Annotated in this window: 51 protein-coding genes and 1 pseudogene (1 of these 52 only partly in view); 27 read left to right on the forward strand and 25 right to left on the reverse strand. The window is 60.9% G+C overall.

Going from position 1 to position 56931, the window contains the following annotated elements:
* Positions 1-37: 37 nt before the first annotated feature.
* Entirely contained in the window at positions 38-1378 is a 1341-nt protein-coding gene (locus NTD84_RS07375) for a sensor histidine kinase (protein ID WP_262164402.1), read from the forward strand.
* A gap of 110 nt (positions 1379-1488) precedes the next feature.
* On the opposite strand, the gene NTD84_RS07380 is transcribed toward NTD84_RS07375, so the two are convergent.
* Positions 1489-2055, reverse strand: a complete 567-nt coding sequence (locus NTD84_RS07380) for an NAD(P)H nitroreductase (protein ID WP_262164403.1) — start codon at positions 2053-2055, stop codon at positions 1489-1491.
* Between the two features lie 121 nt (positions 2056-2176).
* On the opposite strand from NTD84_RS07380, the gene NTD84_RS07385 reads away from it, so the two are divergent.
* The gene (locus NTD84_RS07385; protein ID WP_262164405.1) at positions 2177-3631 is read left to right on the forward strand and encodes a TrkH family potassium uptake protein; all 1455 of its coding nucleotides are present in this window, start codon (positions 2177-2179) and stop codon (positions 3629-3631) included.
* On the opposite strand, the gene NTD84_RS07390 is transcribed toward NTD84_RS07385, so the two are convergent.
* Positions 3588-4649 (reverse strand): AraC family transcriptional regulator, encoded by a 1062-nt coding sequence (locus tag NTD84_RS07390; protein WP_262164406.1) that lies wholly within the window; start codon positions 4647-4649, stop codon positions 3588-3590. The two genes, NTD84_RS07385 and NTD84_RS07390, sit on opposite strands and share 44 nt — an antisense overlap.
* A 160-nt stretch (positions 4650-4809) precedes the next feature.
* On the opposite strand from NTD84_RS07390, the gene NTD84_RS07395 reads away from it, so the two are divergent.
* Positions 4810-5121, forward strand: a complete 312-nt coding sequence (locus tag NTD84_RS07395; RefSeq protein ID WP_262164408.1) for a DUF962 domain-containing protein — start codon at positions 4810-4812, stop codon at positions 5119-5121.
* A gap of 99 nt (positions 5122-5220) precedes the next feature.
* Entirely contained in the window at positions 5221-5811 is a 591-nt protein-coding gene (locus NTD84_RS07400; RefSeq protein WP_262164410.1) for an HD domain-containing protein, read from the forward strand.
* A 144-nt stretch (positions 5812-5955) separates the two neighbouring features.
* Here the strand turns inward: NTD84_RS07400 and NTD84_RS07405 are convergent, their stop codons facing one another.
* A complete protein-coding gene (locus NTD84_RS07405; RefSeq protein WP_262164411.1) occupies positions 5956-6771 on the reverse strand; it encodes a UDP-2,3-diacylglucosamine diphosphatase in 816 nt (271 codons plus the stop codon).
* A gap of 135 nt (positions 6772-6906) precedes the next feature.
* Between NTD84_RS07405 and NTD84_RS07410 the strand changes: the two genes are divergently transcribed.
* Both NTD84_RS07410 and NTD84_RS07415 read left to right on the forward strand, forming a co-directional pair.
* Positions 6907-7668: a helix-turn-helix transcriptional regulator gene (locus NTD84_RS07410; protein WP_262164413.1), complete on the forward strand. Its 762-nt coding sequence runs from the start codon at positions 6907-6909 to the stop codon at positions 7666-7668.
* 81 nt (positions 7669-7749) lie between these two features.
* A complete protein-coding gene (locus NTD84_RS07415) occupies positions 7750-8643 on the forward strand; it encodes a DMT family transporter (RefSeq protein WP_262164415.1) in 894 nt (297 codons plus the stop codon).
* On the opposite strand, the gene NTD84_RS07420 is transcribed toward NTD84_RS07415, so the two are convergent.
* The 4 genes from NTD84_RS07420 to recQ all read right to left on the reverse strand — a co-directional run bounded on the left by NTD84_RS07420 (position 8640) and on the right by recQ (position 13559).
* Positions 8640-8924, reverse strand: a complete 285-nt coding sequence (locus NTD84_RS07420; RefSeq protein ID WP_262164417.1) for a SelT/SelW/SelH family protein — start codon at positions 8922-8924, stop codon at positions 8640-8642. The genes NTD84_RS07415 and NTD84_RS07420 overlap by 4 nt on opposite strands.
* 44 nt (positions 8925-8968) lie before the next feature.
* Positions 8969-10738: a FimV/HubP family polar landmark protein gene (locus NTD84_RS07425; RefSeq protein ID WP_262164418.1), complete on the reverse strand. Its 1770-nt coding sequence runs from the start codon at positions 10736-10738 to the stop codon at positions 8969-8971.
* Positions 10739-10866: 128 nt separating this feature from the next.
* On the reverse strand, positions 10867-11301 hold the full coding sequence (locus NTD84_RS07430) for a MarR family transcriptional regulator (protein ID WP_262164420.1): 435 nt from the start codon (positions 11299-11301) through the stop codon (positions 10867-10869).
* 131 nt (positions 11302-11432) lie between these two features.
* Positions 11433-13559 carry a DNA helicase RecQ gene (gene recQ, locus NTD84_RS07435; protein ID WP_262164421.1) on the reverse strand — a complete coding sequence of 709 codons (2127 nt, stop codon included), beginning with the start codon at positions 13557-13559 and terminating at the stop codon, positions 11433-11435.
* Between the two features lie 308 nt (positions 13560-13867).
* Between recQ and NTD84_RS07440 the strand changes: the two genes are divergently transcribed.
* Positions 13868-14455 (forward strand): YecA family protein, encoded by a 588-nt coding sequence (locus tag NTD84_RS07440; RefSeq protein WP_262164422.1) that lies wholly within the window; start codon positions 13868-13870, stop codon positions 14453-14455.
* 10 nt (positions 14456-14465) lie between these two features.
* The gene (locus NTD84_RS07445) at positions 14466-14861 is read left to right on the forward strand and encodes a YbaN family protein (protein WP_262164424.1); all 396 of its coding nucleotides are present in this window, start codon (positions 14466-14468) and stop codon (positions 14859-14861) included.
* A 178-nt stretch (positions 14862-15039) separates the two neighbouring features.
* Here NTD84_RS07445 and NTD84_RS07450 read toward each other — a convergent pair whose 3' ends face one another.
* Positions 15040-22896, reverse strand: coding sequence for a retention module-containing protein (locus NTD84_RS07450; RefSeq protein ID WP_262164426.1), 7857 nt, complete (start codon positions 22894-22896; stop codon positions 15040-15042).
* On the opposite strand from NTD84_RS07450, the gene NTD84_RS07455 reads away from it, so the two are divergent.
* The 4 genes from NTD84_RS07455 to NTD84_RS07470 all read left to right on the forward strand — a co-directional run bounded on the left by NTD84_RS07455 (position 22895) and on the right by NTD84_RS07470 (position 28389).
* Positions 22895-23323, forward strand: coding sequence for a hypothetical protein (locus NTD84_RS07455; RefSeq protein ID WP_262164427.1), 429 nt, complete (start codon positions 22895-22897; stop codon positions 23321-23323). The two genes, NTD84_RS07450 and NTD84_RS07455, sit on opposite strands and share 2 nt — an antisense overlap.
* A 164-nt stretch (positions 23324-23487) precedes the next feature.
* The gene (locus NTD84_RS07460; RefSeq protein WP_262164429.1) at positions 23488-24846 is read left to right on the forward strand and encodes a TolC family outer membrane protein; all 1359 of its coding nucleotides are present in this window, start codon (positions 23488-23490) and stop codon (positions 24844-24846) included.
* Positions 24847-24864: 18 nt separating this feature from the next.
* A complete protein-coding gene (locus NTD84_RS07465; protein ID WP_262164430.1) occupies positions 24865-27024 on the forward strand; it encodes a type I secretion system permease/ATPase in 2160 nt (719 codons plus the stop codon).
* Between the two features lie 9 nt (positions 27025-27033).
* A complete protein-coding gene (locus NTD84_RS07470) occupies positions 27034-28389 on the forward strand; it encodes an HlyD family type I secretion periplasmic adaptor subunit (protein ID WP_262164432.1) in 1356 nt (451 codons plus the stop codon).
* Between the two features lie 135 nt (positions 28390-28524).
* On the opposite strand, the gene NTD84_RS07475 is transcribed toward NTD84_RS07470, so the two are convergent.
* Positions 28525-29121 carry a tRNA-uridine aminocarboxypropyltransferase gene (locus NTD84_RS07475; protein ID WP_262164434.1) on the reverse strand — a complete coding sequence of 199 codons (597 nt, stop codon included), beginning with the start codon at positions 29119-29121 and terminating at the stop codon, positions 28525-28527.
* Between the two features lie 4 nt (positions 29122-29125).
* Positions 29126-30019: a LysR family transcriptional regulator gene (locus NTD84_RS07480; protein ID WP_017337108.1), complete on the reverse strand. Its 894-nt coding sequence runs from the start codon at positions 30017-30019 to the stop codon at positions 29126-29128.
* Between the two features lie 301 nt (positions 30020-30320).
* On the opposite strand from NTD84_RS07480, the gene speB reads away from it, so the two are divergent.
* The 6 genes from speB to NTD84_RS07510 all read left to right on the forward strand — a co-directional run bounded on the left by speB (position 30321) and on the right by NTD84_RS07510 (position 35922).
* Positions 30321-31271, forward strand: a complete 951-nt coding sequence (gene speB / locus NTD84_RS07485; protein ID WP_262164436.1) for an agmatinase — start codon at positions 30321-30323, stop codon at positions 31269-31271.
* A 9-nt stretch (positions 31272-31280) separates the two neighbouring features.
* Complete coding sequence (locus tag NTD84_RS07490) at positions 31281-31703, forward strand: YybH family protein (RefSeq protein ID WP_262164438.1); 423 nt, start codon at positions 31281-31283, stop codon at positions 31701-31703.
* A gap of 54 nt (positions 31704-31757) precedes the next feature.
* Positions 31758-33269, forward strand: coding sequence for a purine-cytosine permease family protein (locus NTD84_RS07495; RefSeq protein WP_262164440.1), 1512 nt, complete (start codon positions 31758-31760; stop codon positions 33267-33269).
* Positions 33270-33424: 155 nt separating this feature from the next.
* On the forward strand, positions 33425-34804 hold the full coding sequence (locus tag NTD84_RS07500; protein WP_262164443.1) for a sodium:solute symporter: 1380 nt from the start codon (positions 33425-33427) through the stop codon (positions 34802-34804).
* 85 nt (positions 34805-34889) lie between these two features.
* Positions 34890-35615, forward strand: a complete 726-nt coding sequence (locus NTD84_RS07505; protein ID WP_262164445.1) for an MBL fold metallo-hydrolase — start codon at positions 34890-34892, stop codon at positions 35613-35615.
* A 55-nt stretch (positions 35616-35670) separates the two neighbouring features.
* The gene (locus tag NTD84_RS07510; protein ID WP_262164447.1) at positions 35671-35922 is read left to right on the forward strand and encodes an acyl carrier protein; all 252 of its coding nucleotides are present in this window, start codon (positions 35671-35673) and stop codon (positions 35920-35922) included.
* A gap of 76 nt (positions 35923-35998) precedes the next feature.
* On the opposite strand, the gene NTD84_RS07515 is transcribed toward NTD84_RS07510, so the two are convergent.
* Both NTD84_RS07515 and ptrR read right to left on the reverse strand, forming a co-directional pair.
* Complete coding sequence (locus tag NTD84_RS07515) at positions 35999-36127, reverse strand: PA1414 family protein (protein WP_007914492.1); 129 nt, start codon at positions 36125-36127, stop codon at positions 35999-36001.
* 139 nt (positions 36128-36266) lie between these two features.
* Positions 36267-37160: a putrescine utilization regulator PtrR gene (ptrR, locus tag NTD84_RS07520; protein ID WP_262164449.1), complete on the reverse strand. Its 894-nt coding sequence runs from the start codon at positions 37158-37160 to the stop codon at positions 36267-36269.
* A 103-nt stretch (positions 37161-37263) separates the two neighbouring features.
* Between ptrR and NTD84_RS07525 the strand changes: the two genes are divergently transcribed.
* Complete coding sequence (locus NTD84_RS07525; protein ID WP_262164451.1) at positions 37264-38445, forward strand: MFS transporter; 1182 nt, start codon at positions 37264-37266, stop codon at positions 38443-38445.
* On the opposite strand, the gene NTD84_RS07530 is transcribed toward NTD84_RS07525, so the two are convergent.
* The 3 genes from NTD84_RS07530 to NTD84_RS07540 form a co-directional block, all read right to left on the reverse strand.
* A complete protein-coding gene (locus NTD84_RS07530) occupies positions 38390-39322 on the reverse strand; it encodes a DMT family transporter (protein WP_262164453.1) in 933 nt (310 codons plus the stop codon). The two genes, NTD84_RS07525 and NTD84_RS07530, sit on opposite strands and share 56 nt — an antisense overlap.
* Before the next feature lie 194 nt (positions 39323-39516).
* Positions 39517-39906, reverse strand: coding sequence for a DUF2177 family protein (locus NTD84_RS07535; protein ID WP_262164455.1), 390 nt, complete (start codon positions 39904-39906; stop codon positions 39517-39519).
* A gap of 46 nt (positions 39907-39952) precedes the next feature.
* Positions 39953-40789, reverse strand: a complete 837-nt coding sequence (locus tag NTD84_RS07540) for a S1 RNA-binding domain-containing protein (RefSeq protein ID WP_262164457.1) — start codon at positions 40787-40789, stop codon at positions 39953-39955.
* Between the two features lie 349 nt (positions 40790-41138).
* Between NTD84_RS07540 and NTD84_RS07545 the strand changes: the two genes are divergently transcribed.
* From NTD84_RS07545 to NTD84_RS07555, 3 genes are all read left to right on the forward strand, one after another.
* On the forward strand, positions 41139-41327 hold the full coding sequence (locus NTD84_RS07545) for a hypothetical protein (protein WP_017337097.1): 189 nt from the start codon (positions 41139-41141) through the stop codon (positions 41325-41327).
* A 204-nt stretch (positions 41328-41531) separates the two neighbouring features.
* Positions 41532-42248, forward strand: coding sequence for a TorF family putative porin (locus NTD84_RS07550; protein WP_262164460.1), 717 nt, complete (start codon positions 41532-41534; stop codon positions 42246-42248).
* A 66-nt stretch (positions 42249-42314) separates the two neighbouring features.
* Positions 42315-43184 carry a DUF6279 family lipoprotein gene (locus NTD84_RS07555; protein WP_262164462.1) on the forward strand — a complete coding sequence of 290 codons (870 nt, stop codon included), beginning with the start codon at positions 42315-42317 and terminating at the stop codon, positions 43182-43184.
* 54 nt (positions 43185-43238) lie between these two features.
* Here NTD84_RS07555 and NTD84_RS07560 read toward each other — a convergent pair whose 3' ends face one another.
* The 3 genes from NTD84_RS07560 to NTD84_RS07570 all read right to left on the reverse strand — a co-directional run bounded on the left by NTD84_RS07560 (position 43239) and on the right by NTD84_RS07570 (position 44711).
* Positions 43239-43628, reverse strand: a complete 390-nt coding sequence (locus NTD84_RS07560) for a transcriptional regulator (RefSeq protein WP_262164464.1) — start codon at positions 43626-43628, stop codon at positions 43239-43241.
* A 226-nt stretch (positions 43629-43854) separates the two neighbouring features.
* Positions 43855-44274 (reverse strand): DUF2846 domain-containing protein, encoded by a 420-nt coding sequence (locus NTD84_RS07565; RefSeq protein ID WP_315975562.1) that lies wholly within the window; start codon positions 44272-44274, stop codon positions 43855-43857.
* An 8-nt stretch (positions 44275-44282) separates the two neighbouring features.
* The gene (locus NTD84_RS07570; RefSeq protein ID WP_262164468.1) at positions 44283-44711 is read right to left on the reverse strand and encodes an Sbal_3080 family lipoprotein; all 429 of its coding nucleotides are present in this window, start codon (positions 44709-44711) and stop codon (positions 44283-44285) included.
* 185 nt (positions 44712-44896) lie between these two features.
* Here NTD84_RS07570 and NTD84_RS07575 point away from each other — a divergent pair, with 185 nt between their 5' ends.
* Positions 44897-45172 (forward strand): hypothetical protein, encoded by a 276-nt coding sequence (locus tag NTD84_RS07575; RefSeq protein ID WP_262164470.1) that lies wholly within the window; start codon positions 44897-44899, stop codon positions 45170-45172.
* A 101-nt stretch (positions 45173-45273) separates the two neighbouring features.
* On the opposite strand, the gene NTD84_RS07580 is transcribed toward NTD84_RS07575, so the two are convergent.
* From NTD84_RS07580 to NTD84_RS07590, 3 genes are all read right to left on the reverse strand, one after another.
* The gene (locus NTD84_RS07580; RefSeq protein ID WP_262164472.1) at positions 45274-46035 is read right to left on the reverse strand and encodes an IclR family transcriptional regulator; all 762 of its coding nucleotides are present in this window, start codon (positions 46033-46035) and stop codon (positions 45274-45276) included.
* Positions 46036-46122: 87 nt separating this feature from the next.
* Entirely contained in the window at positions 46123-47334 is a 1212-nt protein-coding gene (locus NTD84_RS07585; RefSeq protein WP_262164474.1) for a CaiB/BaiF CoA transferase family protein, read from the reverse strand.
* Entirely contained in the window at positions 47331-48272 is a 942-nt protein-coding gene (locus NTD84_RS07590) for a hydroxymethylglutaryl-CoA lyase (protein WP_262164475.1), read from the reverse strand. Before NTD84_RS07590 ends, NTD84_RS07585 begins: the two co-directional genes overlap by 4 nt.
* A 269-nt stretch (positions 48273-48541) precedes the next feature.
* On the opposite strand from NTD84_RS07590, the gene NTD84_RS07595 reads away from it, so the two are divergent.
* Positions 48542-49828, forward strand: coding sequence for a CitMHS family transporter (locus NTD84_RS07595; protein ID WP_262164476.1), 1287 nt, complete (start codon positions 48542-48544; stop codon positions 49826-49828).
* Between the two features lie 107 nt (positions 49829-49935).
* Here the strand turns inward: NTD84_RS07595 and NTD84_RS07600 are convergent, their stop codons facing one another.
* A complete protein-coding gene (locus NTD84_RS07600; RefSeq protein ID WP_262164477.1) occupies positions 49936-51282 on the reverse strand; it encodes a DEAD/DEAH box helicase in 1347 nt (448 codons plus the stop codon).
* A 193-nt stretch (positions 51283-51475) separates the two neighbouring features.
* On the opposite strand from NTD84_RS07600, the gene NTD84_RS07605 reads away from it, so the two are divergent.
* Positions 51476-52774, forward strand: a complete 1299-nt coding sequence (locus tag NTD84_RS07605; protein ID WP_262164478.1) for a mechanosensitive ion channel family protein — start codon at positions 51476-51478, stop codon at positions 52772-52774.
* A gap of 101 nt (positions 52775-52875) precedes the next feature.
* Here the strand turns inward: NTD84_RS07605 and NTD84_RS07610 are convergent, their stop codons facing one another.
* The 3 genes from NTD84_RS07610 to NTD84_RS07620 form a co-directional block, all read right to left on the reverse strand.
* Positions 52876-53742 (reverse strand): carboxylate/amino acid/amine transporter, encoded by an 867-nt coding sequence (locus NTD84_RS07610; RefSeq protein ID WP_262164479.1) that lies wholly within the window; start codon positions 53740-53742, stop codon positions 52876-52878.
* Positions 53743-54085: 343 nt separating this feature from the next.
* The gene (locus NTD84_RS07615; protein WP_262164480.1) at positions 54086-54685 is read right to left on the reverse strand and encodes an FMN-dependent NADH-azoreductase; all 600 of its coding nucleotides are present in this window, start codon (positions 54683-54685) and stop codon (positions 54086-54088) included.
* Positions 54686-54916: 231 nt separating this feature from the next.
* Entirely contained in the window at positions 54917-55231 is a 315-nt protein-coding gene (locus NTD84_RS07620; RefSeq protein WP_262164481.1) for a 3-phosphoglycerate kinase, read from the reverse strand.
* A 49-nt stretch (positions 55232-55280) separates the two neighbouring features.
* Here NTD84_RS07620 and NTD84_RS07625 point away from each other — a divergent pair, with 49 nt between their 5' ends.
* Both NTD84_RS07625 and NTD84_RS07630 read left to right on the forward strand, forming a co-directional pair.
* Positions 55281-56204: a LysR family transcriptional regulator gene (locus tag NTD84_RS07625; RefSeq protein WP_028621594.1), complete on the forward strand. Its 924-nt coding sequence runs from the start codon at positions 55281-55283 to the stop codon at positions 56202-56204.
* A gap of 14 nt (positions 56205-56218) precedes the next feature.
* Positions 56219-56931, forward strand: a pseudogene (locus NTD84_RS07630) (alpha/beta fold hydrolase); it runs 93 nt beyond the window's last position.

Below are 56931 nucleotides of genomic sequence, written 5' to 3' on the forward strand. Positions count from 1 at the left end.
CTCCCACATGGGATTCGTGTTTGTTTGAGGATTTTCTGTGCGTTCACTGTTCTGGCGTATCCTGGCCAGCTTCTGGCTGGCCATCGCTCTGGTTGCAGGACTGTCCATTCTGCTCGGGCACATGCTCAACCAGGACGCGTGGATTCTCAGCCGCCACCCGGGCCTCAACACCCTGGCCGAACAATGGACGCAAACCTACGAAGCCCAAGGCGAAGAAGCGGCCCAAGACATCCTGGAACAGCGCAAACGCCAGTATCACATCGACGTGCAAGTGCTCAACGAGAGCGGCGACCCGGTCGTCCGCGGCACCTTCCCACGCCGAGCGGCAGCCTTCGAAGCGCGGCAGAATAACGATGACCGGCGCCTGCCCTGGCGGCGCCTGACCGACGAATACACCAGCGCCAAGACCGGCGACACTTACCTGCTGATCTACCGCATTCCGCACCCCGAACTCGACGCCTGGCACCGCGAAAGCCTTCTCTGGCCGCTCAGTGCGCTGGGGATCGCGCTGGTGGTGCTGACCCTTTTCAGCCTGTTCGTGACCCTGTCCATCACCCGACCGCTGAGCCGTTTGCGCGGCGCGGTGCACGATCTGGGGCAAACCACCTATCAACAGAACAGCCTGGTGAAGCTGGCCAACCGTCGCGATGAATTTGGCGTGCTGGCCACCGACTTCAACCGCATGGGCGCACGCTTGCAAAGTCTGATCGGCAGCCAGCGGCAACTCTTGCGCGATGTGTCACACGAACTGCGCTCACCCCTCGCCCGGTTGCGGATTGCGCTGGCGTTGGCCGAGCGGGCCAGCCCCGAAGAACGGGAAAAACTCGCGCCGCGCCTGACCCGCGAATGCGACCGATTGGAGGCGCTAATCAGCGAAATTCTAGTGCTGGCGCGGGTCGATGCCGACAACGCCGGCGCGGAAGACGTTGACCTGAATGCCCTGCTCAATACGCTGCAAAAAGATGCGCAACTGGGTTCGCCGGAGCAGACCGTTCGCCTCGACGCCGAACCGCATCTGAACCTCAAGGGTTGGCCAACGATGATCGAACGCGCCGTGGACAACCTACTGCGCAACGCTCAGCGCTTTAACCCGGTGGGGCAATCGATTGAAATGCAGGCGATGCGGCAGGGCGAGCGGATAGTGATCAGCGTGCGCGACCATGGACCGGGTGTGATGGCCGAGCATTTGGATCAGTTGGGCGAACCGTTCTACCGGGCGCCGGGGCAGACCGCAGCGGGGCATGGCCTGGGCCTGGCGATTGCGCGGCGCGCGGCGGAGCGACATGGCGGGAGCCTGGTGTTGGCGAATCATCCGCAAGGCGGGTTTATCGCGAGCCTGGAATTGCCGTTGGTGCCCGGGGCCGTGGTTCAACCGTAACCCCTTGTGGGAGCGGGCTTGCTCGCGAAGGCGGTGTGTCAATCAAAGCATTTGCCAATCGACATACCGCCTTCGCGAGCAAGCCCGCTCCCACACATCAGGCGCTGATGTCAGGTCTTATCGGGCCAGGCGCTGACGAACTCGGCCAGATCAACCTTCTCCGCCACCCGCGGTTCTTTCTGCGGCGTACCCAGGTACAGGAACGCGATCACCTGCTCCCCTTCCGCCAAGCCCAGGCCTTTGGCCACGTGCGCCGAATACGCCAGCTCACCCGTCCGCCATACCGCACCAATGCCTTGCGCATACGCGGCCAGCAAAATCCCGTGCGCCGCACAACCCGCCGCCAGCAGTTGCTCGGACTTCGGGTATTTGACGTGATCCTGCAAGCGCGCGATCACCACCACCACCAGCGGCGCCCGCAGCGGGCCATTGCGCGCCTTGTCCACGGCGGCTTCGGTCACCTCACTGTCCTGCAGTTTCGCCGCTTCGGCCAGCAGCTCGCCCATTTGCTCACGAGCCGCACCTTCCACCGTCAGGAAGCGCCAAGGCTGCAAGTGGCCATGGTCCGGCGCACGCATTGCAGCGTTGAACAGCACTTCACGCTGCTCGGCGGTCGGGGCCGGATCGAGCAATCGTGGAACAGAAACACGGTTGAGCAAAGCGTCGAGAGCCTGCATCGGCCACCTCCTGAAAAATGTGTGCGGCTATTCTAGCGGCAAGCGGCCGGCGGTGCCGGTTTACATGCCCTGCCCCACGGGTAGAATGGCGCCCTTCCCACTTTCAGCCCGAGCGGACTTCATGGCGTTGCCAACCTTACGGACGATTGGTTTCATCATCGGGCTCTTCCTGATCACGCTGGCGATCGCCATGGTCGTGCCCATGGCCACGCTGGTGATTTTCGAGCGCACCGGCGACCTGCCGTCGTTCCTCTGGGCCAGCATGATCACCTTCGTCGCCGGCCTGGCGCTGGTCATCCCCGGGCGCCCCGAACACGTGCACCTGCGCCCGCGGGACATGTACCTGCTGACGGTCAGCAGTTGGCTGGTGGTGTGCATTTTCGCCGCGCTGCCGTTCCTGTTGACCCAGCACATCAGCTACACCGACTCGTTCTTCGAAAGCATGTCCGGCATCACCGCCACCGGTTCCACGGTGCTCACGGGGCTGGACAGCATGTCCCCCGGCATTCTGATGTGGCGCTCGCTGCTGCACTGGATTGGCGGCATCGGCTTCATCGGCATGGCCGTCGCGATTCTGCCGCTGCTGCGCATCGGCGGCATGCGGCTGTTTCAGACCGAGTCGTCGGACCGTTCGGAAAAAGTCATGCCCCGTTCGCACATGGTGGCGCGCCTGATCGTAGCGGCGTACGTCGGCATCACCATTGTCGGCAGCCTGGCGTTCTGGTGGGCCGGGATGAGCCCGTTCGATGCGATCAACCACGCGATGTCGGCGATTTCCACTGGTGGTTTTTCCACCTCGGATCAGTCCCTGGCCAAGTGGCAGCAACCGGCGGTGCACTGGGTGGCGATCGTCATCATGATTCTCGGCAGCCTGCCGTTCACCCTGTACGTGGCGACCTTGCGCGGCAACCGTCGGGCGTTGATCAAGGACCAGCAGGTGCAAGGCTTGCTCGGCATGTTGCTGGTGACGTGGCTGGTACTCGGCACCTGGTACTGGTGGACCACCAACCTGCATTGGCTGGACGCGCTGCGGCACGTTGCGCTGAACGTGACCTCCGTGGTGACCACTACAGGCTTTGCGCTCGGGGACTACAGCCTCTGGGGCAATTTCTCGCTGATGCTGTTCTTCTACCTGGGGTTTGTCGGCGGCTGCTCGGGATCGACGGCGGGCGGGATCAAGATTTTCCGCTTCCAGGTTGCCTACATCCTGCTCAAGGCCAACCTTAACCAGCTGATTCATCCGCGCGCGGTGATCAAGCAGAAATACAACGGTCACCGTCTCGACGAGGAAATCGTGCGCTCGATCCTGACGTTCTCGTTTTTCTTCGCCATCACCATCTGCGTGATCGCCTTGCTCTTGTCGCTGCTCGGCGTCGACTGGATGACCGCCTTGACCGGCGCGGCCAGCACCGTGTCCGGGGTCGGCCCGGGACTGGGTGAGACCATCGGCCCGGCCGGTAACTTCGCCAGCCTGCCGGACGCCGCCAAGTGGATTCTCTCGTTCGGCATGCTGCTCGGCCGACTGGAGATCATTACCGTGTTTGTTCTGTGTATTCCGGCGTTCTGGCGTCACTGACCCGGTTCGGCGCTTCCATCAGTCGCACCCGGTATTCGCCGGGGGTGGCATCGAACCAGCGGCGGAAGGCGCGGAAGAAATTGCTCGGGTCGGCGAATCCCAGCAGGTAGGCGATTTCCAGCAGGGTCATGGCGGGTTGCGCGAGGTATTGCTCGGCCAGTTCGCGGCGGGTGTCATCGAGCAGTGTCTGGAAGCTCGTGCCTTCTTCCTGCAAGCGCCGCTGCAGGGTCCGCTGCGACAAGTGCAGCGTTTGCGCCACGGTGTCGCGCTTGGGCTCACCCTGAGGCAGCAAGCGGCACAGCACCTGGCGCGCCTTGTGGGTCACGCGGCTCTCGGAAAACCGCGCCAGGTATTCCCCGGCAAAACGATCATGCAGCAACGCCATGGCTTCGTTGGCGGTTGGCAGTGGCTCTTCCATGTCGGCGCGTTCGAAGATCAGCGCATCATACGGTGCGTTGAACACCAACGGCGCGTGGAAAGCCTGTTTATAGGGTTCGAGATCGGCGGGCTGTTCGCCCTGTACCAGCACCTTGCGCGGTTGCAGGGTGCGTCCGGTCAGCCAGCCACACAGCGCGAGGGCACAGGCCAGCGAGGCTTCGGCACTTTGCCGGGTCGGTGGCAGGTGGTCGCCGTGGACGGTCAGGATCAGCGCGTAACCTTCGTCCAGCAGGCGGAAACTCAGGTCGGCACTTTCGGCAATGATTCGCTGATAACGCACCAGCCGCTTGAAGCCTTCGGCCAGGGTGTTACTGGACATCAAGGCGTAGCCGGCGACATGGAAGGAGGCCGGTCGCACCACCTTGCCCATGTTCAGGCCGATCGCCGGGTTACCGGACAGCTCGACGGCGCGCTGCCAGAGTCGCGTCATGGAATCTTGCGGGAAGCGCGCATCCGGATCGTCCAGTGACGCGTAGTCGAGCCCCAGCTGTTTGAACAGAACCCGGCAATCCAGGCCGTCCATCTCCAGTGCTTTGACAATCCCCATCGCCCAGCTTGCAGAAGTCGTTCGTTCGCTCATGGCGTTTACTTACATGGTGAGCCGCATGCTACGGCCAATTTCCGAAGGATACTAAAGTGGCGCCCATTGTCACTGGCTGATGCCAATGATCACTCTAGACTCAAATAAGCTCCCCGCAGAACAACTTGCAGCCAGAACAATAACCACAGAGATCGCTGTCGTGGAAAACATCAAACGTTTCAATAGCTTCGCTGAGTTTTACCCCTATTACCTGAGTGAACACAGCAACAGCACCTGCCGACGATTGCACTTTATCGGCACGACCCTGGTTATTTTCATCCTGGCGCTGACCATCGGCAAAGGCGCCTGGCTCTGGCTGTTGGCGCTGCCGTTGGCTGGCTACACCTTCGCCTGGATCGGGCATTTCTTCTTCGAAAAGAACCGTCCGGCGACGTTTCAACATCCGCTTTACAGCCTGGCCGGCGATTTCGTCATGTATCGCGACATGATCCTGGGCCGCGTGCCGTTCTAGGCCCGAACGGCCAGCAATGCGTCCCGGGCAGCCAGTACGCTGGTGGTAACAGGTCCTACACTGAATAAACCCCTTTCGACCAGAACAAGAGGTTGGCCGATGAACGCCAATGCCCGCTTCACCCACATGCAGGACGGCACACAGGAAGACTGGGCGATCATCGCCGCCGACTTCAGTGCCTATGCCAAGCAATTGCCGACTCGGATTGTGGCGCACCTGAAATTACTGGAGGGTGATTTTGGCGGGTTCCCGGTGGATCGTTTGACCCATTCCCTGCAAACCGCCAGCCGCGCCTGGCGTGATGGCCGTGACGAAGAGTACGTGGTCTGCGCCCTGCTGCACGACATCGGTGACACGCTGGGCTCGTACAACCATCCGGACATTGCGGCGGCGATTCTCAAGCCGTTCGTCAGCGCCGAGAACCTGTGGATGGTGGAGAAACACGGGATTTTCCAGGGCTATTACTTCTTCCATCACCTGGGCATGGATCGGCATCTGCGCGAGCAATTCAGCGGTCATTCGCAGTATCAGGCGACCATCGAGTTTTGCGCCAAATATGATGCGGCGGCTTTTGATCCGGCTTACGAGACGCTGCCGCTGAGTTTCTTCGAGCCGATGATGGAGCGGGTGTTTGCGCAGCCGAAGAATTCGATTTACAAGGCAGCGATGGCGGAATACGCGCCGGCCTGATGGTTTCAGGGTGTCCCTTTAGGCCCCTTCGCGGGCAAGCCCGCTCCCACAGGGTTTTTCAGTGTTCACGCAACGTGTGCCACAACAAAGCATCCTGTGGGAGCGGGCTTGCCCGCGATGGGGCCAGTTCAGACGGTGAAAAAGTCAAGCCGGCTCGGCGACCTTCAATGCCTTCAACTCCGCCTCCCGCGCCTGCGCATCCGCCAACCGATACAACTCGATCGACCCGTCCCAGTGCTCGATCAGCGCCGTACACGACTCCACCCAATCCCCGCAATTCAGGTAATCCACCCCGCCAACCTTGCGAATCTCGGCATGGTGAATGTGCCCGCACACCACCCCGTGCAATTCGCGTTTGACGCATTCGTGGGCGATGGCTTCTTCAAAATCGCTGATGAAGCTGACGGCGGTTTTCACCTTATGCTTGAGGTACGCCGACAGCGACCAGTAACCATAGCCATAACGGGCACGCCAGTGGTTGAGCCAACGATTGAGTGTCAGGGTGAACTCGTAGGCCGAGTCGCCAAGGAAGGCCAGCCAGCGGTGATAGCGGGTGATCACGTCAAACTGGTCGCCGTGGATCACCAGCAGATGGCGGCCGTCGGCGGTCACGTGCACGGCTTCGTCCACCAGCTGGATGTTGCCCAGGATCAGCTTCGAATAGCGGCGCAGGAATTCATCGTGGTTGCCGGTGACGTAGATCACCTCGGTGCCACGCTTGCTCATGGTCAGCAGACGCCGGATCACGTTGGTGTGCGCCTGGGGCCAGTACATGCCGCTGCGCAGCTTCCAGCCGTCGATGATGTCGCCGACCAGGTAGACCTTGTCCGCGTGATAGCCCTTGAGGAATTGCGACAGGTGCTCGGCCTGGCAATCCCGGGTGCCCAGGTGCACATCAGAAATCCACAAGGTCCGCACACGTTGCTTACGACTGGGTTTGGCGAGCTCGGCGCTGGTCATGGGCAACCCTCTGCGATTGTTTTTGCAAGCTTGCGCCGCTCGGGTTAATCGACCATGACAGAGCCAAGTCAGTCCTGTGACAACGCGCCATCGCGCCGCCGGTGTAGACTGACGGCCTTACCCGGGAGACCTGCGATGAGACCGATCCTCACGCTGCGCCAATACACTCACGACCTGATCGTCCACAGCCACGACCACGCGCAACTGGTGTTCGGGCTCTCGGGCGCGCTGGATTTCGAGGTCGACGGGCGTGGCAGTCAGGTGGTGCAGCAGAGTTTCGTGGTGGTCCCGTCCGGCTTTCATCATGCCTGTGGCAGCGCCAAAGGCAGCCGCTGCCTGGTGCTGGATATACCGGACGACGAATGGGTGACGAAGTCCCTTGGCGATCACGCCGATGCCAGCCGCCGCTTGCTCGACAACCCCGGGCGTCTGCCGCTGGATGCCGGGCAGAGCCAACTGGTGAGCTGGCTGGCGGGCAGCCCCGTCAGCGACCCGCTGATTGCACAACAAGGCGCGGTGTTGCTGCTGGCCAGTCTCAACAACGCCAAAGCCGACGTGATGGGCGGCCGCCGCCTGCCCTATGCCGCGCTGAATGCGCACATCGATCAACATGCGGCGTATCCGCTGCAAGTGGCCGATCTGGCGCGCATCGCCGGCCTGTCCAACGCTCGGCTGCATGCGCGGTTTGTCGCGGAATGCGGGCAGACGCCGATGGATTACATCCGTAGCCGTCGCCTGCATATGGCCGTGAGCCTGTTGCGGGATTCTGCGTTGCCTGTTGGCGAGATCGCCAGCCGGGTTGGCTACAGTTCGCAAAGCGCGTTTTCCGCGGCGGTGTTACGAGAGTTTGGTGTTTCGCCTGGCAAGTTGCGACGCGAGGCTGGCGACAAAGTTTAATAGTTTGCCGACAGACCAGGTGGGGCCGATGCGATTAAATGTATCCGTCATCCCGGCTCAATACCGCTATCAAGGATCGCAATGACTCCCCGTACCGCCCTTGGCGCCCTGCATATCGGCGCCCTGATGTTTGGCCTCACCGGTGTTTTCGGCAAACTCGCCGCCGCCTCCCCCGCCGTCATCGTCTTCGGTCGTGCCGCCTTTGCCGTTCTCGCCCTGAGCGTCTTCGCGAGGTTCGCCAGCCAGACACGCTGGCAGCCACTACGGGCTGTGGATTGGCGTCGCCTGCTGCTCAGCGGCTTGCTGCTGGCCGGGCACTGGGTCAGTTTTTTCATTGCGGTGAAGGTCGCCGGTGTTGCGATTGCGACCCTGGGTTTTGCCAGTTTCCCCGCGTTTACCGTGATCCTGGAAGGACTGATCTTCCGCGAGCGGATTCGCGCCAATGAGATCATTCTGGTGATATTGGTCAGTGTCGGGCTGGTGCTGGTCACGCCGGACTTCGATCTCGCCAGCGGCGCCACTACCGGCCTGCTATGGGCGGTGGGCTCGGGTCTGTTGTTTGCGCTGCTTTCGCTGACCAACCGCGCCAGTTCCGCAAGTATTCCGCCCGTACAGGCGGCGTTGTGTCAGAACGTAGTGGTCGCGTTGTGTCTGCTACCGGTGGCGGCACCGCAACTGAGCGAGGTCCGCGCCATCGACTGGCTGTGGATCAGCCTGCTCGGGGTATTTTGCACCGGGGTCGCTCACAGCCTGTTCGTTGCCAGCCTTGCCGTGATCAAGGCGCGCACCGCCGCCGTGGTGTTCGCTTTGGAACCGGTTTACGGCATCACCGTGGCCTGGCTGCTGTTCAATGAAAACCCGACGTTACGCATGTTGATCGGCGGTGCGTTGATCATCGTGGCGATTGTGGTGTCGAGCAGGCTTTCGGGCGGTTCGAGCAAGAAGGCAGTAGCCGCCGAAGCCGTGTCTCACTAAGGCCGGTCGTTGTGCCCGAGGTCGCGGTCCGGATCGATCTGGTCGCGGACCCGCTGCTTCAGCCCCTTGGCCTCCGGGAAACCGCCGTCCGCCTTGCGTTCCCAAATCTGTACGTCGTTACAGGAAATGTGAAATACCCCACCGGTGCCCGGCACCAGCGACACCTTGCCCAAATCGTCGCCGAACGTACTGAGCAGTTCTTGCGCCAGCCACGCGGCACGCAACAGCCATTGGCATTGCGTGCAGTAGGTGATGATGATTTCCGGTTTATGAGGGTTCATGACGGCGACACTCCTGAGCCATAGGGCGCCGTCATGATAGAGGTTCAGCGAATACCGGCCAACAACGTCCGCGCGGTTTGCCGGAGTGGCTCGTCGCCGTCTTCAAGCAATTCATTGAGCAACTCGATGGCGCTGTCGAGATCGCCATCATCGATACAGTTCTGGGCCTGTTCCAGTTTGCCGGCGTGGGTCGGCGTCGCTGGCTCCAGGCTCAGCGGCTCTAGTTCAAGTGAATGACCGGCGTCACTGAACTCATTGAGGAAATCGTCGTCCAGCGACTGAGAATCCGGTTCGGCGATCCACTCCAGCTCGGACTCGCCCAGCGTTGGTTCTTCCGGCATCTCGAACACATCGGGCAAGACGTGCAGGTTCGAGGTGAACGCCGGCTCCACGATCTTCGGCGGTGGGTCCGCGGGTTTGCTGTTTCCGAAGGGGCTGACCAGATCCCAACTCGAATCCATCGACAGGTCATCCAGGTTCAACTGGAACTCGTCGACGGGCGCTGCTTCGGTGTTCACCGGGGCGGTGATGACAGGTGCCACGACCGCCGTCACCGGTGCCGCGTTGTTCAATTTTGGATAACGGGCACGAATGTCCTGCAGTTGCTGCGAATCGAAGCCGGCCTCGCGCAAGCTGTGTTCCTGGGCGTCGTAGGCGGGACCGTCACCCTGCTTGCCGAGGACTTCCAGCAATTGCACGGCCAGATCGGTGCGCTCGGGTTCCTTCGCCAAGGCGTCGCGCAACAAGCCCGCGGCTTCGGAAAATCGTCCATAGGCCAGATAGATGCCCACGCCTTCGAGCACATCGCCTGACGGCGTCTCGTCATGATGGTCGGGGACGGCGTTGAGCGGAGCAGGCTTCGCCGCCGGCTCAGTGGCTTGACTCAGCACCGGCTCGTGACGCGACGGCACAATCGGTGAGTCGTCGGGCAAAGCCTGGACCTGCTGACGCTGACGGCGAACAAACAGCCCCAGCAACAGCAACGCAACCAACGCCGGCAAGCCGATGACCAGCGGCCAGTTGAAGCTCTCCGGCTCTTCTACCGCGACAGGGGCAGGTGCCGGCGTAACCGGCGTAACCGGCGGCGCTTGCTGCATCTCTGCCAAACGGGTCTGTAACTCGGTGATCTGTTTCTTCTGAGCCGCGACCTGTTCGTCCTGGGCTTGAAGTTTTGCGTTCAGCTCATCAATGGTTTTTTGCAGCTGCTGGTTTTGCAGCACGCTGGCGGCCAACTGTTCGGCGGACAGATCAATCTGGGGGGCGGGGGGCTGTGCGACGTTGGCGACCGGAGCCGGTTTCTTCGCGGCGGGCGGTGGCGCAGTCGCCGGCGTGACGCTGGGGAACGGTGAGGTCGGGGCGCCGACGACCGGTTCATCGGTCACCGGGACGATGCCTGGTGTACCCGGTGGATCGATCAGCACCGTGTACTCGCGCAGCACCCGGCCGTTGGGCTGATTGAGCTGCACGAGAAAATTCAGGAACGGTTCATTGACCGCTTTGCTGGAGCTCACCCGGATCAGGCTGCGGTTGCCTCGCAGGATCGGTGTGAACTTCAGGTCGTTGAGAAAGAACACCCGCTCGACGCCCGCGCGGTTGAATTCGTCCGCCGTCGCCAGGCTCACTGAAAGATCGCCTTCCTCCAGGCCCGCCGCATCCTCCAAAGCAATGTCGGCACGCAGCGGCTGATTCAGCGCCGAATGCAGGGTGATTTCCCCCAGCCCCAGTGCGGGCGCCAATGCCGAGTACGTGACAGCCCCACCCACCAGAAGCAACCTGGCGCACCACCGCAGTACAACGTGCCAACTCTCGAGCATGAGCATCCCTTAGATAACCAGAATCGACCGGTGCGCATCCGCACATCCGGTACGAACGCGATATTGCCTAGTAGTTCTTTATAGTCCGCCCAACGGGGTATCTCAAAAAGACGCTACCCGGTTATGCCTCAAGATTTTTCCAGGTTGCCCAGGATGTGCCCGTGAACGCGCATGCAGATCTTCAAATCCTCCTCGTCCACGCCTTCGAAAAGCTCAAGACGCAGCTGAGTGGCGATGGTTTCGATCTGATCGATCAATGGACGGGCCGGGGCGCAAAGGACGATTTTTTTCGCCCGACGATCTTCTACCACGGATTGGCGCTGAACCAGGCCCTGGCTTTCGAGGCTGTCGAGCAGCCGCGCCAGGGTCGGCCCTTCGACGCCGACACTTTGCGCCAGTTGGCGCTGGGTCGGTGCCTCGTCGAAACGTGCGAGGTGCAGCAGCACCAGCCAGCGCGCCTGTGACAAACCCAGGCCAGCCAGACGGCGGTCCAGCTCGGCACGCCAGCCGCGCGACATCTGGGCCAATTGCATGCCAAAGCGGTGTTGATCGGTCAACGACATAAAACACTCATGATTAGACTGAAATAAAGAAAACCTAATTATTAGTCAGCTAAGCATGACCCTCGGCTCGAGGCAAGACTTGCTCTGTACTGAATCGTTACATCAATACGACCGGTTTCAGCATTTGAGCTTTACATCTCGAATTCCGATTGCAGGGCGGCACGTACGCAGTACAAAACCCCGTCCGGCACCCGCCCGGCGAACAGTGCGGCAATCTCCGCCACCGGCGGCAACTCGCCCTCGCCGTCGAGGAACGCATCCTGCACTTCGCCCAGCAATTCTTCGGGCAGGTCCAGCGCCTGCTCCAGCGACAACTGCTGCTTCCCGATGGCTTCAGCCAGCAGGGTGTAGACGTTCTTTTCCGAACATTGCAGCTGACCGGCGATTTGCAGCGGCGTCATGCCGGCCCGGGCGAGCGTGATCAGTTCGTGACGCACATCGGCCACCACTTTCGGTGCCTCGACCTGGCCACCCAGCACTTCGAGGAAGGCCTCGCCGTAACGTTCCAGTTTGCGCGCACCGACGCCGCTGACCGTGGCCATTTCCGCCAGCGAGGTCGGCTGGCTGCGGAGCATTTCCAGCAGGGTCGAGTCGGGGAAGATGACGTAGGGCGGCACTCCATGTTCTTCGGCGAGCTTGCGCCGCAGAGCGCGCAACGCTTCCCATTGTTCGCGTTCTTCGCCGCGCACCAGTTGGCTCGCCTGGCTTTTGCTGCTTTTCGCCGTGATCTGTGGCTTGAGGTCGCGACGCAGTTCCAGGGTCACTTCGCCCTTGAGCAACGGTCTGCAGGTGTCACTGAGGCGCAGGCCGCCATAACCCTCGAGATCGATGTCAGCCAGCCCGCGAGCCACCAGCTGGCGGAACAGCGAGCGCCATTCGCTCTCGCCCATCGCCTTGCCGACGCCATACACGGACAGATGCTGATGACCGAAACTGCGGACCTTTTCGTTGTCCTTGCCCAGCAACACATCCACCAGATGGCCGACGCCGTAGCGCTGACCGGTGCGGTAGATGGCCGACAGTGCCTGACGAGCCGGCTCGGTGGCGTCCCAGGTCTGCACGCCATCGACGCAGTTGTCGCAATGGCCGCAGGGCTCGGGCATGTCTTCGTCAAAGTAGGCCAACAGCGTTTGACGGCGGCAGCGGGTTTCTTCGCAAAGCGAGAGCATCGCGTCGAGCTTGTGCTGCTCCAGACGCTTGTGGCGCTCATCGCCTTCGGAGTTCTGCAGCATCTGCTTGAGCATCACCACGTCTTGCAGGCCGTAGGCCATCCACGCATCCGCCGGCAGACCGTCACGGCCGCCCCGACCGGTTTCCTGGTAATAGGCTTCGAGGGATTTCGGCAGATCGAGGTGCGCGACGAAACGCACGTTGGGCTTGTCGATGCCCATACCGAACGCCACCGTGGCGACCATGATCAGGCCTTCCTCGTTGAGGAAACGCTTCTGGTGGTGGGCACGGGTTTCGTTGGCCAGACCGGCGTGGTAAGGCAATGCGGGGAAGCCTTGTTCACTGAGGAACACCGCGACTTCGTCGACTTTCTTGCGCGACAGGCAATAGACGATGCCGGCATCGCTGCGCCGCTCCGCAAGAAAGGCCAGCAACTGCTTGCGCGGCTGCTCCTTGGGCACGATGCGGTAGAAAATGTTCGGGCGGTCGAAGCTTGAGAGAAAGCGCTCGGCATTCTGCAGGTGCAGGCGATCGACGATTTCTTCCCGGGTGCGCTTGTCGGCGGTCGCGGTGAGAGCAATGCGCGGGACATTGGGAAACAGTTCGGCCAGTTGCCCCAGTTGCAGGTATTCGCGGCGGAAATCGTGACCCCATTGCGACACGCAATGTGCTTCGTCGATGGCGAAGAGGGCGATTTCGAGGCTTTGCAGGAAGGCCAGCATGCGCGGCTGGACCAGACGTTCAGGCGCCAGGTAGAGCATTTTCACTTCGCCACGCTTGATTCGCGCGGCGAGATCACGTTGCTGCTCGGCGCTCAGCGTGGAGTTCAACGCAGCCGCGGCGACGCCGAGTTCTTCAAGGGTCGCGACCTGATCGTCCATCAACGCGATCAGCGGCGACACCACCACGGCCAGGCCGTCGCGCAACAACGCCGGGACTTGGAAGCACAAGGACTTGCCGCCACCGGTAGGCATCAATACCAGGGCATCGCCGCCACTGGCCACGCGCTCAATGATTGCACCCTGGCGGCCACGGAAACTGTCGTAGCCGAAGATGTCCTTGAGGACGCGTTGCGCCTGTTCGAGCATAAAAACTCCAAAAATCACCAAAACATCCCTGCAAGGCTGGTTGAGTATCCGCAAGGCTGCACTGACAAATCGTAAGTGCGCATTGCATGACGCTTCACATTCCAGCCGCGACGCCAGCAGGGCATCACAAAACGCGGGAGTATACCCGAGCGCTGCCCGGCAAAGGGCGCCGCTGAGAAGACACGAAAGCAAATCCACTGACGGCCCTGTGGGAGCGGGCTTGCGCGCAAATATGCCGCGCGGCTGGCCTGGGGGCTCAAGAAGGCCTAGAATTCCCGCATCTGTTTAATTCCCAAGGTAGCCCTTTAATGTCCTTCGCTGAGCAATTAACCCGCCTGCAAGTCTTCCTCGACGCCGATGAACTGCATGACGAGGCGCTGGACTACGTGGCCGCCCACGGCTACCTCACTGCGCTGTCGATCTGTTCCGAAAGCGTTCCCGACCGTGAATGGATCGATGCCCTTTTCGCCGAAGAGCCGCATTACGCCGACGACACCGAGCGTGAAGCGATCGAATCCACCCTGCTCGCCCTCAAGGCTCACATCGCCCGCCAACTGGCCTCTGACGAAGAATTCGAGCTGCCATGCGACCTGGACCTGGGCGAAGAGCCGGACGATTCCGATCTGCGCGGCTGGTGCATCGGTTTCATGGAAGGCGTGTTCCTGCGCGAAGCGGCCTGGTTCGAGACCGCCGAAGACGAAGTCAGCGAAATGCTGTTGCCGATCATGGTCGGTTCCGGTCTGTTCGACGAACAGCCTGAGTTCTCCGACATCGCGGCGGACCCCAACCTGATGGACGACATGATCGTGCAGATCCCGGAAGCCCTGACCGCGCTGTACCTGTTGTGCAACGCGCCAGACGAAAAACCGGCGATCCTCAAGCCACGTCACCACTAAGGTTCTGCCTATGGACAACCCCATAGGCAACCGCTCCCTGCTGTTGCGTTACGTGCTGCTGGCCATCGGCTGGCTGAGCGTGGCGCTGGGAGTGATCGGGATTTTCCTGCCGGTATTGCCCACCACGCCGTTCCTGCTGCTGGCCGCCGCCTGCTTCGCCCGCAGTTCGCCCAGGTTCTATCACTGGCTGGTGGAGCATCCGCGGCTTGGCCCGTGGATTCGCGCCTACCTCGACGGCAGTGGCATCCCGCTCAAGGGCAAGGTCTACGCGATCGGGCTGATGTGGACGAGCATCCTCTTCTCCTGCTATCTGGTGCCCCTGCCGTGGGCACGCGGATTCATGCTGACCAGTGCGGTGCTGGTAACGATCTACATCCTCAAACAGAAAACCCTGCATCGGTCGTGATGCCGTGGGCGTAATCCTGGGAAACTGGCGCGGGACGCCAATACGCCGAGGCTAACCAGGCAGCTCGCGTTATGGTTGACGACCCTCGCGAGCGTGCTCGCTCCTACAGGGGACCGCCCACAAAAAAACCGCCACCCCTTGCGCAGGAATGGCGGTTTTTTTCGTTTCAGACTTCAGATCACACGGTGTCGACCTTCAACGAATGATCATTCAACATGCCGTTGATGATCGTCGCCGTATCCGCGCCGGCAATGACCCCACCCGCCCCTGGCGTCACGCCGTAATGGCTGGCCAGGTTCACGCCCGCCAGGTCAATGGTCTGGTTCGGCGCAGCGCCGGCCATGCTGCTGACGTCAATGCTGGTGACCAGCGAATCGCCACTGCCAGTGACCTTGAAGTGCAGGTAGTCATCCAGCGACGCCGCGGTACTGTTCTCGCCCTGCAGCAGTTGTGACAGGTCGAGTTTATCGGTCCCCGGGGTGAAGTCGGTGACGACATCGTGGCCGCTGTTGCCTTTGAGCCACTGGAAGGTGTCCGCGCCAGCACCACCGGTGAGCGTATTGTTGCCCAGACCACCGATCAGCAAATCATCGCCGCCGCCACCATTGAGCACGTCATTGCCGAGCCCGCCGGTGATGACGTTGTTATGGCTGTCACCGGTAAGCTTGTCGTCGAAATTCGAGCCCGTAAGGTTTTCGATCGAGGTCAGGGTATCGATACCAGCCCCGATCGTGTTTTGCGGCCCCAGCAGGCTCAGGTCCACCTTGACCCCGGCAGTGGCGTGGGCGTAGCTCGCGGTGTCGATGCCATCGCCGCCGTCGAGCAGGTCGTTGCCCGGCCCGCTGTAGAGCAAGTCATTGCCGGCGCCACCGTGCAGTTCGTTGTTGCCTGCGCCGGCGGTGAGGACATCGTTGCCGTCACCCGCGTTGATCACGTTGTTGCCGGTGCCTGCCACCAGCACGTCATCGCCCGCCGTACCGGTGAGGGTATGACCTTCCTGATAGGTGATGCTCACTGCCGCGCTGTCGCTGCCACCATGGTTGTCGCTGGCGGTGTAGGTGCCGTGATAATCCGGGGTAGTGTTGTGAGCACCGGAATAATCGACGGTCATGGTCAGTTGATAGTTCTCCGCCCCCTTCCCGCCGCTGCCACCGTTGTCGATGTTGGTGATGTGGATCTGGTAGGTGCCGTCCACCGCCGCGGTGATGGTCTGGCCATCGCCGATGGGTTGGAACTGACCGCCATTGACCGAGTACTCCATGGTGACGTGACCGGCCGCCAGGGTGTGGTCCAGGTTGAGGGTTTCACCCTGTTTGAGAGTGACGGTGATGCGATCCTCGTCATTGGTGTTGTTGGTCGTTACGGCACCCAGCGCCCCGCTCACCACCAGCACCGCCGTCATGGCCGCGGTGTTGGCGACGAACGCGCTACGGGCGATGCTGACGGACTGGGCGTTGCTGCCCGTGAAGCTGAAGTTCTGGTTGGTGCCGGTGAAGTCCGCGCCTTTGGCAATCCACCCGGTGTTGAAAGTGGTCGGTGTGGCAGTGAGCGTGTCGCCATTCGGATCGGTGTCATTGGCCAGCAATGCTTCGCCCGGCACAGCCACACTGCCGGACAGGATGTTGGTGATGACGTGATCATCGACCGCCACCGGTGGCGCGTTCGGAATGACCTTGACCACCAGCGTCGAGCTGGCGAGGTCGCCGTCATTGTCGCTGACCGTGTAGCCGATGTTTTCGGTGATCACCGTCGAAGTGGTTTTCTGCGAGGTGTAGGTGTATTCACCGGTGTCGAGGTTCACCACCAAGGTGCCTTTGCCGTCGGTAGCGATACTCAGGGTGTTGTTGACCGTATTGAAGGTGCCATGGTTGGCGCCGCCGCTGAAATTCAGCGAACCCTGGTTGCTGTTGCCTTTCGGGTCATAGCTGTAGGTGGTGCCGTCGACCGTGATGGATTTGATGAAACCGCCATCGGCGCCGAACGTACCGCCCTCGCCCAGCAGCGAGCCGGTGACCGGCGCGCCGACCACAGTGCCCGACAGCACCGAGTTGAGCTGATTGAGATCCGTCACCACCGTGGCGTTGGTGTTGGTGCCATGACCGACGCCGTTGCTGCCGTCATAGGCCAGCGGATCGATGTAGCCACTGCTGATGTCTTTGCCGAGGCCAATCGCGTAGTTCTTGATGTTGTGTTCTTCAAGGAACGCTTTCCAGGCCGCCTCTTCAGTCTTGTCCATGGCCCCGTCGTTGGGCTTGCCGTCGGAGAAGAAGTAGCCGACGTTCTGCGCGCCTTCCAGTTTGCCATTGGTATCGAACGCGGTTTTCGCCACTGCCACAGCGGCGTCATAGTTGGTGTTGCCACCCGCCGACAGCCCGGAAATGATCGCCTTGGCGCCGGCGACATCGACCCAGACCGACGTCTTGTCGGTCGCGTTGCTGCTGAAGGTGACGATCTGCACTTTCACGTCGCCCAGGTCGTCGTACTTGTCGAGCAAGGCACTGATCGCCTGCTTGGCCAGCGCCAGCCGCGACAGACCGTCCACGCCGGAAGCGTCGGCCATGCTGCCGGACACGTCGACCACCAGCAGCAGGTTGGTGTCGATCTCGACGGCGGCCACTGAACGCTCCGCCGGTACGGCTTTCGGCACGTCGTCGACGATGTTGACCTTGATCGTGCTGATGCTGGAGTTGCCCAGTGCATCGGTGGCTTTGTAGGTGAAACTTTCGCTCAGCGTGTTCGCGCCGTTGTTGGCGTTCGGCGTGGTGCTGGCGGGCGAAGTCAGGGTGTAGGTGTACGTGCCGTCAGGGTTGAGCAGGATCTGGCCGTACGTACCGTGGTCACTGCCGACCAGGGTGTAGGTGACAGTGCCCACCGCGCCGGTGACCGAACCCACCAAGGTGCCGGACCCGGTTTCGCCGGTGTGGCCCGGGTCGCTGCCGACCACGGTGCCGGGCGCCAGATCCTGGCCGTCCTTGCTCAGATCAAGGGCTTTTTCGTAGACCGTCACGTCGTTGTCAGGAGTGGCGGTGATGCAGGCGTTGTGCACGTCGATGCTGATCGTTGTGGTGCTTTCGTCACCGTCAGAATCACGAATGGTGTAGGTGAACGTGTCGGTCGCGCCAGCGCCACTCACCGCATTCGGGTTGCTGTGGTATTCGGCATTGCCCTGGGCGTCCAGGGTCAGGTAGCCGTAGGCACCGTTGATCTGGGTGTTGAGGCCGCCATGCACCGGACTCGCCGTGTCGGAGCCGGCGCGCACGCCGACCACGCCGCCACCGGCTGCCAGGCCATCGGCGCCGGCAATGTCGTTCAACAACACGTTACCGCTGATGATGCCGCCTTCTGCAACGGAGGCCACGTCATGGACCGCTTTAGGCACATCGTCGACGATGTTCACCACAATGGTACTGGTGACCGTGTTACCCACCGCATCGGTGGCGCTGTAGGTGAACGTTTCAGTAACAGTATTGGCACCGTCATTGGCGTGCGGCGTGGTGCCGGCCGGCGACGTCAGGGTGTAGGTGTACGTGCCGTCGGCGTTGATCAGGATCTGGCCATACGCACCATGGTCGCTGCCGACCAGCGTGTAGGTGACCGTTCCCACGGCGCCGGTGACCGAACCGACCAGCGTGCCGGAAGCGGTTTCGCCAGTGTGGCCCGGATCACTGCCAGTGACGGTGCCGGCGGCCAGGTCCTGGCCGTCCTTGCTCAGGTCGAGGGCTTTTTCGAAGACGGTCACGTCGTTATCGCTGACCGCCTTGATGCAGCTGTTGATGACGTCGATGGTGATCGTCGTGGTGCTTTCGTCACCGTCGGCGTCGCGAATGGTGTAGGTGAACGTGTCGTGCTCGCCAGCGCCGTTCACCGAATTCGGGTTGCTGTGGTATTCGGCGTTGCCGTTGGCGTCCAGGGTCAGGTAGCCGTAGGTGCCGTTGATCTGGGTGTTGAGGCCGCCATGGACCGGGGTCGATGTGTCGGAGCCGGCGCGCACGCCGACCACGCCACCGCCGGCTGCCAGGCCATCGGCGCCGGCAATGTCGTTCAACAGCACGTTGCCACTGATGATGCCGCCTTCTGCAACGGAGGCCACTTCAGGTTTTGCGGTTGGCACGTCATCGACGATGTTCACCACAATGGTGCTGGTGACGGTGTTGCCCACGGCATCGGTGGCGCTGTAGGTGAACGTTTCAGTGACGGTATTGGCACCGTCGTTGGCGTGCGGCGTGGTGCCGGCCGGCGACGTCAGGGTGTAGGTGTACGTGCCGTCGGCGTTGATCAGGATCTGGCCATACGTGCCGTGATCGCTGCCGACCAAGCTGTAGGTGACGGTGCCCACGGCACCGGTGACCGAACCGACCAGCGTGCCGGAAGCGGTTTCGCCGGTGCTGCCCGGTTGGCTGCCAACCACGGTGCCGGGCGCCAGGTCCTGGCCGTCCTTGCTCAGGTCCAGGGCTTTTTCGTAGACGGTGACGTCGTTGTCGCTGACCGCCTTGATGCAGCTATTGATGACGTCAATGGTGATCGTCGTGGTGCTTTCGTCACCGTCGCCATCGCGGATGGTGTAGGTGAACGTGTCGTGCTCACCAGCGCCGTTCACCGAATTCGGGTTGCTGTGGTATTCGGCGTTGCCGTTGGCGTCCAGGGTCAGGTAGCCGTAGGTGCCGTTGATCTGGGTGTTGAGGCCGCCATGGACCGGGGTCGATGTGTCGGAGCCGGCGCGCACGCCGACCACGCCACCACCGGATGCCAGGCCATCGGCGCCGGCAATGTCGTTCAAGAGCACGTTGCCACTGATGATGCCGCCTTCTGCAACGGAGGCCACTTCAGGTTTAGCGGTTGGCACGTCATCGACGATGTTCACCACAATGGTGCTGGTGACGGTGTTGCCCACGGCATCGGTGGCGCTGTAGGTAAACGTTTCCGTCACGGTATTGGCACCGTCGTTCGCTTGCGGCGTAGTGCCGGCCGGCGACGTCAGGGTGTAGGTGTACGTGCCATCGGCGTTGATCAGGATCTGGCCATACGTGCCGTGATCGCTGCCGACCAGGCTGTAGGTGACCGTGCCCACGGCGCCGGTGACCGAACCGACCAGCGTGCCGGAAGCGGTTTCGCCGGTGCTGCCCGGTTGGCTGCCGACCACGGTGCCGGGCGCCAGGTCCTGGCCGTCCTTGCTCAAATCCAGAGCTTTTTCGTAGACGGTGACGTCGTTGTCGCTGACCGCCTTGATGCAGCTGTTGATGACGTCAATGGTGATCGTCGTGGTGCTTTCGTCACCGTCGCCATCGCGGATGGTGTAGGTGAATGTGTCGGTCGCGCCAGCGCCACTCACCGCATTCGGGTTGCTGTGGTATTCGGCGTTGCCCTGGGCGTCCAGGGTCAGGTAGCCGTAGGCACCGTTGATCTGGGTGTTGAGGCCGCCATGCACCGGACTCGCCGTGTCGGAGCCGGCGCGCACGCCGACTACGCCACCACCGGCTGCCAGGCCATCGGCGCCGGCAATGTCGTTCAACAGCACGTTGCCGCTGATGATGCCGCCTTCTGCAACGGAGGCCACTTCAGGTTTTGCGGTTGGCACGTCATCGACGATGTTCACCACAATCGTGCTGGTGACGGTGTTGCCCAACGAGTCGGTAGCCTGGTACGTGAACGTTTCCGTCACGGTATTGGCACCGTCGTTCGCTTGCGGCGTAGTGCCGGCCGGCGACGTCAGGGTGTAGGTGTACGTGCCGTCGGCGTTGATCAGGATCTGGCCATAGGTGCCGTGATCGCTGCCGACCAGGGCGTAGGTGACGGTGCCCACGGCACCGGTGACCGAACCGACCAGCGTGCCGGAAGCGGTTTCGCCGGTGCTGCCCGGTTGGCTGCCGACCACGGTGCCGGGCGCCAGGTCCTGGCCGTCCTTGCTCAGGTCCAGGGCTTTTTCGTAGACCGTAAGCTCATGATCGCTGACGGCCGTGATGCAGCTGTTGTGCACGTCGATGGTGATGGTCGTGGTGCTTTCATCACCGTCGGCATCGCGCAAGGTGTAGGTGAACGTGTCGGTTGCGCCCGGGCCGCTGACCGCATTCGGGTTGCTGTGGTATTCAGCGTTGCCGTTGGCGTCCAGGGTCAGGTAACCGTAGGTGCCGTTGATCTGGGTATTGAGGCCGCCGCTGACCGGGGTCGAAGTATCCGAGCCGGCGCGCACGCCAACCACGCCACCACCGGCCGCCGGGCCATCGGCGCCACCGACGTCGTTCCACAACACGTTACCGGTGACGATGCCACCTTCAGCGACCGAGGCCACATCAGGGTGAGCGGTCGGCGTGTCATCGATGATGTTGACGTCGATCTGCCCGGAAGCCGTGCTGCCGTCGACGTCAGTGGCGACAACGGTGAAGTGCTCGGAGATGCTGTTCGCACCGTCGGCATTCGGATGGGTGTCGCTGTAATTCAGCGTGTAGCTGTAGGTCACCACACCGGTGGCCGGGTTGTAGCCGGTGATGGTGAACGTGGCCCCCGTGTCGGTCACGGTCGATTGCGGGAAGCCTGCGGCCACACCATTGGTGACCAGGGCGATGCCGCCCACGGTCAGGGTTTGCAGGCCATCCGGCGCGTTGACCGTGAAGTTGCCGGTCTGGGTCAGCGCCGCTGAATCAGGGTCGGTGCCGTAGGTCAGGTTTTTTTCGTAGACGGTCAGTTCGCCGCCAGGCACATCGAGGCCATTGAGGCTGACCGGGCTGTTATGGATGGTCAGCACCAGGGTCGCAGTGCTGGTGTCACCGTCGGCATCGGTGAGGGTGTAGGTGAATTTTTCCGTGCCGTCGCCGCCTTCGTGCAGCGCCTTGAAATCGGCATCGTTGATGTTCAGTGTGTAGGTGTAAGTGCCGTTGGCGTTCAGCACCAGGGTGCCGTAAGTACCGGTGTAGGTGCCCGGGGTAATCGGACCGGAATCGGGTCCGGTCGGTACGCGGTCTGCGCCTTGCACGTCGTTGGTCAGGACGTTGCCTTCGAGCGTCAGGTGCGTCGGCGTGGCGGTCGTTGCATTGCTGTCGTCGACCGCTTTCGGCACGTCATCGGTGATGTTGACGTCCAGCGTGCCAGTGGCGGTATCACCATCGCTGTCGCGGGCCACCACGGTGAATTGTTCGCTGAGGTTGTTGGTGCCGTCACCGGCCGAATGGGCTTCGTTGCCGTTGAGGGTGTAGCTGTAGCTCACCACGCCGGTGGCCGGGTTGTAGCCGGTCACGGTCAGGGTGTTGCCCAATTGGCTGGTGATCGATTGCGGGAACCCGGCGGCCACGCCGTTGGTGATCACGTTGATCCCGCCGATGCTGAGGCTGAGCAGTCCGTCGGGTGCCGATACGGTAAACGTACCGCTTTGAGTCAGCGCTCCCGGATTGTTGATCGAACCGTCCGGCAGGTTGGCTTCATTGACCGTCAGCTCACCGCCCTGTACCGACAGACCGGTGAGAGTGACGGGGTTATCCGGCACATCAGGAACAACGGGCGCAACCGGCGCGGCGGCCGCGTTGTCGCCGTTGTTCGGATCACCGGCCAGACGTTCAAGGGGAAATTCAGGGACGCCGTTGAAACCGGCCGTGGGGAAACCGATGGTTGGATCGACCCGCCCGCCGACTTCCTCCAGCAGCACGAAATTGTGCCCGCCGCCCAATGCACCACCCGTTCCCGGGGCGCCCGGACCCGCCGCCGTCGCTTCAGCCGTTTGAGTCGGGTCATCGCCGGCCGCAATGGCTTTTTGCAGTTGTTCGACATCGGTCAGTTGCGCCTGGGTCGGCGTCGCCGCTTCGGCGGTGTCCACGTGGGGCACCTGGTGCGCGAGCAATTGCGCATTCATCTGCAGGCTGCTGCCCCGCCCGAGGGTCAATTCCTGGCCGTTCTGCAAATGCACTGCCACCGCGCCTTCGGCTCCGGTCACCAGTTGATCGCCGGCAAACAGCCGATCTCCTTCGATCAAGGCGCGTCGGGTACCGTCACCCGCTTCAGCGAACACCTGACCAATGACCTTAGTGACGATACCGATGAGCGTTGCCATGTGCATTTCCTCCGCTGCCGACAACTGTCGGCATCCTGTTGTTTGCGAAGAAGGTGCTCACGGTTTGAACGGATACCGGCGGATCGTCTACAGGGCAGCGCTTGCCAATCAAGCTGCTGCCCTGGCGACATTCTCGCCAAGCATGTCGCCCGCTGCCGAGGTGCTCCGCTTCGGCATAAAACCCAATGTATTCAATAACATCGGATTCCCGTTGCGAAACAACCTGACCAGCGGGCGATGCGTAACGGTTTTGAACCACCAAGTGACAAAAAACCGTCACCTGAAAACCACTACGCGTCCCTCCCCTCAAACACCTTCTTCGCCCAATATCGATCAGTGGGTGAAACTTTTCTCAACCCTCTATAAGCTCCCTAGAGCTCGGAAACCAAGGGCTTACAGAATGAACAATGTGCTGGATTTTGCATAGCGCATAAGTTTATTTTGGAATAAGCGTTATGAAAAAAACTTCTAAGCTTCTTTTGAGAATGTTCTTAGCTCTGATGTTACAAGTATGAAACGGTTTTACCTATAAATGCCGTCAAATATTTGGCGACAGATAAAGCACCATTAGGATTTCAGGGAGATGTACCCATGCGCCGATTGACCCCTCTTTGCAGTGCGATTCTATTGGCCATGGCCTGCACTTCTCAGGCTCACGCCATGTCGCTGACCGAGGCGATCCAGAGCACCATCGCCACTCACCCGGAACTGGCCTCGCGGGTCGACAGCCGCCTGTCAGCGGATGAAGACGTAAAAGTCGCCAAAGGCGGGTTTTACCCATCCGTAGATTTGAATGCCGCGTACGGGCGCGGGTACAGCGACAACACCAACACCCGGGCCTTCGGCAATCACCACACTGAAATCCTGACCTATACCCAATCGGAACTGCGTTTGCGGCAGATGCTCTTCGATGGTTTCAATACCTCCAACGAAGTCGAGCGCACCAAAGGCGTGGTCAACTCCCGCGCCTATTATGCCCAGGGCACCGCTCAGGACCTGGCCCTGCGCACCATCGAGGTCTACCTCGAAGTGCTCAAGCGTCGCGAACTGGTGACGTTGGCCAAGAACAACCTGCAGGCGCACTTGCGGGTCAACGACCAGATCGGCCTGCGCACCCAGCGCGGCATCGGCAGCAACGCCGACGCCGATCAGTCCGTGGCTCGTCGCGCCCTCGCGGAAAACAACCTCGATACTGCCGAAGTCGACCTCGCCGATTCCGAAGCGAATTTCTTCGCCGTCACCGGGCGCATGCCCGATGAGCTGGAAACGCTGCCGTCGATTCGCGGCGAGTTGCCGACCACACTGCAAGACGCCCAACAGAGCATGGTCGACAACAACCCCTACCTGAAATCCGCCCAGGCTGACGTGCAGTCGGCCGAAAGCCAGTACGAAGTCGCCAAATCGCCGTTCTACCCGCGCTTCGACGCCGAAGCGGCGGTGGGTGCCAACAACAACGTCGCTGGCGAAGAAGGCCACGACAACGAATGGCGCGTGGGCATCGTGATGAACTACAACCTGTTCCGCGGTGGTAGCGACAAGGCCCGTCTGGCCTCCGATGCACACAAGATCAACCAGGCCATGGACATCCGTAACAACGCCCTGCGCCAGCTGAACGAGAACATCCACCTGGCGTGGAACGCCATGCTCAACGCCCGTAAGCAGACGCCGACCGCCCGCGAATACGCCGAAACCACCACCCGCGTGCGGGCGGCCTATCAGGACCAGTTCGGCCTTGGCCAACGGACCCTGCTCGACGTGCTCGACAGCGAAAACGAACTCTACAATGCGAACCGTCGCTACACCGAAGTCCGTTATACCGAGGAATACTCGATGTACCGTGTGCTGGCGAACATGGGTGAGTTGTTGAGCAAACAGCGCGTGGTGCTGCCCGCCGATGCGATCGCCCGGTCCGAAGTGAAAAGCGAAGCCCGCCTGCCGGAACTGCGATAAAGCAATGGAGCGATCAATGTGACCAGCATGGAACCCGGCAACACCGGTGTCGATCCGCGGCTGAGCTTCGATGACCCACTGCTCGACGGTCTGCTGATTCTCTGCAAACTTCATGGCGCGACGGTCAGTCGCGCCAGCCTGAGTGCCGGGCTGCCAATGGCACACCAACGCTTGAGCCTGGACCTGCTGCCCCGCGCAGCAGCCCGGGCCAGTTTGCAGGCGCGGCTGTTGAGCCGCGACCTGCAAGACATTTCCGCCCTCAACCTGCCGGTGATGCTGATCCTCAACAACGGCCGCACCGCGATCCTGCGGCGCTTCGGCGACGACGGCCGCCTGCTGATTCTGCCGAGCGAAGCGGACGGCGGCGAGCAATGGGTCAGCCGCGAAGAACTCAGCGAAAACTACAGCGGCCAGGCGTTATTCGCACGGCCGCGGCATGAACTCGAAGACTTGCGTTCGCCGTTGGTGCCGCGGGTCGAGGCGTGGTTTCGTGACACGCTGAAACTGTCGAAATGGCTGTACAGCGACGCGATCCTGGCAAGTTTCCTGATCAACCTGCTGGGGCTGATGGTGCCGCTGTTCGTGATGCAGACCTACGACCGGGTGGTGCCGAACCAGGCCACGTCCACCTTGTGGGTGTTGTCCATCGGTTTGCTGATCGGCACCGGTTTCGAACTGGCGTTGCGGGTTGTCCGCGCGCACTTGCTGGACACCGCTGGCAAGAAAACCGATGTGATCCTGTCCGCGACATTGTTCGAACGCATCACTGGCATGTCGATGAAAGCGCGGCCGGCGACCATCGGCGGTTTTGCCCAAAGCATTCATGACTTCCAGGGCCTGCGTGAATTCCTCACGGCCGTCACCCTGACCAGTCTGATCGACCTGCCCTTCGCCGTGCTGATGCTGGTGGTGATCGGCCTGCTCGGTGGCTGGCTGGTGGTGATTCCCTTGCTGGCCTTCCCGATCACCATCATGTTCGCGATGGTGATCCAGGCGCGCCTGCGCGACACCGTGCAAAAAAGCCTGACCCTCGGCGCCGAACGCCAGGCCCTGCTGATCGAAACCCTCGGCGGCCTGGAAACGCTCAAGGCGTGCAGCGCCGAAAGTGAACGCCAGCACAAATGGGAAAGTACCCACGGCGCCCTCACCCGCCTCGACAGCCATGCGCGCAACCTCTCGGCGCTGGCCACCAACGGCACCTTATTCATCCAGCAATTTTCCGGCATGGCGACCATCGTTGCCGGGGTCTACAGCATCATCGCCGGTAACCTCAGCGTCGGCGCGCTGGTGGCGACGTACATGCTCGGCAGCCGCGTGCTCGCACCGCTGGGCCAGATCGCCGGGTTGATCACGCGCTATCAGCAAGCGCAACTGACAATGAAAAGCACTGACGCGTTGATGGGTCTGCCGCAAGAACGCGACGCCAGACAGCGCCCGCTGGAACGTACGCAACTGCAGGGCGCCCTCGATGTCAGCGGCGTGACCTTCCACTACAACGGCCAGAACGCACCGGCGCTGAATAACATCAGTTTCAGCATGAAGCCCGGTGAACGGATCGGCATCATCGGTCGCAGCGGCTCGGGCAAAAGTACCCTGGGCCGACTGGTAATGGGCTTCTACGAACCCGAAGCAGGCCAACTGCTGCTCGATGGCCTGGACCTGCGGCAACTGGATGTGGCCGACCTGCGCCAACAGATCGGTTATGTTGCCCATGACCTGCCCCTGCTGGCCGGCAGCCTGCGCGATAACCTGACCCTTGGTGCGCGTTACATCAGCGATTCGCGGATGCTGGAAGTCGCCGAACTGACCGGCGTCACCGAACTCGCGCGTCAGCACCCGCAAGGGTTTGACCGGCCTGTGGGCGAACGCGGTCAGTTGTTGTCCGGTGGGCAGCGCCAGGCCGTGCTGCTGGCACGGGCATTGTTGCTCGACCCGCCGATCATGCTGCTCGATGAACCTACCAGCGCCATGGACAACAGCAGCGAAGACGCTCTGCGGCAAAAACTGCACGGTTGGGTCCAGGGCAAGACCCTGTTGCTGGTGACTCATCGCACCTCGATGCTCAGCCTGGTGGATCGACTGGTGGTGCTGGACAACGGGAGGATCGTCGCCGACGGTCCGAAAGAAGCAGTCATCGATGCACTGCGCAAGGGCCGCGTCGGCTCTGCGGCCGTCTAGGGAGCCGCCATGGCATCTTCACAAAGTTCACGGGGCTACTTCGACAGCTTCAGCAAAAGCGCCGAAAGCGATTACATGCCGGAAACGGCCGGCGCAGCCCTGCAGGATTCACCCCGCTGGTCGCGGATCACCGTATGGCTCGCCGCGGCGTTGATCATCAGCGCCGTGGTCTGGGCCAAGTTCGCGGTATTGCAGGAAGTCACCATGGGCGAAGGCAAGGCGATTCCGTCGAGCAAAGTTCAGGTGATCCAGAACCTCGAAGGCGGCATCGTCACCGAGATTTTCGTCCGTGAAGGGCAAATGGTGAACAAGGGCGACACCCTGCTGCGCCTGGATGACACGCGATTTCTGTCGAACAAGGGCGAAAGCGAGGCCGATCGTTATGCGTTGACCGCGCAGGTCGAACGCCTGTCCGCCGAAGCCGAAGGGCGGCCGTTCAAGCTGTCGCCAGAGGTGACTGCCAAGGCGCCGCAAGTGGCTGAAGACGAACGTTCGCTTTACGACCAACGGCAACGCCGACTCGCCAGCGAACAACGCACGCTGACCGAACAGCTTCGGCAGAAAACCCAGGAACTGGCGGAATTTCGCTCGAAACAAGGTCAATACAGTTCAAGCCTAGCCTTGCTGCAACAGGAAATGGACATGTCCACGCCCCTGGTCGGCACCGGCGCGGTTTCCCCGGTGGAAATCCTCCGGCTCAAGCGCAGCGCGGTAGAGATTCGCGGCTCGCTGAATGCCACCACGCTGGCGATTCCCCGGGCGGAATCGGCGATCAACGAGATCAAGAGCAAGATCGACGAGTCGGAACAATCCTTCCGCTCGGACGCCGCGAAAGAGTTGAATGAGAAACGCACCGACCTGTCGAAAATCACCGCATCGAGCATTGCCATCGATGACCGGGTGAGCCGTACGACCGTGGTGTCACCGGTGCACGGCATCATCAAGGTATTGAAGGTGAACACCATCGGCGGCGTGGTTCAGCCAGGCAGCGACATGGTGGAAATCGTGCCGATCGAAGACAACCTGCTGATCGAAGCCAAGGTGCGACCACAGGACGTGGCGTTCCTGCATCCGGGTCAGAAGGCCATGGTCAAGTTCAGCGCCTACGACTACACGATTTATGGGGGGTTGAGCGCGAAGCTGGAGTTGATCGGCGCGGACACGATCACCGATGACAAGGGCAACAGCTTTTATCTGATTCAGGTGCGTACGGATAAAAACCACCTGGGTGGGGATGTGAAACCGCTGCTGATCATTCCGGGGATGGTGGCAACGGTGGATATCATTACCGGGGAGAAAAGCGTGCTGGATTATCTGCTCAAGCCGGTGCTTAAGGCGCGGACCGAGGCGATGCGGGAGCGGTAGTTTGGCGGCGCTCTTGCGGGCCTCATCGCGAGCAGGCTCGCTCCCACAGTGTTTTGTAGTGTTCACAGAACGTGTGAACACCCGAGATCCCTGTGGGAGCGAGCCTGCTCGCGATGAGGCCAGTACAGTCGACACTTATCTGTCCGCATGATTGCGCTGAAAAATCTCCTCCCCCATCGCCGCAATCTGCCCCTCGATCAACGCCTCGAACGGCCTCAACAACGGCTCGAAACTCACCGGCGCCTCCAGCACCTGCAACGCCTGCACTATCGCCTCCACCGTCGACAACGCCCCCGGGCCCGGTGCCTTGCGCAAGCGATACCGCGACACCCCGCCCTCTGCCAACGTCACCCTCGGCAACCCCGCCAGCAGCGGATTGAGGTGCAGCAGCTTGCGCGCCTTGCGCCAGGTGCCGTCCGGTACGACCAGCAGCAGCGGCTGATCATTCGCCGTATAAACCTGCAATGGCTGCGCGTCCTCTCCCGGAAACAACAGTCGCGCCTGATACCCCGGCTGATTCAACAATGCCGGCAAATCCTCGAACACCTCGCCCACAAGCAACCGGGCATTGTTCAAGCCCAACACCGCCAGCCGCGCGGTGTTCAGCGCGTGATTCACTTCGCTGGGATGTTGCAGCAGCAAGACGCGGGTGCGGCTATCGAGGCTGGGGATCAACGAGCACAGGCAATGGGTTTGCGGACGCAGGCAGCGTGGACATTGAACTCTGGACATCGACCTAAACCTGATTGAGTTGCGCTTTGAGCAGATCGCGGAACGTCTGGATCAGCGGTTCGCGGCTGCGGCCACGACGCACGATCATCGAGAACGGCGCCTGGTAGCCGAAGGTCGCCGGCAGTAACACCCGCAAATCCCCCTTGTCCGCCCAAGCCTGGGCGTAATGCTCCGGCAGGTAACCGATGTAAGCGCCGGACAGCACCAGGATCAGTTGCGCTTCCATGCTTTCCACGGTCGCGGCGCTGTGCTTGAAACCGTGGCGCGCCAGTTCGGCCTGGCTCCAATAGCCGCGGCCGACCATGCGTTGCTGGGTGATGACTTGCTCGGGAATGCGCCGCTCAGTGAACAGCGGATGACGGCTGCTGCAGTACAACCAGTGCTGTTCGCGATACAGCGGCATGTAGACCAGCCCGCTCATGCGCGTGGAAAACGCGCCGATGGCCAGGTCGAGGCGGTTGTCCTGCACGCCGAGTTGCAGCTCGTAAGGGCTCATGACCGACAGGTGCAAATGCACCGCCGGGTGTTCCTGACTGTAGGCGCCGATGGCCTCGGCGAAGGGCAAGGCCTTGTCGCTGACGGTGGAGTCGATGACGCCGAGGTTCAGCGTACCGCGCAGTTCGCCCTTCAACGCCGCCGCGTACTGCTCGAAGCCTTCGAGTTCGCCGAGCAGACGCAGGGTTTCCTGATGAAAAAGCTCGCCTTTGCTGGTCAGGCTGAAACCGCCACGCCCACGGTGGCACAGCACCAGGCCCAGGGCGGCCTCGAGCTGGCTCATGTAGGTGCTGATCGCCGAGGTCGAGAGGTTGAGCTCCTGCTGGGCGTTGGCGAACCCCTGATGGCGAACCACGCTGACGAAGATGCGCAACAGTTTCAGGTCGGGTAAAGCGTTGGCCATGGGTACTCCTATAACGACACAAAACTTGTGGGAGCGAGCCTGCTCGCGATCGCGGTGTGCCAGGCACGATCATGGTACTGACCTACCGCCATCGCGAGCAGGCTCGCTCCCACAGGGAACGGCAGCGGACGGAAGTCTATCGCCCTGCCCACCATTAGTTTAGAAAAATCTGAACTAAGTATTTGCCCGTAGCGATTCTTCCGCGCCACTACATTTCGCAGAATCGGCCCACAACGGTGCCCGCGTCTTTCCCGACCGGCGCAACCGACATAAATAAAACAACGACCATGAGGCCCTTCCCGTGGACAAGATTCTTCACCAACCACTGGGCGGCAACGAAATGCCGCGCTTCGGCGGCATCGCCACCATGATGCGACTCCCCCACTTACCTACCGCTGCCGGCCTGGACGCTGCCTTCGTCGGCGTGCCACTGGACATCGGTACTTCGCTGCGCCCCGGCACCCGCTTCGGGCCTCGCGAAATCCGCGCTGAGTCGGTGATGATTCGCCCGTACAACATGGCCACCGGTGCTGCACCGTTCGACTCGCTGTCGGTAGCCGACATCGGCGACATTGCGATCAACACCTTCAACCTGTTGGACGCCGTACGGATCATCGAAGAATCCTACGACAACATCCTTGAACACGATGTGATCCCGCTGACCCTGGGCGGCGACCACACCATCACCCTGCCGATCCTGCGTGCCATCCATAAAAAGCACGGCAAGGTCGGCCTGGTGCACATCGACGCTCACGCTGACGTGAACGATCACATGTTCGGCGAGAAAATCGCCCACGGCACCACGTTCCGTCGCGCCGTCGAAGAAGGCCTGCTGGATCCGGACCGCGTCGTGCAGATCGGTTTGCGCGCCCAGGGCTACACCGCCGATGACTTCAACTGGAGCCGCAACCAGGGCTTCCGTGTGGTTCAGGCTGAAGAGTGCTGGCACAAATCCCTGGCGCCGCTGATGGCCGAAGTCCGCGAGAAAGTCGGTGGCGGTCCGGTGTACCTGAGCTTCGACATCGACGGCATCGATCCGGCCTGGGCGCCGGGTACCGGCACCCCGGAAATCGGTGGTCTGACAACCATTCAGGCGATCGAGATCGTTCGTGGCTGCCAAGGCCTCGACCTGGTCGGCTGCGATCTGGTAGAAGTCTCGCCCGCTTATGACACCACCGGCAACACCTCGCTGCTGGCCGCCAACCTGCTGTACGAAATGCTCTGCGTACTGCCTGGCGTGGTCCATCGCTGAGGATCGGTCATGAACGAACGTGATCAGGTTTTGCACGCGGCCGCCGACCTGGTAGCCGCGTTTGCCCGTAACGATCGCGAAGCTTACTTCGGCGCCTTCAGCACCGACGCCAGCTTCGTGTTCTACACCCTCGAGCAGCCTCTGCTGTCGCGCGATGCCTACCAGGCGTTGTGGGACACCTGGCGTTCGGAGGAGGGCTTCGAGGTGCTGTCGTGTACTTCGAGCAACGCTTTCGTCAGCCTGCAGGGTGACGTGGCGATTTTCATCCATGACGTGGCCACCGAGCTGCGCATGCAAGGGGAGCAGCACTTTAGCCAGGAGCGCGAGACGATTGTTTTCAAGAAACAAGCGTCTGGCCAAGAACAACAAGGCCTATGGCTGGCCTGCCACGAACATTTGTCCGCGATGCCGGAAGGGCTGCCAACCCCTTAGCCAAACAGGTGACGCTCACACACGATGAGCGCGCCTTTATGATCGGAGCAGATCATGAATAACAACAACAACGACCAAAGCCTTACGCAAATTGAAACCTACGGGGTCGAACAGATCCCGGACAACGAACGCACCGCAGGCCCGACGGACTTGTTCCGGATGATCTTCGGTGGTTCCAACACGTTTGCCACCGCCGTGCTCGGCAGTTTCCCGGTGCTGTTCGGCCTGTCCTTTCAGGCGGGCGTCTGGGCGATTGTGCTGGGCGTGCTGCTTGGCTCGCTGATCCTCGCGCCCATGGGCCTGTTCGGTCCGATCAACGGCACCAACAACGCCGTGTCTTCCGGTGCGCACTTCGGCGTGCACGGGCGGATCGTCGGCTCGTTCCTGTCGCTGCTGACCGCGATTGCCTTCTTCTCGCTCTCCGTGTGGAGTTCGGGTGATGCGCTGATCGGTGGGGCCAAGCGCCTGATCGGCTTGCCGGAAACCGACCTGACCCTGGGCCTGGCCTACGGTCTGTTCGCGATCCTGGTGCTGACCGTGTGCATCTATGGCTTCCGGTTCCTGTTGTGGGTCAACAAGATCGCGGTGTGGAGCGCCAGCCTGCTGTTCCTGCTGGGCATCTTCGCTTTCGCCGGGCCTTTCGATGTGAATTACGCCGGCACCGTGAACATGGGCCAGCCAGGGTTCTGGGCCGCCTTCATCGGCGCGGCGCTGGTGGCGATGAGCAACCCGATTTCCTTCGGCGCGTTCCTCGGCGACTGGTCGCGGTATATCCCGCGTGAAACCTCCAAGCGCCGGATCATGGCCGCGGTGGTGATCTCGCAGATCGCCACATTTATCCCGTTCCTGTTTGGCCTCGCCACTGCCACCATCGTGGCGATCAAGGCGCCCGACTACATCGCCGCCAATAACTACGTCGGCGGTTTGCTGGCCGTCTCGCCGAGCTGGTTCTTCCTGCCGGTGTGCCTGATTGCGGTGATCGGCGGCATGTCCACCGGCACTACGTCGCTGTATGGCACCGGGCTGGACATGTCCAGCGTGTTTCCACGGGTGCTGTCGCGGGTCAAGGCCACGCTGCTGATCGGGGTGATGTCGATTGCCTTCATCTTCATCGGACGCTTCGCGGCGAACCTGGTGCAGAGCGTGTCGACCTTCGCCGTGCTGATCATCACCTGCACCACCCCGTGGATGGTGATCATGATCATCGGCCTGGTGATGCGCCGCGGCTTCTATTGCCCGGATGACCTGCAAGTGTTCACCCGCGGCGAAAAAGGTGGCCGTTACTGGTTCACCCACGGCTGGAACTGGCGTGGGCTCGGGGCCTGGATTCCGAGTGCACTGGTGGGTCTGTGCTTTGTGAACCTGCCGGGGCAATTCGTCGGCGTGCTCGGGAATCTGGCGGACGGCATCGACATCAGCCTGCCGGTCACCCTCGGCCTGGCGTCGCTGGTGTACCTGGCGCTGCTGAGCCTGTTCCCGGAATCGGCGGCGGTGTTCGGGCCGAATGATTCGCGTAGCAAAGGCACGGATTCGCTCAATAAACCGGCGGTGCGACAAGCCGCCTGACTCAACGCAGTACCTGTGGGAGCGGGCTTGCTCGCGAAAAGGGTCTGTCAGTCACATCGATGTTGAATGTGCCGTCCTCTTCGCGAGCAAGCCCGCTCCCACAAGGGATTGATATTTAGTTTCACCATAAAAAAGACAATCGGAGACACGCCATCATGGCATTGGATTTATTCGTCGTTCTCATTTACGCCGCCGCGATGCTGGTACTCGGCTACTTCGGCATGCGCAAGGCCAAGACCAACGAGGACTACCTGGTCGCCGGTCGTAACCTCGGCCCGACCCTGTACATGGGCACCATGGCCGCCACCGTGCTGGGCGGCGCGTCCACGGTCGGCACCGTGCGCCTGGGCTACGTGCATGGCATCTCCGGTTTCTGGCTGTGCGCCGCACTGGGTTGCGGCATCGTGGCGCTGAACCTGTTCCTCGCCAAACCGCTGTTGAAGCTGAAGATCTACACCGTCACCCAGGTGCTGGAAAAACGCTACAACCCGATGGCCCGCTCCGCGAGCGCGGCGATCATGCTGGCCTACGCGCTGATGATCGGCGTGACCTCGATCCTGGCGATCGGCACCGTGCTGCAAGTGCTGTTCGGCCTGCCGTTCTGGATGTCGGTGCTGCTCGGCGGTGGCGTGGTGGTGGTTTACTCGGCCATCGGCGGCATGTGGTCGCTGACCCTGACCGACATCGTCCAGTTCGTGATCAAGACCGTTGGCCTGATGTTCATCCTGTTGCCGATCTGCCTGTACCGCGTCGGCGGCTGGGACGAGTTGGTGCTGAAACTGCCGGCAGCCGCCTTCAGCTTCACCACCATCGGCTGGGACACCATCATCACCTACTTCATGATCTACTTCTTCGGGATCCTGATCGGCCAGGACATCTGGCAGCGTGTGTTCACCGTTCGCACCGCGAAAGTCGCGCAGTACGCCGGTACGTTCGCCGGTCTCTACTGCATCCTCTACGGCCTGGCCTGCGCCCTGATCGGCATGGCCGCTCACGTGCTGATCCCGGACCTGGACAACGTCAACAACGCCTTCGCCGCCATCGTCAAACTGTCCCTGCCGGACGGTATCCGTGGCCTGGTGATCGCTGCGGCACTGGCCGCCATGATGTCCACCGCCAGCGCCGGCCTGCTCGCCGCGTCCACCACCTTGACCGAAGACCTGCTGCCGAAACTGCGCGGCGGCAAACAGTCGAGCCTGGGTATCAACCGCCTGTTCACGCTGCTGACCGGCGTCGTGGTGTTGGGTATCGCCTTGGTGGTCAACGACGTGATCAGCGCCCTGACCCTGGCGTACAACCTGTTGGTGGGCGGCATGCTGATCCCGCTGATCGGGGCGATCTTCTGGAAACGCGCGACCACCGCCGGCGCCATCGCCAGCATGGGCCTGGGTTTCGCCACCGCGCTGCTGTTCATGATCAAGGACGGCATGGATGCGAACACGCCGATCTACTACAGCCTCGGCGTTGGCCTGGTGAGCTTCGTGCTGGTGAGCCTGCTGTCCCGTCGCCCGGCACCGGTGGCCAGCGCCATCTAAGCTTTACATAACGACTTGATGTTTTCTTCGACGAGTGTGGCGTCGGTTGCCACACTCGTTTTTTTTCGCCTGAAGGAATCTGCCCATGAAGATCGTCAGCCGCGACCAGTGGTTCGAGGTCAAACAGCTCAGCGACGGCATCCGCCTGATTCACGAGCCGTACATCCGTCCGTTCTATCGGTGCAACCTCTGGCACATTCAGGGCCGCGACAAGGACCTGCTGCTGGACAGCGGCTCCGGGCTGGTCAGCCTGCGCGAGCAACTGCCGTGGATCACCGAGCGGCCGCTGGTGGCGGTGGCCAGTCATTGCCATTTCGATCACATCGCCGGCCATCACGAGTTTCCTGAACGCCTGGTGCATCCGGCCGAAGCGCAGATCCTCGCCGCGCCGGACGGTGAGAACACGTTGTCCACGGCGTTTGTCGGTGACGAGATGTTCGAGGCGCACCCGGATTGTCCGCTGTGCTACGCCGAATATCGGGTCAAGGCCGCGCCGGCCACGGGGATGATCGAAGAAGGTGACGTGCTGGACCTGGGCGACCGCGTGCTGCAGGTGCTGCACACGCCGGGGCATTCACCGGGCGGCATCAGCTTGTATGAAGCCGCGACCGAAACCCTGTTCAGCGGCGACATCATCTACGACGGGCCGTTGATCGAAGACGCCTACCACTCCGACCTCGACGACTATGCCCGCAGCCTGCAACGCCTGCGCGCCTTGCCGATCCGCACGGTGCATGGCGGGCATTTTGGCAGCTTTTCCGGGGAACACTTACGCACGATGATTGACGAGTGGCAGCGCTCCCACGGCTGAAGCCTGCTGTACTCAACGGCAGGGACAACAACAATAACGCCCTCGAAGAACAGCCATGAAAAGAGCCGCCGTGCGTGCCGCCGTGCATCGCTTCATCAGCCGCCTGCTGGAAAGCCGGGAAGACTTCGACGACCGCACCAGCCTGGAAGAATTAGGCTTGGACAAGGAGGATATCGAAGAGCTGATCTTTCATCTGGAGGATGAACTGGAGTTGACGGCGTTCACCGCCGAGGAGGACCGGATGCTCAAGGGCGCCAGGACGGCGAACGATTTGAGCCGGTTTTTGATGGAGATTGGGCGGCATTGACCGCCCGGTGTTCTACGCAGCCGCATGCAGTGTTCAGAAACTGCTACGGCTGCGCTCCCTCGACCTTAGACGCGATTTAGCGGCGGCGCTGCTGGCGTCGACGCTGCTCGTCGTCAGTGCGAATAGGCACGGGTTGCAGAGGCGGTTCGATCAAACCGAGCGCAACACCCAGGTCGTGCAGCCAGTTTTGGATTTTCTCTTTCATGGTGCCCCCTTCAGGGTAGTGCTGAGCGGCTGAAATTCTGAAGCCCCTTCGCACTGATAATAGTCCGAAGTCCTACGCAATGCTCGGCAAAATCCGCAATGATCTGTTACTGAATTGATCCAAATACCTGACCATTAGTTCAGGCCATCGCCTGCGCCGGCAACACGGCCGACGGAAAGACCGCTTGTTGCTGCTCGATCCACGCATTCAGGTTGGCCCCGACCATGCCCTTGCGCCACATCAGCCAGGTCGTTGCACTGGCAAACGGCTCGGCCAGCGGGTGCACCGCGACGCTTTCGCGACCCGGCAGGCTGGCGAGCATCGACTCTGACATCAGCGCCACCCCGGAACCGGCGATCACGCACGCGAGCATTCCCGGATAGGACTCGATCTCCATTGCCCGGCCCATGGCCGCGCGATCATGGGCAAACCAGGCTTCCAGGCGCATCCGATAAGAACAGCCTTGGCGAAAGGTGAATACCGATCGTCCTTCCACATCCAGCGCGCTACGCACCGGCGGGTGATCGGCTTCGCTGATCAGCACCAGCCGTTCGTCGCACAACGGCACGCCGTCGAGGCCGGCCAGCTCCAGCGGGCCGTCCACCAGCGCCGCATCGAGACGACCGGTGAGCAGGCCTTCCAGCAACTCACCGCTGGGCCCGGACTGCACTTGCAGGTTCACCGCCGGGTAGGTGCGGTGATATCGCGCCAACAGCCCTGGCAGGTGAATGGCGGCGGTGCTGTACATCGTCCCCAGCACGAAGTCACCGGCCGGTTGCCCGCCCTGCACCGCCGCTTGTGCTTCGTCGTGCAGGTTGAACAGCCTGGCGGTGTAATCCAGCAAGACTTTTCCCGCAGGTGATAACTGCAAACGCTGACGTTCGCGTACGAAAAGCTCTACACCGAGCTGCTCTTCGAGTTGTTTGAGGCGGGTCGACAGGTTCGACGGCACCCGGTGCAAACGTTCGGCTGCACGAGTAATCGAGCCCTCTTCCGCCACTGCCTGGAAGATCCGCAATTGGCTGAATTCCACGACCCTCTCCAAATCAGAACAAGTTACTCACTATTATTCATTTTTAAAGAAAGTCAATCAGTCCTAGCCTGACGGTCATCGATCCTTTATTGGAATCCAGACTATGTCGCCGCTGATTCGCTTACTCGCCAGCTTCATCGCACTCATGATGGCCATGGGCATCGGGCGGTTCGCCCTCACGCCGCAAATGCCGCACCTGCTCAGTGAAGGTCAGATCGACCTGACCGCCGCCGGTCTGATTGCCGCCGCCAACTACCTCGGCTACTTCGTCGGCGCGGTGGACGCGATGTTCTCCCGCCGCCCTGCCCAGGTTCGGCGCCGGTTGCTGGGCGGGCTGTGGCTGTGCGTGCTGCTGACCCTCGCGTCGTGCTGGGCCAACGGTTTCTGGTCGCATCTGCTGCTGCGCTTCGGCACCGGGGTCGCCAGTGCCTGGGTGCTGGTGATGATCACCGCGCTAAGCCAGCCAATGGCCGCAGCCGCCGGGCGACCGCGATTGGGTGCGCTGGTGTTCGCCGGGCCGGGTTTGGGGATTTTTCTGACGGGCCTGTTGGCCTTGGGTTCGAACCTGCTGGGTCAGACCTCCGCCACGTTGTGGCTGATTTACGCCGCCGTTGCGCTCGTCATGCTGCTGGGGATCTTGCCGTTCCTACCGCAAGCGAACGCAACCGTGGCCGCGGCTCCCGTCACTGCCAGCGGCGGCCATCGAGGAATCGGTCGTTTGGGTTTGATCTACGGATTGTACGGTCTGGGCTACATCATCCCGGCCACGTTTCTCTCGCAGATGGCCAACGCGCAGTTCCATGGTCAATGGCAGGCCGATCTGTTCTGGCCGTGCTTTGGCCTGGCGTCCGCCCTCGGCGTGGTGCTGGTGAGTCTGCGTCGACACAATCCGAACGCCACCCGGCATTGGCTGATGGCGACGTTGTGGCTGCAAGCGGCCGGCGTATTTGCCTGCCTGCTGGGCAGCGCTTCAGGCCTGGCGCTGGGGGTGATGCTGTGTGGCACGCCATTTCTGGCCTGCATGCAGCTGGTGATGCAGCGCTCCCGCGAACTGGCGCCCCACGCCACCCAGCGCAACGCCGGGCTGCTGACGGCGTGCTTCGCTGTGGGCCAGCTCGCCGGGCCATTGCTGGCGGCGTCGAGCAGCCATTTCAGCGGCGGTTTGCAGCCGGCGCTGATCGTCGCGGGCAGCGGTTTGCTCGTCGCGGGCGGTTTGTTGTTCGCGCCGCTCAGGACTGGCCAAGGGCTCTGCGCAGACGACGGCGCACCCACTGCTCAGCGCTGACAAACGTGATGCCGAGCAACACCAGCACAGCACCGATGACGAAGTTAAGGGTCAGCGCCTCACCCAGCAACACCACGCCAAACGTGACGCCGAATAACGGCGTCATGAACGAAAACACCGCGAGGTTCGCCGCCAGATAGCGCCGCAGCAGCCAGAACCAGGTCAGGTAACTGAAGAACGACACCACCAGCCCCTGAAACAGCACGCTGGCCACCGCCACGGTGGTCAGGCTGACATGGGTCACCTGGCCGCTGAGAATCGCGATCAGCAACAGGCCGACGAAGCCGACGATCAGTTGGTAGAACAAGGTCAGCGTCACCGGCGCTTCCGACAGGCGCGACGCGCGCACCACCACGGTGGTCGCGCCCCACGCGGCGCCAGCCAGCACGCCCAGCGCATCGCCAATCAACATGCGGTGATCGAGGTTGTCCCACGACACGCCACCGGCAAACGCAATGGCGATCCCGATAAACGCGAGAAGGATACCCAGCCACTGAACGGGCCTTAAACGCTCACTCGGCAACAGCCAGTGCACGCCCAGCGCGGTGAAGATCGGCGCGGTGTAGAGAAACACCGACATGTGCGCGGCGGTGGTCAGCTGCAGTCCTTCGGAAATGAAGAAAAACTCCAGCCCAAACAACGTGCCAGCCAGTAGTCCACCGCGCCAGGTGTTGCCCACCTGATCCCAACCGCCCTTGCAGCAAATCAGTATTCCTACGAGTAACGCAGAAATCCCTGATCGTCCTGCGGCCTGCATGACCGGCGCAATGTCAGGCGCCGCCCACTTGATCATCACTTGCTGTATGCCCCAGATCAGGCACAGCCCCATCATGACTTGCAGGGCAAATCCATCGGCGCTACGCCGGGTGGCGCTCAACGGAACACCTCGAACGAACAGAACATGGCAGTGACTCGACAGTAAACAGCAAAGCCCCGACGCGAGGCCGGGGCGAAAAATTATGTGAAAGATTATTAACCAGATGGACAGAAAATGCCGCCTGAAGGGGACCTGCAAATTCCCGTTTGCGTCATCCGGCCGCAGCTAGCGCGCCCGACTCAACGCGATCGACATCAGGCCTTGCGTCCGGCCCAGTACCCTGCGCTGCACGCAATGCAGGTCGCCACCGCCCCCCACGCCATGTCCATCAGTGCCAACGGCGCCGACCACCCGCGTAGCGTCGCCCAGTTGCTCAGGTCGTAGGTGCCGTAAGCCACCAGGCCCAACAAAGCACCGAGGCGCGCCGCGCGCTGCCAGGTCGCCGCCGGCAATACCGCGAATACCACGCAACCGAGTCCATAAAGGAGGTAGAACGCCACTGCAGGGGCCAGCAGCGGCTGATCAAGCATCAGCGAGCCCAGCAGCGCGCGATAGGTCGGGGCCATCAGAACGCCGAGCCACAGACCGTCAAGCAGGAGAAACGCCAGCAAGGCGCCAGCGTACGCAAACAGAGCCTTCGTCATCGCAGTCCAACCCCATGTCATCGACCTACATGGGGCCGGCGCGGCATCAGCTTAGTTCAATGCGATCGGCATGAATGACGATCTGGCCATTCTTGTACAACGCGCCGATGGCTTTCTTGAAGTTGCCCTTGCTGACACCGAACAGGCTGGTAATCACCGTTGGATCGCTCTTGTCGCTCACCGGCAAGGTGCCGTTGTTTTCGCGCAACTTGGCGAGGATCTTCGAGTTGAGGCTGGTGGCGGCTGCTTCGCCGACCGGTTGCAGGCTCAGGCTGATCTTGCCGTCGGCACGGACCTCTTTGATAAAGCCCTTCTCTTCCTTGCCGGCGCGCATGAACTTGAAGATTTCGTTCTTGTGGATCAACCCCCAGTGCTTGTTGTTGATGATGGCCTTGAAGCCCATGTCGGTGGCTTCGGCCACCAGCAGGTCAACTTCCTGGCCAGGGGTGTAATTGGCCGGGGTCTTGTCGAGGTAACGGTCCAGACGCGCCGTCGCGGTGATGCGGCGGGTGTGCTTGTCGAGGTAGACGTGCACCACGACGTATTCGCCAGCGCTCATCTGACGTTTCTCTTCGGAGTACGGCAGCAGCAGATCCTTCGGCAAACCCCAATCCAGGAAAACCCCGATGCTGTTGACTTCAACGACTTTCAGACTGGCGAACTCACCGACTTGAACTTTCGGCTTTTCGGTAGTTGCGATGAGTTTGTCATCGCTGTCCAGATAAATAAAAACGTTGAGCCAGTCTTCATCTTCGCTGGGAATATCTTTGGGGATATAACGATTAGGCAGAAGGATTTCGCCATCCGCCCCACCGTCCAGATATAAACCGAAGTTAGTGTGTTTAACCACTTGCAAACTGTTGTAGCGCCCGACTAAAGCCATTTCCAATACCCTCATTGCGTGGGCGGCATTCTACCCGTTTTTGCGGACTGCGTTCGGCACCCGGCCAAGCGGCTGGAGAAATTCCTCTGAACCCCTTAATTTTCCTGGGTTTGCCGAACACACCAGGCCGCTCGTCAGGCCGACCTGACCAAATCTGTCCCGTCCAAGCACGTTGGAATGCATTTTCTTCAACCGATGTTCGTATTTAAAACAGCAGCTTAGGGGAATATTACCAATAATAACTTGCGATAAATCGCGCATTTGCGATGTGTATTTCAAGGGGATTTTGCCGAGCAATTGTCAAGTATTTCCTGTACGATGCCTGGCCAAGTTAATTTTCTATAGGTTAATGGCCGCCATGCGTGTAAAAGCATCCAACAGCAAAGCAAAGCCAGCTCCAGCCGTTGAAACCAGCGAATCGATCAACAACCAGATTGCTGCGTTCCTCAAGTCCGGCGGTGAAATCCAGCAAATTGCCAAAGGCGTCAGCGGCCAGACGTTCGGCCCGTCCAAACAGATCACCCTGGGCAAAAAATAACACCCGCGTTACCTGGTCCCTAAGCGCTTTGAGCTTCGAAGCGCTTGGACTGGAACCCCTCCTGAAACACCCGCCAAACCATCAATATTTCAAAAATCGACGAACGGCCCTCGATGCCGAGCATTCGCCGGTATGCTTGCACACGTCTAGATCAAGCGTTTCAGCAGGTTTTTGTCCTGCGCCTCGCTGTTCATGGAGTGACGCATGCTCAAGCCTTTATTCGTTGTACTCGCCAGCCTGCTGTGGTGTTCGCTCGCCAATGCGCAAATCTTCCAGCGCGAACTGGGGGACTTCGACCTCAAACTCGGCACCACCCCAAGCCGCAGCATGGCCCAGGGGCTGGTCAAACCTTCGACCACCGGGTCTTTCCATGGTGGCCTGGACCTGACCCACGACAGCGGCTTCTACTTCGGCCAATGGTCGCCCAGCATGGGATTGAGTCCGGGGAACAACCTCGAAGTCGATTCCTACGTGGGTTTTAAACAACCCTTCGACCAAACCCTCGGCTACGAAGTCGGGATGATCCATTACAGTTACCCGAAAGTGGACACCCTCGACACCCAGGAACTGTTCGGCGGCCTGACCCTGCTGGGCAGCCGTTTCGGCGCCGCATTCAGCAACGACCCGGACAAACAGAACAGCACCGTGTTCGCCGACCTTGGCGGTAACCAGCCGTTCGGCATCGGCATCAGCATGAAATACACGACCCACCAGCTCAACACACCAGTGTCGGTGGACGGTGGCTACGTAGGCAGTTTCACCGACTGGTCGCTGACCCTTTCCCGGCCGTTCATGGGCATAGACCTGAACCTGATCTACAGCGACTCGAGCCTTAGCGGCAGCGATTGCTCCGCCTATTCCGGACACAACAGCCAGTGCGACGGCCTGGTCACCCTCAAGGCCGAACGCGCCTTCTATTGATTGGCTGAACTGGCAGGCTCATCCTGCGTTCACATGAAAACCTACGCTTTTCGCAAGGACCCGCCCATGTCGCGCTGGTTAAAGTGTGTCGCCGTCATCCTCACCCTCAGTCTCGCCCTCGGCGCTTGCAGTCGCATGGGCCTGGCCTATCGCAACCTCGACGTGATCATTCCGTGGACGCTCAGCGATTACCTGGACATGAACGGCGAACAGAAAGGCTGGTTCAACGAGCGCCTCAAGGAACACCTGAGCTGGCACTGCACGACGCAACTGCCGGGTTACCTCGACTGGCTGGACCGCCTGCAAACGATGGTGGAGACCAACCAGGTCACCGACGCCGCCCTGCAAACCCGCACCCAGGAAGCCAAGCAAGCGATTGCCCAGACCGCGCGGGAAATCACGCCATCGGCCATCGAATTGTTGCAGGGACTGGACGACAAGCAAGTGGCGGAGATGAACGACGCCTTCGCCAAAGACCAGCGCAAACGCCAGCAGGAATACCTGCAACCGCCGCTCGACCAGCAGATCAAGGAGCGCGGCGAGCGCATGCAGAAGCGCCTGAATGACTGGCTCGGCCCGCTCAGCCCGACCCAGCAACAACGGATTGTCGCCTGGTCCAACGCCTTGGGCGATCAGAACACGCAATGGATAGCCAACCGCGTGCATTGGCAGAAACAGTTCAGTGCGGCGGTTGCGCAGCGCCAGAGTCCGGAATTCCCACAGCGCATAGAGACGCTATTGGTGAATCGCGAGAGTTTATGGACGCCCGAGTACCGTAAGGCCTATGCCAACACCGAAGCACAGGCGCGAAGCCTGTTCGTGGATTTGATGGCCGAAAGCACGCCGACCCAACGCGAGCGGTTGCTGAAGAAAATCGAAGGGGTGCGCAAGGACTTCAATGACTTGAAGTGTCTGAAAGCGGTGAAACAAAGCTAAGGCATACGCAACAGTGTGGGAGCAGGCTTGCTCCCACACTGGTAACAGGGTTCGTCAGGCTATCTGCGCCTTGGACGCCACTTCATCGAACGTCACTTCATCCAGCGCATCTTCCTGCTCATCCAGCACTTGCCGTGGATGATCGTTACCCGGAATGCTGCTGTCGATCAGGCTCAACAAACTCGAACCTCGCAACGTCAGGATGTAGTTGGAACCGCTGCCACCCTGCTCTTCAGGTCGAGGCTCGATAAATCCGCGCTCCAGCAGTAACTTCTCGTACTCGCCCGCCACCGCTTTCAGATGGTCGAGGTTTTCAGTCTGCTCACCTTCCGTGGCTTTCTCCGCTGCGTACTGCTCGGCATAGGGCCGTGGCGTGAAGCTGGCAGCTCCGTTTTGCACTTCGTGCAGCAGGCGCTCGATCAAATCCCAGTTATAAGTCGTCATCCTTTCAACCTCCAAAGCCCGTGAGTGTGATGGCCTTCATAAGTTGTGACCGGCAACGCACGCAGCCGTTCAGCGAAGAGAGGACATCATGGATTGGGTAAAACATCACGATCGGTATGAAGACAAAGCGCCCTCGAGCTGCTGTCACGGCGAATAGGCCACCTCGCGATGAAACGAAAACGGGCGACCCAAAGGTCGCCCGTTTCCGTCGCTGAAATCAACGCCGCTACTTTACCGGTATATACGAATAGCGCTTCACCATCGCCTTGCCTTCTTTCGCATCCCGCACCCGAACCATTTCAACCATGTTCTCCTGGGTGTACTCAACGAAATACTCTTTCCCCGGCTCGACCGACAGGTTCAGAAAGACGTTTCGAGGATGCGGATGCTGCCCGGCGGACACCTTGTGCAGACCCGGACTTACCAGCACCCAGGAATAAGTCTGCTCATTGAGCCCGACCACCGCACTGTCATTGATGCTGAACACACTGTCATAAAAACTGCCTTGAATGACCTGGGTCCGCATCATGTAAACCAGCGCCTTGCCCTGAGGCGGTGTCGGCGGTTCGAAATACGGCTGGCTGGAACGGGTGTGGCCACAGCCGGCCAACAACAGCATGAGCAACAGGGCCGGGATACTTTTCAACGCTGCGCTCATTGCTTTTGCCCCAATAACTGATTGATCACCGGCCCCATTTTTTCCTCGACCGACGCCACCTTCGACGGATCAAAGCCGCCCTCGCCCGCCAGGTGGTATTGACCGAAGCCGATTTGCTGATCGCCCTTGAATAGCCGGACGCTGGCATCGGACAAGTACGCGGAGAAGTCCCAGGAACGGATCGCGGTATAGGTCAGGCGATATTCGCAGTTGCCCGGAAGGGGCGCCGCGTAAAGCTGGCTTTCGATATGGTGCTTGCGCAACAGTGTCTGGAGCCCATCGACGAAGTCGCCCACCACCACTTTCGGATTCTCTTCAATGCAAAGCCTGGTGATTTTGTATTGCGGCCCCACAGGCTCGACAGTGATGTTGGTGCAACCGGTCAATGCCAATAGAAGGCCTGCCGTGACAGCTCTGGACAGCATGTTCTATCCCTGAATTCGGAGTGATATCAAAACGATGGCGGCATAGTAATTTGGCGCCATTTTCCAGTCAATTGGCAGGTGCGCAATCGGCGCATGCCCCGAACAAAACCAACCGGCACGATGAACTTTCCTCCGTTCACACCCCTCAACCGGGTAACCGCCTTAACCGGAACCGAGGCCCGTTTATGAAAATCCTGCTGAAACTCACTCTCGCCGCCACCCTCGCTTGCGCGCTCCCCGCCTTGGCCTGCACGCCCGAGGAAGCCAACGTCAAACGCGAACAACTGGCCAAGGAAGTGGCCAAGCTCACCGAGCAGAACCCGAAGAAGGCCAAGGAAATCAACGATGAGTTGCAGAAGATGGACCTGGGGACGGCCAGCGCAGATTTGCCGGACAAATGTCAGCTGATCGACCAGCGTATGAAGGAATTGGACACGGCGGATAAAAAAGCCGAAAGCTGATTTGTGTAGGAGCCAGCCTGCTGGCGAAAAATGTCGGACGGGACGATGTTCTTGATGACGCCATCGCCGGCAAGCCAGCCCCTACAGGGATTCTGATGTGCTCACGTGATGCGTTCGGCGGCTTTGAGCAATTCCCGGTTGTCCCCGCCTAGCGCGACGGTCGCCCTGGCCGCGGCATCGAGTAACATCCCGCACGCAGTAGTCACCTTTTCCTGGCTGAATCGCTCAGCCGGGCCGGACAAGGTCAGCGCCCCGGTCAAGTCAAATGCGGCATTGAATACGGGCACCGAGACCGATGCCGTTTCCGGATCCCGTTCGCCGAAGGACGTCGCCCACAGCTGTTCGCGAATCGCGCCAAGGTTCGGATCGGACATTGCCCCAAACGCCCGTAGGACTTTTCCCGATGCCCCGGCACTGAGTGGAAATCGTGCACCTTCATGCAAGGAAACACGCACCGCTCGCTTCGGCTCGACACGAAACAACACCACACGGCTGTCGTTTTCCCGGACGTAAAAAGAAGAAGTTTCACCGCTTGCTTCGGACAAGGATTCCAGCAGCGGATAGATCACATCCCGCAGACGGAAAGAGGTCTGGTACACCTGCGCCAACCGCAACGGTTCGGGACCAACGGCGTATTGTCCATCGCCGAGGCGGCGGATGAACCCGGCGCGTTCCAGTGAACTCATCAAGCGCAGGATGGTGCTCTTATAGAGGCCGGTGCGCCGGGCGATTTCCGCCAGCGGCAGGCTGTTGCTGCCTACATCGAATGCCGAGAGGATCGCGAAGGCGCGATCCACGGCCGCCACGCCCCCTTCGGCAGATGGTGAGGAAGGTTCGTCTTCCGCTGGAGATTGTGTGTTCATGTTCGCTCGTGACAAAACTTCAGGACGGCGTCAGCACCGGGCTGCGCAGCGGCTACCTTAACCGTTGAACGAACAGGCGACCACCCTTCACGCCTCGGACCGGATGACACCCGCGCAGTGCAGTGCATCGATATCGGCCTCGGTGTAACCCAGCTCGGCCAACAATTCGTCGGAATGACTGCCCAACGCCGGCACATTCAATCGTGTACCAAAGCGTTGCCCGTCCATTTCGAATGGCAACATGGGCACCTTGACTGACTGGCCGTCTGGCAAGGTGACCTGGGCCATCCCGCCCGACTCATTCAGGTGTTTATCGTCGAACATATCCTGCGGGCGCTGGATGGGTGAAAACGGCAGTCCGGCCTTTTCGCACAGCGCCATGACTTGCACTTTGCTCATGCGCGCCAGGCATTCGCGAACTTGCGGCAGGATCACCTTGCGCGCCGCGACCCGCTGATTGTTACCGGCCAGCTGCGGATCGTTGCCGAAGGCATCGAAGCCGAACACCTCACAAAAGCTTTTCCACTGGCTGTCGCTGACCACACCGAGAAAGATCTGCTCGTCACCGGCACACTTGAAAACATCGTAGATAGCCCAAGCGGAAACCCGGCTCGGCATCGGCGCCGCAGGTGTGCCGGTAACTACGTTCTGCATCATGTGCTGGGCCACCAGGAACGCCGAGTTCTCGAACAGGCCGGTCTGTACGAACTGGCCCTGAGCGCTTTGCGTACGTTGCAACAATGCCGCGAGAATCGAAATCGCGCTGAACATCCCGCCCATCACGTCGTTGACCGACGCCCCGGCGCGCAGCGGCTGGCCGACCGGGCCGGTCATGTAGGCCAGGCCCGTCATCATCTGCACCACTTCGTCCAGCGCCGTACGATGTTCGTACGGGCCGGGCAGGAAACCTTTCATGGAACTGTAAATAACATCCGGCTTGATCGCTTTGACATCCGCATAACCCAGGCCGAGTTTTTCCATGGTGCCCGGCCGGAAGTTCTCGGTGACCACGTCGGCGGTGGCGATCAGCTTCTTGACCGCCGCGATGCCTTCAGGGGTTTTCAGGTCGACGGCGAAGCTTTTCTTGTTGCGGTTATAGGTGATCCAGTAACCCGCGCCGGAGCCCATCAGGCGCCGGGTGTTGTCACCCGCCGGGGTCGGCTCGACCTTGATCACCTCCGCCCCCAGGTCGGCCAGCACCAGGCCGCAGGTCGGGCCCATGACCATATGGACAAACTCTATCACCCGGATACCGGCCAGCGGCAACGGCTTTTGTGGTTGGCTGGGGCTCATGTTCATACCGCCTTCTTTGCATAGTGAAAATTCTTGCCCACGCCGGCATCCGGGATGAAGCCGTACAGCGGCTCCCCTGGCAGACCCATGCGCAGCCATTCGCGCGCCTTCACCAGCCGCTCGATGTCGATGCCGGTGCGCAGGCCCATGGATTCGAGCAGGTACACCAGGTCTTCGGTAACGATGTTGCCCGACGCGCCCGGTGCATACGGGCAACCACCGATTCCGCCCTGGGACGCATCGATGGTGGTCACCCCCACGTCCAGCGCCGCCAGCACGTTGGCCAGGCCCTGACCGCGGGTATTGTGAAAATGCGCACTGCCGGCAACGCCCGCCAGTTCCTGGCGCAACCGGGTGAACAGGCGCCGGACCTGCGTCGGGTTGGCATAACCGACGGTGTCGGCCAGCCCCACTTCATTGACCCCCAACTCGGCCATGATCGTGGCCAAGCGCAAGGTGTCGTCGTCCGGTACTTCGCCCTGGATCGTGCAACCGAACACCGTCGACAACCCGGCCTCGATCTCGACGTGCGGATACAGCTCGTTGCGCAAGGCAACGACGTTGCGCACCTCTTGGTAGACCTCGACATGAGTTTTGCGGATGTTGGCCAGGGAATGCGGTTCACTCACCGAAATAGGCAGGGTGATTTTCTGCACGCCCGCCCTGAAAGCCGCTTCCGCGCCTTTGAGATTCGGCACCAGCGCGGTCACGAACAGGTTGGGCAAGGTCCGCGCATAGGCCACCACGGCGGCGGCATCGGCCATCTGCGGCAGCAGTTTGGGCGACACAAACGAGCCCACTTCGATTTCTCGCACACCGGCCTCCGCCAGCGCTGCGATCCATTTCAGTTTCAGCTCGGTCGGCATGGTGGCCGAGACACTTTGCAGCCCGTCACGGGGCCCGACCTCGCTGACCAGAATGTCGATTTCGTTCGAATGACCCATCACCAGCCCTCCTGAAACGCCACGAGGCCCCGTGTTTTCGAGCACCTCACTATACGTTCTATCTGACAGAATATTGTTCTGTTTTTAGTATCCATTGAGTTTCAAGCCCTTGTCAACGAACGGACAAACACTTGACAGCATAAAAAATTGGTCGGAAAGTTGTTCCATCAAAAGGAATGGTGTTCTGTCTAACAGAACGATAAAGACGACAAGCGCTGCTTTCGCCCGCCGTCACACCCGGACAAAACCTATAAAAAACGAGGGAAACCATGCTGACCCTACTCAGCTATTCGATGATCACGTGCTTCATGTACCTGGTCATGAGCAAACGCCTGTCGCCGCTGGTTGCGCTGTTGTTGGTCCCCGTCGCCTTTGCCTGCCTGGCCGGCTATTCCGCGACGTTGGGGCCGATGATGTTCGATGGCCTGAAAATGCTGGCGCCCACCGGGGTGATGCTGACCTTTGCGATCCTGTATTTCTGCATGATGACCGATGCGGGGTTGTTCAATCCGCTGGTCAAACTGATCCTCAAGGCCGTGAAAGGCGATCCGCAGAAAATCGTTCTCGGCACGGCAATCCTCGGGATTTGCGTCGGTCTGGACGGCGATGGCGCCACCACTTACATCATCACCTGCGCGGCGCTGTTGCCGCTGTACCGCCGCACCGGCGTGCGCCTGCAAGTCATGGCCACGGTGTTGCTGCTGGCCATCGGCGTAATGAATATCCTGCCGTGGGCCGGGCCGTTTTCACGGGCCGCCAGCGCCATGAAGGTAGACATCACCGAGCTGTTCGTGGCAATGCTGCCGTTGATGGCCATCGGGCTGGTGTGGGTGATCCTCGTTGCGCTGTACCTGGGCCGACTGGAGCGGCGTCGATTGGGCGTCGTGCAACTCGGTAGCAACGAAGGGCTGGAGCACTTCACCGAGTTTCGCCTGAACGACTGGCGCTTTCTGTTCAACGCCGCGCTGACCGTCGCCCTGATCGCGATGATGATGCTCGCCGTCATGCCTCCCGCCGTGCTGTTCATGCTGGCCTTCGGCATCGGCCTGGTGGTGAACTTCCCGAATCTGAAAGATCAGAAAGCGGTGATCGCGCGGCACGCCGACAACGTCATGGCGGTGACCTTGCTGATTTTCGCGGCGGGGATTTTCGTCGGCATCATGGGCGGCACCGGCATGACCAAGGCCATTTCCGAAAGCCTGATTCACATCATCCCGGAATGGGCCGGCAGTTCGATGTCGATCATCACAGCTTTTCTTAGCATGCCGTTCACTTATGTACTGACCAACGATGCGTTCTACTTCGGCGTGTTGCCGATCCTCGCCGAAACCGCCAGCCATTACGGCATCAGCGGCAAGGAAATGGCGATTGCCGGGCTGATTGGCCAACCGGTGCATTTGCTTAGCCCGCTGGTGGCGTCAACGTATTTGCTGTGCGGATTGCTGGATCTGGATTATGGCGATAACCAGCGCATGACCCTGAAGTGGACGGTAGGAACGGTGGGCGTGATGTTGTTAGCCGCGTTGGCGCTGGGGTCGATTTCCGTCATACGTTGAGGCCGCCGATGCTGACAAGCCAGTGCCAACCGCGGTTCGCGTAGCGACTGATGGACGTAAAAAAACCGGACCTGGGTCCGGTTTTTTTGTGCGGTCGCTACGGCGTTTTATTCAGCAGCCGGCGCTTCCGGCTTGCGGCGCTTGAGCGGCGCCATGCCGTCCTTGCTGACCAGCGACAGGGCGTCGGTCTTGGGGCGGTTGGCGATTTTGCGTTTGGTTGGGGCCTTGGCGCCGGTTTTCTTCTTGTCGCCCTTGGCGTCGACCTTTTTCTTCTTCACGCCAACGGCTTTGCCCGAGGCCTTGACCTTCTTCGGTCCACCGTAAGTGCCTTTGACTTCCTTGATGGTGCGGCGCTCGAAGCTCTGCTTGAGGTAGCGCTCGATGCTCGACATCAGGTTCCAGTCGCCGTGGCAGATCAGCGAGATGGCCAGGCCATCGTTGCCGGCGCGACCGGTGCGGCCGATACGGTGCACGTATTCGTCGCCGCTGCGCGGCATGTCGAAATTGATCACCAGGTCCAGACCTTCCACGTCGAGGCCGCGGGCGGCAACGTCGGTGGCGACGAGGATTTTCACGCCGCCCTGCTTCAGGCGATCGATCGCCAGTTTGCGGTCTTTCTGGTCCTTTTCACCGTGCAGGACGAACGCTTTGTATTCTTGCGCGACCAGACGACCGTAGATGCGGTCGGCCATAGCCCGGGTGTTGGTGAACACGATGGCCTTCTGATAGGTCTCGTTAGCCAGCAGCCAGTTCACGATCTGCTCTTTGTGCTGGTTGTGATCAGCGGTGATGATTTGCTGACGGGTGGTCGCATTCAGATCGCTGACGTTGTTCAACTGCAGGTGTTCCGGGTTGTTCAGAACCTTGGCGACCATCTCGCGCAGGCCCGAGCCACCCGTCGTGGCGGAGAACAGCATGGTCTGCTGGCGGTTGCTGCACTCTTCCACCAGGCGCTGGACGTCTTCGGCAAACCCCATGTCGAGCATGCGGTCGGCTTCGTCGAGGACCAGGACTTCTACTTCCTTGAGGTCCAGGTTGCCGGCGTTCAGTTGCTCGATCATTCGCCCCGGCGTACCGATCAGGATGTCCGGCACCTTGCGCAGCATGGCGGCCTGGACCTTGAAGTCTTCACCACCGGTGATCAGCCCGGACTTGATGAAGGTGAACTGGGCGAAGCGCTCGACTTCCTTGATGGTCTGCTGGGCCAGTTCGCGGGTCGGCAGCAGGATCAGGGTCTTGATGCTGACGCGGATTTTCGCCGGGCCGATCAGGCGGTGGAGGATTGGCAAAACGAACGCCGCGGTCTTGCCGCTGCCGGTTTGCGCTGTCACCCGCAGGTCACGCCCTTGGAGCGCCAGCGGAATAGCCGCTGCTTGCACAGGCGTTGGCTCGACAAATTTAAGCTCGGCCACGGCTTTGAGCAGGCGTTCGTGCAGGGCGAATTGGGAAAACACGGGTGCTACCTCGAAGAAATGCAAAAAAACAGCTGCATAGGTTACCGGTTTCGAGCGCCGAGGCCGAGTTTCTTTGTACAAACGACCGTAAACAGTGGCTTTTTTGTTGCGTCTTTTGTCCTCAAACGTCATCCAAAGCAGCTTAAATGCTCTAATCGCCCCGACGCGTCCTACAGAAGAACCGGTTTTACCCATGGATATCCAACAGCTCTGGCTCAACATCCAAGACCTATGGGGTGCGCTCGACCAGCACCCGCTCCTGCATTCCAGCCTCGGGCTCCTGCTATTGCTGGTGGTGGCGCTGGCCCTCGGACGAGTGGCACGTTACCTGATCCTGCACGCGACCAAGATGCTCGCCCGCCAGCCGGCCTTGCACTGGGTCAACGACTTCCGGCAGAACAAGGTGTTTCATCGTCTGGCGCAGATGACGCCGTCGCTGGTGATCCAGTTCGGCCTGCACCTGGTGCCGGAGTTGAGCAAGACCGCGACGCTGTTCCTTGGCAACGTCGCGCTGGCGTTCACCATTTTGTTCCTGGTCCTGGCCCTGAGCGCCCTGCTCAGTGCGCTGCTCGACATTTACGCGCGTACCGAGCACGCCCGCACCCGCTCGATCAAACGCTACGTGCAACTGGCGAAAATGGTCTTGTACGTGTTCGGTGCGATCATCATCGTCGCCACCCTGATCGACCGCTCGCCGCTGTTGCTGCTGTCGGGGCTTGGCGCCATGTCGGCGGTGATCCTGTTGGTCTACAAGGACACGCTGTTGTCATTCGTCGCCAGCGTGCAGCTGACCAGCAACGACATGTTGCGGGTCGGCGACTGGATCGAGATGCCGCAGGTCGGCGCCGACGGCGATGTGGTGGACATCACGCTACACACGGTCAAGGTGCAGAACTTTGACAAGACGATCGTGTCGATCCCGACGTGGCGCCTGATGTCCGAATCCTTCAAGAACTGGCGCGGTATGCAGCAGTCCGGTGGACGACGGATCAAGCGCAGCCTGTTTATCGATGCCAGCGGCGTTCGCTTCATCCGTGACGACGAAGAGCAGAAACTCTCACAGGTGCACCTGCTGACCGACTACATCAGCCGCAAACAGGCCGAGCTCAAAGCCTGGAACGAGGCCCAGGGCAACGTGGCGGCCATGTCGGCCAACCGTCGGCGCATGACCAATATCGGCACCTTTCGCGCCTATGCGTTGGCCTATTTGAAAAGCCACCCGGAGATCCAGCCGAACATGACCTGCATGGTGCGGCAGATGCAAACCACCGCTCAGGGGATTCCGCTGGAGATCTACTGTTTCACCCGCACCACGGCGTGGGCGGATTACGAGCGGATTCAGGGGGATATTTTCGATTACCTGCTGGCGGTGCTGCCGGAGTTCGGCTTGAGCCTTTATCAGCAGCCAAGTGGCGGAGATTTGCGGGCCGGGTTGTTGCCAGCGGTGCTGGGCGCGAGCCACCTTGCGGAATCCGAAAAACAGTTCATGTAACACCGCATCCCCACGTGGGAACGAGCTTGCCCGCGAAGGCGTCGTGTCAGTCGAGATTTGTTTGACACTCCGTATTCGCGAGCAAGGTCGCTCTCACAGGGTCAGTGGACCGGCAGAGGTTTGCGCAGGCCCAACCGGCTGATCCACACCGCCGCCAGAATCACCGATCCCCCCAGGAACAACCGCCCCAGCTCTTCATGCTGATTCCAGATCAACAGATTGATCAGCAACCCCACCGGCACATGCAGGTTGTTCATCACCGCCAGCGTCCCGCCGTTCACCAGGCACGCGCCCTTGTTCCACCAATACAACCCCAACGCGGTCGAGACCAGGCCGAGGAACACCAGCACGCCCCATTGCAACGGCGCTTCGGGCAGGAAATTCTGTTTGCCGAACAGCAGAAACGCCGGCAACGCCACCGCCAGGGCGCCCAGGTAGAAATAGCCGAAGCGCCGGTAATGCGGCAGGTCGCTCGGATGACGCGCCACCAGATGCTTGTAAAGCACCTGCCCGGCGGCGTAGGTGAAGTTGGCAAGCTGAAGCAACAGGAAACCCATGAAGAAATCCGGGTTGATCCGGTCATAACGAATCACCGCCGCGCCCGCCACCGCTACGAGTGCGGCGACCAGCGCCCACGGGTTGAAGCGCCGGTTGAGGGCGTCTTCGATCAGCGTCACGTGCAATGGCGTGAGGATGGTGAACAGCAACACTTCCGGCACCGTCAACACCCGGAAGCTCAGGTACAGGCAGACGTACGTCACACCGAACTGCAACGCGCCGATCAGCAGCATGCCGCGCATGAACGCCGGTTCCACCGAACGCCAGCGTGTCAGCGGAATAAACACCAGCCCCGCCAGCAGCACCCGCACCAGCACCGCGAAGTAACTGTCGACATGACCGGCCAGGTATTCGCCGATCAGACTGAAGGAAAACGCCTGGATCAGCGTGACAAAAAGTAGATAGCCCATGGTCGCCTCATTTCGAATGGCGGCGACGATAGCGGGTTTTGCCGACGATCGCGAGGACACCCGGATCCCTGTAGGAGCCAGCTTGCTGGCGATGGTCGTTAACGATAACGCGACCGAACTGATACAACGCGGCGTACTCGAGTCCATCGCCAGCAAGCTGGCTCCTACAGGGGGCCGGATTCAGTAAATCCCGGGCAAAAAAAAGCCCGATCTCGCTAAAGCGTTCAATCGGGCTACAGCACTCAGGAGCAACAAGTGCAAAGGGAGGTTCGGTGCGCGTAAAGCCTTGAAGGCGTTGCGCCAGGTCACTTGAACATCAAGGGATTATCTGGCGATTAAAGCCTCAGGCCACCTGGGAAAGCTTGGCGTTGGCCTGGTTCAGGCCCTTCTCGTGGAAGTCGCCGCCCAGGTTCAGGCCTTCGGCATGAATGAAGGTCACGTCGTGGATGCCGATGAAGCCCATGACCTGGCGCAGGTAGGGTTCCTGGTGATCGGCGGTGCTGCCGGCGTAGATCCCGCCGCGCGCTGTCAACACGTAGGCACGCTTGCCGCTGAGCAGGCCTTGCGGGCCGGTGTCGGTGTACTTGAAGGTCACGCCGGCACGCAATACGTGGTCGAGCCAGGCTTTCAGCGTGCTCGGAATCGCAAAGTTGTACATCGGTGCGGCCATGACCAAAACGTCGGCGGCCAGCAGTTCATCAGTCAACTGATTCGAGCGTTCCAGGGATGCCTGCTCGATGTCGTTGCGTTGCTCGGCGGGTTTCATCCAGCCACCCAGCAGGTTGATGTCCAGGTGCGGCACCGGGTTGACGGCGAGATCACGCATGGTGATCTGGTCGTTGGGGTGCGCGGCTTTCCACTGGTTGATGAAGGTCTGGGTCAGCTGACGGGAAACCGAGTCTTGCTGACGGGCGCTGCTTTCGATGATCAGAACGCGGGACATGGGATGTAGGCTCCATCTGAGAAGGCTGTAAGTCGATGGAGTGGAGATTAAACAGAGTCCTATCGATGAAAAAGCGCAAATAACTGCTACAACCCATCAATAAATTCGTTTATAAGCTGAACATACACGATGTGGGAGCGGGCTTGCTCGCGAAAGCGGCGTGTCGGACATCTCTATTGCTGCATGGCACATCGCTTTCGCGAGCAAGCCCGCTCCACAGGATCCTGAAGCTTATTTCGGGGTGCACGTCAGGTTGATACGCATCTTGATGATGGTCCGGCTGAACTTGGCGGTGGCCGTTTTGTGCTTGCCGGCCGCTACGTCGATGTTGCGGGTGCGCGGTGCTTCCGGACCGTTGTTGAACACCACCTTGCAGGTGGCATCGGTGCTGCCGTAGTTGTTCACTTGAATGGAGGCGATGTCGGTATCGGTGTCAAACGCGTTGTAGTCGATGCTCAAGCCGTTCAACTGTTTCTGTACATCGATCGGGTAAGCAAACGCGGTCAACGGCAACATTGCTAAAACTACGCAACAGAATTTTTTCATTCGGCAGTCTCCAATAAGGACCGCCAGCTTAGGACAAGAGGAGCTCAACATGAAAGCGCCCCGCGTGACCCTTGATCAATGGCGAACGTTGCAGGCCGTGGTCGACCACGGCGGTTTCGCCCAGGCCGCCGAAGCGCTGCACCGCTCGCAATCGTCAGTCAGCTACACCGTGGCCCGCATGCAGGATCAGCTCGGCGTGCCGCTGCTGCGCATCGACGGTCGCAAAGCCGTATTGACCGAAGCCGGCGGCGTGCTGCTGCGCCGTTCCCGGCAACTGGTCAAACAGGCCAGCCAGCTGGAAGACCTGGCCCATCACATGGAGCAAGGCTGGGAGGCGGAAGTGCGACTGGTGGTCGACGCCGCTTACCCGAGCGCTCGCCTCGTCCGCGCCTTGACCGCATTCATGCCGCAAAGCCGCGGCTGCCGGGTGCGTCTGCGCGAAGAAGTACTGTCGGGCGTGGAAGAAGTCCTGCTCGAAGGCGTGGCCGATCTGGCGATCACCGGTTTCAGCATTCCGGGCTACCTGGGCGCGGAATTGAGTGACGTCGAGTTCGTCGCCGTCGCCCATCCCGAACACGCCTTGCACCGGCTGAACCGTGAACTGAATTTCCAGGACCTGGAAAGCCAGATGCAAGTGGTGATCCGCGACTCCGGCCGCCAGCAGCCACGGGATGTTGGCTGGCTCGGCGCCGAACAGCGCTGGACCGTCGGCAGCCTGGCCACCGCCGCGACCTTTGTCAGCAGCGGGCTGGGTTTCGCCTGGTTGCCCCGGCACATGATCGAACGGGAACTCAGGGAAGGCACGCTCAAGCTGCTACCGTTGGATCAGGGCGGTAGCCGTAACCCGAGCTTCTACCTGTATTCGAACAAGGACAAACCGCTGGGCCCGGCGACGCAAATCCTTATCGAACTGCTGCGCACCTTCGACACCGCGCCGCTGGATGCGCCCTTCGCCGCCCCTGAACAAGCCTGACACGGAGTGAACCCATGGCCTATTTCGAACATGAAGGTTGCAACCTGCACTATGAGGAATATGGTCACGGCACCCCGTTGCTGCTGGTCCACGGCCTGGGTTCCAGCACCCTGGACTGGGAGAAGCAGATCCCCGCACTGTCCGCGCGCTATCGGGTGATCGTGCCGGATGTGCGCGGCCACGGGCGCTCGGACAAGCCCCGCGAGCGCTACAGCATCGCCGGCTTCAGCGCCGACCTGGTCGCGCTGGTCGAGCATTTGAACCTGGGCCCGACCCATTACGTCGGGCTTTCCATGGGCGGCATGATTGGTTTTCAACTGGCGGTGGATCAGCCGCAACTGCTCAAAAGCCTGTGCATCGTCAACAGCGCGCCCGAGGTCAAGCTGCGTAGCCGCGACGATTATTGGCAGTGGTTCAAGCGCTGGAGCCTGATGCGCGTGTTGAGTCTGGGCACCATCGGCAAAGCCTTGGGCGGCAAATTGTTTCCCAAGCCGGAACAGGCCGAGTTGCGTCAAAAGATGGCCGAGCGCTGGGCAAAAAATGACAAACGTGCTTATCTCGCCAGCTTCGATGCGATCGTTGGCTGGGGCGTTCAGGAACGACTTTCCAAAGTGTCCTGTCCAACCCTCATCGTCAGCGCCGACCGCGACTACACACCGGTGGCGCTGAAAGAGACCTACGTAAAACTGCTGCCCGATGCGCGGCTGGTGGTGATCGCCGATTCGCG

This window comes from Pseudomonas sp. 14P_8.1_Bac3 (genome assembly GCF_025466085.1).
Lineage (GTDB): Bacteria > Pseudomonadota > Gammaproteobacteria > Pseudomonadales > Pseudomonadaceae > Aquipseudomonas.

Excerpts from the sequence above, each read along its gene's own strand:
- NTD84_RS07475 (WP_262164434.1), bottom strand. The coding sequence starts at position 29,121 with ATGTCCAGAGTTCAATGTCCACGCTGCCTGCGTCCGCAAACCCATTGC.
- NTD84_RS07405 (WP_262164411.1), bottom strand. The coding sequence starts at position 6,771 with ATGACCAGCGCCGAGCTCGCCAAACCCAGTCGTAAGCAACGTGTGCGG.
- NTD84_RS07440 (WP_262164422.1), top strand. The coding sequence starts at position 13,868 with ATGTCCTTCGCTGAGCAATTAACCCGCCTGCAAGTCTTCCTCGACGCC.
- NTD84_RS07500 (WP_262164443.1), top strand. The coding sequence starts at position 33,425 with ATGGCATTGGATTTATTCGTCGTTCTCATTTACGCCGCCGCGATGCTG.
- NTD84_RS07515 (WP_007914492.1), bottom strand. The coding sequence starts at position 36,127 with ATGAAAGAGAAAATCCAAAACTGGCTGCACGACCTGGGTGTTGCGCTC.
- NTD84_RS07560 (WP_262164464.1), bottom strand. The coding sequence starts at position 43,628 with ATGACGACTTATAACTGGGATTTGATCGAGCGCCTGCTGCACGAAGTG.
- NTD84_RS07605 (WP_262164478.1), top strand. The coding sequence starts at position 51,476 with ATGGATATCCAACAGCTCTGGCTCAACATCCAAGACCTATGGGGTGCG.
- NTD84_RS07385 (WP_262164405.1), top strand. The coding sequence starts at position 2,177 with ATGGCGTTGCCAACCTTACGGACGATTGGTTTCATCATCGGGCTCTTC.
- NTD84_RS07580 (WP_262164472.1), bottom strand. The coding sequence starts at position 46,035 with ATGAACACACAATCTCCAGCGGAAGACGAACCTTCCTCACCATCTGCC.
- NTD84_RS07575 (WP_262164470.1), top strand. The coding sequence starts at position 44,897 with ATGAAAATCCTGCTGAAACTCACTCTCGCCGCCACCCTCGCTTGCGCG.
- NTD84_RS07460 (WP_262164429.1), top strand. The coding sequence starts at position 23,488 with ATGCGCCGATTGACCCCTCTTTGCAGTGCGATTCTATTGGCCATGGCC.
- NTD84_RS07420 (WP_262164417.1), bottom strand. The coding sequence starts at position 8,924 with ATGAACCCTCATAAACCGGAAATCATCATCACCTACTGCACGCAATGC.
- NTD84_RS07410 (WP_262164413.1), top strand. The coding sequence starts at position 6,907 with ATGAGACCGATCCTCACGCTGCGCCAATACACTCACGACCTGATCGTC.
- NTD84_RS07585 (WP_262164474.1), bottom strand. The coding sequence starts at position 47,334 with ATGAACATGAGCCCCAGCCAACCACAAAAGCCGTTGCCGCTGGCCGGT.
- NTD84_RS07620 (WP_262164481.1), bottom strand. The coding sequence starts at position 55,231 with ATGAAAAAATTCTGTTGCGTAGTTTTAGCAATGTTGCCGTTGACCGCG.
- NTD84_RS07505 (WP_262164445.1), top strand. The coding sequence starts at position 34,890 with ATGAAGATCGTCAGCCGCGACCAGTGGTTCGAGGTCAAACAGCTCAGC.
- NTD84_RS07400 (WP_262164410.1), top strand. The coding sequence starts at position 5,221 with ATGAACGCCAATGCCCGCTTCACCCACATGCAGGACGGCACACAGGAA.
- NTD84_RS07430 (WP_262164420.1), bottom strand. The coding sequence starts at position 11,301 with ATGTCGTTGACCGATCAACACCGCTTTGGCATGCAATTGGCCCAGATG.
- NTD84_RS07490 (WP_262164438.1), top strand. The coding sequence starts at position 31,281 with ATGAACGAACGTGATCAGGTTTTGCACGCGGCCGCCGACCTGGTAGCC.
- NTD84_RS07615 (WP_262164480.1), bottom strand. The coding sequence starts at position 54,685 with ATGTCCCGCGTTCTGATCATCGAAAGCAGCGCCCGTCAGCAAGACTCG.
- recQ (WP_262164421.1), bottom strand. The coding sequence starts at position 13,559 with ATGCTCGAACAGGCGCAACGCGTCCTCAAGGACATCTTCGGCTACGAC.
- NTD84_RS07450 (WP_262164426.1), bottom strand. The coding sequence starts at position 22,896 with ATGGCAACGCTCATCGGTATCGTCACTAAGGTCATTGGTCAGGTGTTC.
- NTD84_RS07425 (WP_262164418.1), bottom strand. The coding sequence starts at position 10,738 with ATGCTCGAGAGTTGGCACGTTGTACTGCGGTGGTGCGCCAGGTTGCTT.
- NTD84_RS07625 (WP_028621594.1), top strand. The coding sequence starts at position 55,281 with ATGAAAGCGCCCCGCGTGACCCTTGATCAATGGCGAACGTTGCAGGCC.
- NTD84_RS07595 (WP_262164476.1), top strand. The coding sequence starts at position 48,542 with ATGCTGACCCTACTCAGCTATTCGATGATCACGTGCTTCATGTACCTG.
- NTD84_RS07570 (WP_262164468.1), bottom strand. The coding sequence starts at position 44,711 with ATGCTGTCCAGAGCTGTCACGGCAGGCCTTCTATTGGCATTGACCGGT.
- NTD84_RS07495 (WP_262164440.1), top strand. The coding sequence starts at position 31,758 with ATGAATAACAACAACAACGACCAAAGCCTTACGCAAATTGAAACCTAC.
- NTD84_RS07540 (WP_262164457.1), bottom strand. The coding sequence starts at position 40,789 with ATGGCTTTAGTCGGGCGCTACAACAGTTTGCAAGTGGTTAAACACACT.
- NTD84_RS07380 (WP_262164403.1), bottom strand. The coding sequence starts at position 2,055 with ATGCAGGCTCTCGACGCTTTGCTCAACCGTGTTTCTGTTCCACGATTG.
- NTD84_RS07510 (WP_262164447.1), top strand. The coding sequence starts at position 35,671 with ATGAAAAGAGCCGCCGTGCGTGCCGCCGTGCATCGCTTCATCAGCCGC.
- NTD84_RS07455 (WP_262164427.1), top strand. The coding sequence starts at position 22,895 with ATGTGCATTTCCTCCGCTGCCGACAACTGTCGGCATCCTGTTGTTTGC.
- NTD84_RS07390 (WP_262164406.1), bottom strand. The coding sequence starts at position 4,649 with ATGAGCGAACGAACGACTTCTGCAAGCTGGGCGATGGGGATTGTCAAA.
- NTD84_RS07415 (WP_262164415.1), top strand. The coding sequence starts at position 7,750 with ATGACTCCCCGTACCGCCCTTGGCGCCCTGCATATCGGCGCCCTGATG.
- NTD84_RS07590 (WP_262164475.1), bottom strand. The coding sequence starts at position 48,272 with ATGGGTCATTCGAACGAAATCGACATTCTGGTCAGCGAGGTCGGGCCC.
- NTD84_RS07470 (WP_262164432.1), top strand. The coding sequence starts at position 27,034 with ATGGCATCTTCACAAAGTTCACGGGGCTACTTCGACAGCTTCAGCAAA.
- NTD84_RS07545 (WP_017337097.1), top strand. The coding sequence starts at position 41,139 with ATGGCCGCCATGCGTGTAAAAGCATCCAACAGCAAAGCAAAGCCAGCT.
- NTD84_RS07535 (WP_262164455.1), bottom strand. The coding sequence starts at position 39,906 with ATGACGAAGGCTCTGTTTGCGTACGCTGGCGCCTTGCTGGCGTTTCTC.
- NTD84_RS07525 (WP_262164451.1), top strand. The coding sequence starts at position 37,264 with ATGTCGCCGCTGATTCGCTTACTCGCCAGCTTCATCGCACTCATGATG.
- NTD84_RS07555 (WP_262164462.1), top strand. The coding sequence starts at position 42,315 with ATGTCGCGCTGGTTAAAGTGTGTCGCCGTCATCCTCACCCTCAGTCTC.
- NTD84_RS07550 (WP_262164460.1), top strand. The coding sequence starts at position 41,532 with ATGCTCAAGCCTTTATTCGTTGTACTCGCCAGCCTGCTGTGGTGTTCG.
- NTD84_RS07445 (WP_262164424.1), top strand. The coding sequence starts at position 14,466 with ATGGACAACCCCATAGGCAACCGCTCCCTGCTGTTGCGTTACGTGCTG.
- NTD84_RS07610 (WP_262164479.1), bottom strand. The coding sequence starts at position 53,742 with ATGGGCTATCTACTTTTTGTCACGCTGATCCAGGCGTTTTCCTTCAGT.
- NTD84_RS07480 (WP_017337108.1), bottom strand. The coding sequence starts at position 30,019 with ATGGCCAACGCTTTACCCGACCTGAAACTGTTGCGCATCTTCGTCAGC.